Source organism: Solidesulfovibrio carbinolicus (genome assembly GCF_004135975.1).
Lineage (GTDB): Bacteria > Desulfobacterota > Desulfovibrionia > Desulfovibrionales > Desulfovibrionaceae > Solidesulfovibrio > Solidesulfovibrio carbinolicus.
In genome coordinates this window covers 1306345-1364015 of sequence record NZ_CP026538.1, presented here as the reverse complement: position 1 = coordinate 1364015, position 57671 = coordinate 1306345, and the positions used below count along the sequence as shown (strand labels likewise).

Sequence of the window (57671 nt, the reverse complement as noted above, 5' to 3'; positions counted from 1 at the left end):
ATCGCATGATCTTTTAAAAAAAGAGCTGGCCGACGAAGCTCCAGTTGTTGTGAAGAAAAATATGAAAGAACAGGATGACACGTCAAGTTTAGAAATGATTTTTGAAATCATGGAGAGAAGAGACAAAGATAATCAGGAAAAAATCAAAACTGTCGAAGTGCCTCAAGTTCCCGGAAGAATTTCTCACAGATACCGTTTTAATGAAGACGATTACGAAGAACACGAGGAAGAGCAAAAAAAGGTAATTCCTTTAAACATGAGGGACACCGTTGAAAAATTTCCTCATTTTTTCCAAACAGCAAGAAAAAATGGTCGAGTGTCAATCCAGGTGCCCAACGGTTGGATCGGAGCACTTGAAAATGCCTTGACCGCTTTTGAGCGAACCGGATTGGAAATTGACATTTGCAATCTTCATGTCGGGAATGAGGGCGGTCTGTGTCTTGGAATGAGCAATTCTGCAAGCGTGAGCATTTTAGATGTTTTTTTAGAGGTTACAGCGCATTTGTGCCCGATCTGTGGCAATGCGCTTCAAACCAAGGCAAAAGTATGTGGAAAATGCATGGAAGAATTCGAAATTTTTTCGCCTGGAAAATGAAAAAGGGGCCAGAGGCCCGGGGATTTGTCTAAAATTCATGAGGATAGGGCTTTTGAGAAGCCGAGGCCTTCGCCGAAGGGTTAGAATTTTGAACAAATTCATGGGGTCGTGTCGGGAAAAGGCGTGGCGAGTGTCAGACACCGGCAAACGTCAGGTAGCGTTCGACCGCGTGTCGAACGATCTCGGCTTCGGATTGATTTTCGCGTTCCGAGAGAATCGCAAGCCTTTTTGAAAGTTCGGTCGAAAACAGGAAGTGCTTTTGCACGTTGTCGCGGAAATGCTTGCGGGGGCGGCCTCTTCGGGGTTTTGGGATGTCGTCCATAAAAAAAGCTCCTTTTTGGGGCAACCCCCGGCCAATCCGGGGGGTTCCATGCTCAATTTAGAGAATATCCGGCATGACTATTGCTTTGCATAAATCTTCCTGAACACGATAATTGCGCAGGCCAATTTCACAAAGGCAATGAAGGTCGATAAATAGTGGCAATATCTCGTTCGAATACCGCGAAAGCCTTTCAGCCAAGCGAATGTGCGCTCTACGACCCAGCGGCGAGCGGGATGAAGACCTTCTTGCTTCTCAATTTTTTCCTCCCCTCGGGAACGGATATGCGATTCAAACCCATATGAATACACTTCTTCATGTACACGTGGATAATCATAGCCCTTGTCCAGACATAAGTGATAGCTATCGGTGCAAATATTAAACATGGAAAAAAGATCACTATTATTTTTAATCGTTAAGCCAACCAGTCGACTGTCGTGAACATTTGCTCCAACGACAATGACCCGAGGGGTGTCCCTTCTTGGTCGACATGCAAATGAATCTTTGTTCCAGAGCGTCCCCTGTCTGTTGGATTCGCTCCAAGGCCTTCAGCCGCTTCTTTTTTTTGTGCGAACAGGTGCCTGAATCAAAGAGCCGTCCATGGATTGCCAGGAAAAATGAAGACCTTGCTGAAGATGATAATTTTCCAGGCATATCTTTATCAATTGGTCAAATACTCCACGTCTCGCCCATCGGCGATAGTGCTCATGAATAGCGCTTTTTGATCCATAGCTCCTTGGGATCATACTCCACTGACATCCTGTTTTCAGACGGAAGATGATGCCGTTCATTATGTTCCGAGAGGAAATCGGAGCGCTTCCGCCAGAACGCTTTCGCTTAAACGGGTCAAGGAGCGGTTCTAATTGTGTCCATAACTCGTCCGGCAGTTCGGTAAAATCATACGGGGTACTCATGCCTAAGATTATTAAAGGAAATTAGATATTTAGCAATACCCGTGCCGGACATGCTCTTATCTAATCTGCCTTTTCGGCAGTAAAATGGCTGGGAATTTAGCTTTAGCTACATGGAAGGGGCGGATTGGGGCCGGACCGCATCGGCTTCGGATTCAGAAATCCATTCGTCTTCAACAAGTGCGTCAAGTTGAAGAGAAGATAACGACTCTTCATCATCAAAAGCAGTGTGGGCGGCAGCAAGAAGGTCAGATTTCATGATCTTGACGCCATTGCCCCAAAAACAGCCTTCAGAGTCATCGATTTTGGAAATTGCATATTTGGCGGCTTCGTCAAGAGTCATGTGATCGGGCCAAAGCTGGCGAAAATCATCATGAAATTCGGAAATGCTATCGAGAACGCCGGCCGTGGGACACTTAGACAAAAAGTCCTCAAATTTATCGCAAAGGTCTTTGTCCGTCTCGCCATTGTCGAGGTTTTCAAAAATGCGTTCCAAAAACGCGATAGCCTTGGGCGATTGAAGCATTTCACGGAGTTCATAGCCGATAGACTGGGGATTGACGTTGATGCGCACAGAAGAAGAGTCGATGCCGGATTGCGGGGCGATTTCGGTGAAAACGCTCTTATCGGAAGAATCAAGAACTACATAAGCGGAATCGGGATACGGCTCGGAGCCGGGCTTGTTGAAAAGCGGAAGCTTGCTGTTGTCGAGGTCGGCGAGCTTGAATTGAATGTTCATCCGAAATCTCCTGTAGTTACATGTTGAAGATGCCCTTAATAATGCAGTAGCCGTGCCATTTTGATGTACCATTTTAAAAATTTATTTCTCATAAATTCAGTATGTTGGCATCATTACCAAGGCCAAATTTTATTGATTAGTACAAATTACTGTACCAAAACATGCCATTTATTGAAGTCGGTACAAATTGTTTTACCGCCCAAATCTGGCTGTAAGCTGTTGTATAAATAGGTTTTATTTGGGATTTGGCTGAAAAATTGGAGTGGACTAGCTTGGTACATTCGGCAGTACAAAAAAATTTGACGGGGCGGGAGGAGGTGGGCCAGGGGGTCGGGGGGCTGTTGGCTGTCTGGCCCTTCCCCTTCCCGAGGGCGGCTGTTGGCTGTTTAGCGGTTGGGAGGATGAGCCGGATTTAAAAAAAAGGTTGGGGCATAGAGGTGGCAAACAAATAAGGGATTTTGCTGAAAAATTACGGGTTGAAAATTCGGAAATTTTGGGTCGGGCTGGCGGTCTAGGAGGGCTGTGGCGGGCAATTTGAAGGGGTGGGGGAAGGGGTTGGTGGGTGCTATCCCCCGGGCCTCGAAGACTCGGCCCGATCGCACGGGCAATTACGGGGGAGGGATCAGTCGGGAGGAGGTCCTGTGGGGGGGTGGGGCCTCCCCGATCGGCGTCCCGAGTCTCCGAGGGACGCCGAATAAAGCAACTACCTAAATTTTCGAAGTTTTTTTAAAGGGTGACACCGATGACAGCCGATGACACAGCCATTGTCACCAATAACCAATAGAAATTATTGAATTTAATCCCTGGTGACAACGATGACAGTGCTTCCTTAATAGGGGTTTTAAGACTTTTTCTATCCTCCTGATATTATGATAAATTCTTAAATTCCCCCCGCGCTTCTCCCCCTCTCCCTTAGGTACCGCTGTCATCTCCGTCATCAAAGGAAAAGGCCTCGGATTCCGGGGCCTTAGAGATGACAATGGCTGTGTCATCGGCTGTCATCGCTGTCACCTCTCGTCCACTTCCACTGCGTCAAAATCGTCTTCTTCGAACACGCCCTTGATTTGGGAACTCATTTTGGAGCAAATGTCCAAAACATCCGTTGTTATGAGCCGGTATCGACGACTTTTTTCGCGCCCGGCTTCGATATTTAGTGTGGTAAACGCCTCGCGTAATTGGTTTTGATTGATTTTAAGCCGCGCCTTTTTAAACCATCCTTGAAGCACCTTGTTTTCGATTTTCCCTTCAAGTTGTCCAATTTCATGAACGTGCTTCAGCAACAATTCGGCAATACGGGATGCATGAGTGTCGTTTGTTGCGGATCGCGAATTCCCCTTTTTGTCAGGAATATATGTATTCATTTTCTGCGCTTGGGCGAAAAAGTAGTCGGCCAGGGCCACGGCGTTGGTCATGTCGCCAAAAGTGATTTCCCCGTCTGTCACGTCTCCATCGTCAGCATGTCGCAAACAATGCAGCAACAACGCCAGCCGCAAGGTTATGCCACGCATTTTCATTGCAAAGCCATGAATAGTTAAACCATACGTTTTGTTTTTAATTGTGTTGCTAAACGCATTCCATTCCTTCCGAGCCGCGTCGTCGAGATCAATCGCTAAGCCGCGCAGACGTCCGTCCTGGTCCTCTTCCATGGCAAAACCCATCATAACGCGAGTGATCCGGGTCAAATATTTTTCGACCCATTCCGGAATTTCCGGCCTGGGGTCTGGTGCGGGCGGCTGCGGCTGACAATTGACGAACAAGAACCGTTCCGGCAAGCCCTGGTGCAAATCATCATATGTAAAAATTTCGGGCAGCAAATGTGGCTGGACACACCCGCAGATCGAAAACGTGGCGTTTTCGATATACAATTCATTTGAAACGCCATCCTTGGCCTTTCTGTTGACGCAAATCGTCGCTCCATCCCAGGTTGACAAAAGACGGCGCTTCCCTTCACTGGTGCCTTTTGCTGAATATCGATCTAAACCCGGAATGAAGTTGTGAAACTCGTCAATAAGCCAGCACAGCCCGCGAGGATTGTCAAAAAGAAGGTCCATGGCTGCTTCCATCGTTGTGTCGGTCAGAACATATTGGATGTTAGGCGGCCGTTTCGGCATCTCATCCTTTTTTCCTGTATTGGCCGAACAAGTCGGCGCATCGCTTTTTTTTCCTTTGCTTCCCTCTTTCCCCGAACTACGCTTGCGAAAAACGACCATATCCTCTTCGTACTTGCGCCGATCTTCGCGGTACTGCATTTTGACAATCGCTTCCATTCGAGCAAGTTCGCTAAAAATGAATTTCATCGTATGGCTTTTACCTGTGCCAGTTGCAGCCGCGACAAGAAAATACAGATTTCCAGGTTCTTGCCATGTTTTAGAATATCGGGCGGTTCTTGCTCGGCCGATACAAGCAGCGCACAAAGAAAGGAAAAATGCCCCGACCATGTCTTGTGGAACGTCTTTACTGGCAGCAATAGCGGCAATCGCTTCACGCGCCTTTTCCGGGAATACTTCGAGCGGCATCGGCGGCAATTTTCCGACAAAATCATCAATCGCCAGCGATTCATCTTCTTCGGAGTTCCCCGGGGCATCGATTTCGCACAAAAATTGCGGCAACGTCTCTTCGTTGCCCGGCGCGCCGGCCCCGGCTCCACCACGGAGGCCGGAACGGGCAGTTCTGGCCGCTTCTTGCTGATTAATACCGATTTCCACGCCCGCATCACACAGCGCCTTTTCGACATGATCTTGCAACGCTGCTTCGCCCAAAACGCGACCGATCCAGTAACACGTAACGTTTAAGGTCCGATTCTGGTCGCCTTTAGCTCCCTTTTTGACGTTTTCAACACCAGCCCGGACAATTCTTTCCAGGTTTTCAGGATTGTTGTTAACGTTCACGCTCTCGGGCGCTGGCGCGGGTGTGTCATCAAAATTATCTTGGCGGGGCTTCATAGCCATCGTTTTACCCTCTTGACTTTCTGTCCGTTTTGGGCAACGAATGGCTCAACCACGAGGCATTCGTTCCCAGTTTTCCTAGCCCCGGCCGCAAACCGGGGCTTTCCTTTGCCACCTCTATATCTACTCGACCCCTTCCGGCTCCGGTTCCTCTACCGGGGCCTGGGCCGGCTTTGATGCTGGCCGCAGCTTCGCCCCAAACCCGCGCACTGATTTTGGCGGCGGATTCCGCCACGAAAGCGGAATCAGATACCGAACGCCTCCATGTGCCCAAGTCCAGATGCAAGGATTCGTCGAGTTGACATGCAAAATGGCCTTGTGTACGGGTTTGCCTTTTGTAGGACACGGATCAAATACAATTTGTCCATGACATTTTTGACGATTTAACATAATTCTCCCTAGCGTTTCTTCTCCTCCTTCTGCAAAATGGATCACTGTATCACGCGTCAACTTGCTTTCTTCGATTGTTAAAACCGCATTTTTTGCGTCACAATCGGTGTTTTCTTCTTTCTTGACTTCTGCTTTAGCGCCCTTTGTCGCTTTGGAAGCCTTTTCAACCACCTTCCTTTCATATTTCCATGCGCGTGATTCAAATGGCGGATTATCGCCATTGACCACAATTGGATCAGGTCGCCGTTGATAAACCCCGTTTGTGCAATATGCGCCGCCCACAAAATCAGGCTGGTGCGATGACCGCATTGCACGATCATAATAAGTTTTCGCTAATTTTGAACCTGTTGTGGAAAATTCAAACCAACCCCAACCTTTATCCCAAAAAGCGTTAAAAATATCAGTTCCAAATCGTTTAATATCGGACATGTCAGCAAGTCCGACATAAATTCTTTTTCCTTTGTCACCTCTATAACACTGCTCAACGCCATTATCGTCGAGATAGTAGATATAAGACGACGTAGAGTGAGCAAACGCCATCGGTGCATTTTTGATCTCTGGACATACAATAATAAGCCTTTCGCGTAATTCGTCATGACAAAGCGGGGTAACGCCGTCCTGCGGGTCATAATCGAAACAGAGCCAGCCCGGCGTGTTTTTGATAAAGGGAAAATCTTTTTGTGTGCGGGCGGCGTATTCATCTCTGTGCGCCGGGGAAATGCGTTTTAACGCGTCTTTTGTAACAACTGTCACCAAAGACTGTTCTGAAACGCCATACCAAAAAACATGAAATGGATTGCAACGGGTTAAAATTTCCGCAAATGCAAACGCATTTGGGGTTTCAACGCGTTTTGCGCGGGCGTGAGTAATAGTACGGGCAGGAATAGAGACGATTTCGCCGTTTTCATTTCGGGAAATCTGTTTTGTAAGCGGGTAGGTGGACCACGCGCCGGTATGTTGGTAGGGCTGGCGCATGTTACGCCCCCTCACCCGAGGCCTGGGCTTTGGTCTTTTTGTTTTGCGAGCCGACGCGCCGCCCAGGCCCCTTGCGCGGGGCTGGCGGCGTAGCAGTGGTGGGCGTGGTGGGGGCTAGAGTCGTGTCGTTGAGTAGATATACGAGCAAGTCGGCGGTCCGAAATCGCCAGTTCCGGCCGTCAGTGATCGAAATACGTTCAAACGGCAACGTTCCGGCTTTGACATGCGATCTAACAGTTTGTGCATGGACGCCCAGCGACAACGCGATTTGATCGACGCCGAGCGTTAAAGGAAGAGTCCTGACTTTAAGAGTGCGTCGCAAGTCCTTAATAAGAGCAGCGGAAGCAGCGGTAGCGGCGGAAATAGCAGAAGTGGCGTCGTGCATAGCACCCTCGAATGGGTGCCTGTGCGGCGGGACAAATGCAAAAGTCCCGAAAAGCACAGGCAAGCGCGCTGTTCTCTAAAGAGAACAGGGCTTGACCATAGCTTTCCGGGACTTTTCGGCTTGCCGTTACATACGGCTTTGTATTCTTAACCTTTTTCCGAGCCGATAGTCGTCCGGGGGGCGGAGCAGCAGCTTGCAGTTTATTGAGTAGCCTATAGAGTATTTCTAATCCGCTGCACTCAGACCCTCACCCTAGGGGCGGTGAGCTAGCCAGCATGCCCCCCGGGTCGGCGGGGTCATGTCTCTACCCACCTCCCAATTACAACACTCACCTAGTCACATCAAGGGGAATTTATTCGCCCTCTTCTTTTCCTGTCAAGTCACTGAAATTCCAATACATTTTTTCGACACAGGCCTTGGTCAGGGTCGGGTCAAGGTCTGCGTAACGTTCCGTCATTGCTAGACTTTGATGACCCATAAGCTTCATGATTGTGTATAACGACACGCTTTGCATCGCCAGCCAAGACGCGAACGTGTGCCGCAAGGCGTGGAAGTCAATTTTTTGAGCCGGATTTTTATATCTACGCGGCACTTCGTTAAAACCCAACTTTTCAATAACCGTTTTATAAATTTGTGGAACTGAAACCCATTTTTCGCCACGGGCATTTTTAAAAACTAAATCGTCTGGCTTTGGCTCATCTGATAACCTTTTTCTTCTTTCTGCCAACATTTCACGGATGATTGCAACATTAAGATGGATTCCGTATGCTTTTCCCCCTTTTGGGTTTCTGGCATATGCCTGCTCTTTATTCGCAACTTCGCCCCAAGTTAATGAAGCGATGTCCCCAAAACGCAAACCGGAAAATAACGCTACAACGGCCATGCCGTAAGCGTCATCTCCGCTTTGGCCTTTGATTGCCATTTTGTGCTGTTTATAAAATTCACGCCAATTTTTGAGTGTATCAAGTAAAAGCTTGGCCTCGTCTGTGTCCAAAAAACAGTTCTTTTTGTTATTGATTTTAAGACGATCCTTTTTGATCCCTTTTCCTGGAAAAATGGGAAGTTCCATGTTTCGTTTTACGGAATGAAATTGCTTGGCATCGTTCCAAAGCGTTTGCAACGTGACATAAATATTTTTTTGAGTTTTTTGAGAAATGCCTACATCCCTCGCGATATTTAGCACTTTATTAACATCTAAATATGTCAATTCTTGAAGTGGAATTTTTCCAACGACTGGACAAATCCAATTTTCAAAAATGCCTAAAATCGATTTATTATTATGCGCCGATCCTTCTTTTTGCCTTGCCGGCCAGTAAACATTTTTCCAGTAATTTTCAATTGTGTTTGCCTTAGCAAATTCTTCTTCGGCTAAAATCCTCTTCCGCTCTTTTTCTTCTTTGATTTTTTCAACTTTGGCCTCTTCCTGGGCCGTTCCTTCCATCTCGGCCCAAGTTTGTGGCCCGACTTTCAATTTCCGGTTTTCGCGAAGAGTCGCGACGATAACAACGGCCCGCTCCTGGCTCATCGCTCCCAAATAGTCAGTTACGCGGGTTCCGTTGACCATCTGCCGAAACATCCACGTCTTGCCGTCCTGGCCGTAATCTCGATAAAAAAGAGCCGAAACCCCTGAAAACGGTTCCCATTTTTGCGCCATGTTGGTATTTCTCTCCTTGGTGGCAGTGGTGGCAAATTGGTGGCAATCTTTATATTAACCTTGACTAACCGTCACGCACTAAGACTAACCAAGATTAACCAAGACTAACGAAAGCCCTATGAAAGCAACCACTTGCCAAAACAGCTTCTAGGAATTACCTATATTTATGGGGGTTGGGTGTCAACTCATCGGGCTCATAACCCGAAGACCGTGGGTTCAAATCCCACCCCCGCAACCAGGAAGTCCAAGGGCTTACAGCAAAAACGCTGTAGGCCCTTTTTCTTTTTCCTACCCTATTCCTACCCAGCAGCGAAAAAGGAAGCCACCAGCGTGACGCGAATCCCTGGTTCCTGAAGGCCTTTTAAGCTTGAGAGACGACATCGCGACGCCAGCAAGAAGGAGGTCCGCAGTGAATGCCCCCGGGTAGGATTGCGTCCTACCCCACTGACTGGCTCTCCCCGACAGCTGCCCTGCCCCACCGTTTGCGCCCCGTTTTTTTAAGCGCGGAGCGTTTGGGGAAATGCCCGCCGAGGCCCACCACTTTTTAGCCCCTGCTCAACCGTGTTCGCCACGATCTGGCCCTGGCAGGCCATGACCTGGGTCGATGGGCCAGGTCAGCGTGAAAACCGTGCCGCCGCTGGCAGCCGTCCTGCAAGCAGCGCGTCCTCCATGGGCACGCGCGATGGCAGCCACCACGGCCAGTCCCAGGCCGCTGCCGCCCGAGCGCGCGCCTTGCGCACGTCGAAATGCCGTAAATACATACGGAATCAAGTCGTCCGGCAGGCCTGGCCCGTCATCTTCCACGCTGAGTTCGCACCAGCCATCCTTGAGACGGGACTGGATTCGCACCGGGCCTGCCACGGCATACCGGCAGACGTTATCCAGGAGCGCCAGGAGCGCCTGCCGGATACGCACCGGATCGCAGCATACCAACCGTGCGTCCAGGTCCAGGATCACACGCTGGCAGCCGACTGCAACGCGTCATCAACCATGTCCACCACGGCGTTGACTTCGGCGTCAAGCTGCGCCTCTTGCCACTGCAAATCCAGATGGCCGCTCTCCACCAGACTCACCACACGCAGATCCTCGATCAGCCGCGTCAAGCCCTCAACCTGTGTCAGCAAGCTCAGGAACTGGGATGAACTGGGCGTAAAAACGCCTTCGGCCAGGCCTTGCAGGCGGCCGCGCAGGATTGTCACGGGGGTGCGCAGTTCGTGAGCAATAGCGGCGTTCCAGAATGCTTGCTCCTCGGTCATGCGCTGCAACTGATTGGCCATGGCATTGAAGTCGTCCGCCAATTGGGCAGCTTCGCCCAAAGAGCGGTCGCCCGCCACGGCGCGCGCGTTGAGATCGCCCTGGGCCACGCGGCGGATGCTGTCCGCCACCGAGTTCAGCGGAACCAGGATGCGGCGCGACAGGTTGACCGCCACGAGGATGGACAGCGTCAGACCGCCAAGGGTGGAGCCGATTACCCATATCCACTCCGGCCCCGTAGGTATCCAGCTATAGTCCAAGGGATTATCGGGCCAGTAGAGGGACCACAGATAGTAGAACGCATATGACATCAGGATGACGAGCAACGTGACGCCAAGCGCAATCGCCATCATCGTCAGCATGATCTGGCGACTCAACCCGACCAGTTTCATTCGCCGCCCCGCAGCTTGTAGCCAACGCCGCGCACGCCAACCGGGATTCCCTGGACGCCGAGATCCTCCAGCTTCTTGCGAAGTTTGCTGATGTGGCTGTCCACCGTGCGCTCCAGGGCATCCCCTTCCGACAGACAGGCGGCCAGCAGTTCGGTGCGGCTGAACACCCGCCTGGGCGCACCCGCCAGCTGGGCCAACAGCTTAAACTCCGTCAACGTCAGCGCCAGGAGTTGGCGCTGTCCCGAAACGCGTACGCTAGCTTCGTGGTTTTCCAGGTCGATCAGGAAAGGCGCTACGCGCAGGACGTGCCGATTCTGGACATTGTCGCGGGCCAGACAGCGGCGCAGCACCGCCTGGGTCCTGGCCACGACTTCCGCCGGATTAAACGGTTTGACGATATAGTCGTCGGCACCGATGCGCAACCCCGTCAGCTTGTCGATGTCCTGGTCATAAGCCGTCAGCATGATGACGGGCGTGTCACCCCGATGGCGGATCTCCGAGAGCACCTGCCAGCCGTCCAGGCGCGGCATCTGCACGTCCAACAAGACGAGGTCGGGTTTGAGGGCCTGGTGCAGCTCGAGCGCCCGGAGGCCGTCCGCGGCATGCACGGTGCGCATGCCGCCGCGCGCCAGATAGGCGGCGAGGATTTCGGCGATCTCGGACTCGTCCTCGGCGATCAGCACCAGGGATTCGCGGCCATGTTGCCACTCGGAGCGCGATTTCCGTTCAAGCATGGCAGTTTTTTCTACTCCATCGAATTTACATTTCATATCCATTGAAAACCCATCGAGTCAAGGCAAGGAGACGCCTATCTTTGCGGGCACAGGGCTGCCCGTTCCTGAAGGACTCCACCATGACGATCAAACGACTGTGCCGCCAGAGCGGCTTGATTGCCCTAGCGGTTTTGCTACTGGCCGGCGGTGTTCAGGCTGAATCGGAGGAGGCGCTCCCGCCACCCCTGGTATCCGTGATGACCGTCACGCCGTCGCGGCAGGAACTGAGTGAAGTTCTGCCGGGGCGCGTCGCTGCGGTGCGCATTGCCGAAATCCGGCCGCAGGTCAGCGGCATCGTACAGCGCCGCCTGTTCGAACAGGGCGCCGAGGTCAAGGCCGGCCAGCCCCTGTTCCAGATCAACCCGGCGCCGTTCAAGGCCGAGGCTGACGCCACTGAAGCAGCCCTGAAACGGGCCGAGGTCGTGTTGGCACGAGCCCAACTGCAAACCAGCCGACTGCATTCTTTGGTTGAGGTCGGCGCGGTCAGCCGCCAGGTCTACGACGACGCGGTCTCCCTACGCGATCAGGCGTCCGCCGACGTCGCCCAGGCCCGCGCCACGCTCAAACGCCGCCAGCTTGATCTGAAGTTCGCCACCGTGGAAGCGCCTATTTCCGGGCGCATCGAGCAGGCGCTGGTGAGCGAGGGCGCGTTGGTCGGCAGCGGCGACAGCAGTCCCATGGCGCGTATCCATCAGATCGACCAGGTCTACGTCGATGTACGCCGCCCGGCGTCCTCGCTCGAATCGCTGCGCCAGGCCCTGGCGACGCAACAAGCCAGCGCCGACGAAGGCCTGCCCGTGGCCATCTTGCGAAGCGATGGCGAGGCGTATGCTGTCGCCGGGCGCATCCTGTTCTCAGGTATAAACGTCGATGCCGGCACCGGCGACGTACTGCTGCGCGTGCTGGTGGACAACCCGCAACGCCTGCTTTTGCCGGGCATGTTCGTGCGCGCACGCGTGCCGCGTACCAGCTATGCCGAGGCGCTGATGGTGCCGCAGCAGGCGGTGGTGCGAAACGACGGCGAGCCGCAGATATGGGTCCTTGACGCGCACAACCGGGCGCAACTCATCCCGGTCAAATTGGGCGAATTGCTCAACCGGCACTATCGCATCCAGTCCGGCCTCGCCGCCGGGCAAACAATCGTGGTCGAAGGGATGACGCGTCTGTCCAACGGCATCGAAGTGCAAGCCCACGAGTGGCAGGCGTCTGAACTGACAACCGCGGCATCTTCGCACTGAACGCCTGGGGGCACTTCGTCATGCCGCAATTCTTCATTTATCGCCCGGTTTTCGCCTGGGTCGTCGCCCTGTTTATCATCCTGCTGGGCGTGATCGCCATTCCCAATCTGCCCATCGCCCGGTTTCCTTCGGTGGCGCCGGCCACCGTCACCATTTCCGCGACCTATCCCGGTGCCACGCCGCAGACCATGAGCGACGGGGTGATCAGCCTCATTGAGCGCGAACTCTCCAGCGTCAAGAACCTGTTGTACTTCGAATCATCGTCCGATGCCTCGGGTGCGGCGTCCGTCAGCGCCACCTTCAAACCGGGCACAGACCCGGACATGGCGCAGATCGACGTGCAAAACAAGCTCAAGGCCATTGAGCCGCGCTTGCCGCAGACCGTGCGCCAAAACGGTCTGACCGTGGAGACCTCCTCGTCCGGCTTCCTGATGCTTGTCGGCCTCAAATCCGACGACGGGCGCTTCGATGAGACGGTGCTCAGCGACTACATGGCGCGCAACATCGTCGATGAACTGCGCCGCATCGAAGGCGTAGGCCGCGTGCAACTGTTCGGCGCGGAGCAGGCAATGCGGGTTTGGGTCGATCCGGCCAAGCTGATTGCCTTTGGCCTGTCGATGAACGATCTGTCCGCAGCCGTGAGCCAGCAAAATGTCCAGATCGCGCCCGGCGGCGTCGGAGCCATGCCGGCGCTGCCGGGGCAGCGCGTGACGGTATCGCTCACGGTGCAGGGCCAGCTGTCCACGCCCGAACAGTTCGCCGCCATCGTGCTGCGCGCCAACCCCGACGGCTCCAAGGTGGTGCTGGGCGACGTGGCGCGGGTCGAACTCGGCTCACAGTCCTACGGCTTTATGAACCGCGAAGACGGCAAAACCGCCACGGCCGCGGCCGTACAGCTCGCGCCTGGCGCCAATGCGGTCAGGACCGCCGAGGAAGTCGAGGCGCGGATGGCAGAGCTTGGCAGCACGATGCCGGCCGGCATGAGCTATTCGATCCCGTTTAATACCGCGCCGTTCGTCAAGATCTCCATCGAGAAGGTCATCCATACCCTGATCGAGGCGATGGTGCTGGTGTTTCTGGTCATGTTCCTCTTTCTGCAAAACATCCGCTACACCCTGATCCCGGCCATCGTTGCGCCAATCGCACTGCTGGGCACCTTCGCGGTGATGCTTGCTTCGGGCTTTTCCATCAATGTGCTGACCATGTTCGGCATGGTGCTGGCAATCGGAATCATCGTGGACGATGCCATCGTCGTCGTCGAGAATGTGGAACGCATCATGACCGAGAAGGGGCTGCCGCCACGTGAGGCGACGATCCAGGCGATGCAGGAGATCACCGGCGCGGTGATCGGCATCACCCTGGTCTTGACGGCCGTGTTCATCCCCATGGGGCTGGCCAGCGGCACGGTCGGCGCGATCTACAAACAGTTCACGCTGTCCATGGCGGTGTCGATCCTGTTTTCGGCCTTCCTCGCGTTGACCCTGACGCCCGCTCTGTGCGCGACGTTGCTTCGGCCCCACGCTGCGCAGCGCCACGAGAAGCGCGGGTTTCTCGGCTGGTTCAACCGCCGCTTCGAGCGCATGACCTCGCGCTATGAAACGCGCCTGGGCAAGCTGGTGACACGGACAGGACGGATGATGCTGGTGTTCGCTGCGCTCTGCGCCGTCCTCATGGTTGCTTTCCGCCATCTGCCGTCATCCTTCCTGCCGGAGGAAGACCAGGGCTATTTCCTGACGTCCATCCAGTTGCCCGCCGACGCCACCGTCGAGCGCACGCTGGAAGTGGTCAAGGCCTTCGAGCAGCACGCGGCCTCGCGCCCATCGATCCGATCCAACATGACCGTCGTCGGCTTTGGCTTCTCCGGCTCCGGCCCAAATGCGGCCATGGCCTTCACCATGCTCAAGGACTGGGGCGTGCGCAATGGCGCCACGGCCCAAGGCGAAGTGGCCCTGGCCCAGGAGGCCCTCTCCGGCGCCAGGGAAGGGACAGTGATTACCCTGCTGCCGCCGGCCATCGACGAGCTTGGCAACAGCTCCGGCTTCACCATGCGTCTGCAGGACCGGGCCAACCAGGGCCATGCCGCGCTCCAGGCGGCAGAGGCCAAGCTGCTTGAACTGGCGCAGAAGAGTCGGCTCGTCAGCGGCGTCTATGCCGACAGCCTTCCGGCCGGCTCCAGCATCCGCCTGGACATCGATCGGGACAAGGCCGAGGCGTTGGGCGTTTCGTTCGCCAGCATCAGCGACACGCTGTCCACCGCGATGGGATCTCACTACGTCAACGACTTCCCCAATGCCGGGCGCATGCAGCAGGTCATCATTCAAGCCGAAGCGTCGGCACGCATGCAGATAGACGACGTGCTCAAGCTCTATGTGCGCAACGCCAACGGCGGCATGATGCCGCTGTCCGAGGTGGTGATCCCGGCATGGAGCGAGACGCCGCTGCAACTGGTGCGCTATCAGGGCTTCCCGGCGGCGCGCATCTCGGGCAATGCGGCACTCGGCGTCTCCAGCGGCGAGGCGATGGCCGAGATGGAGCGGCTGGCGGCGCAGTTGCCGCCGGGCTTCGCGGTGGCCTGGACCGGACAATCCCTGCAGGAGCGCCAGTCCGCCACGCAAGCGCCGCTGCTGCTGGCGCTGTCGATCCTGGTGGTGTTTCTGGTGCTGGCCGCGCTGTACGAGAGCTGGTCGATCCCGCTCTCGGTCATGCTGGTGGTGCCGCTGGGCCTGCTGGGCGCCGTGGGGGCTGTGATGTTGCGCGGCATGCCCAACGACGTGTTCTTCAAGGTCGGCATGATCACCATTATCGGCCTGTCGGCCAAAAACGCCATTCTCATCGTCGAGCTCGCCAAACAGTTGCGTCAACAGGGCAAGGGGCTGGCTGAAGCGGCGGTCACTGCGGCCCGGCTGCGACTGCGCCCGATTCTCATGACGTCGCTGGCTTTTGGCCTGGGAGTGGCGCCGCTGATGCTCGCCAGCGGGGCCAGCGCCGAAACCCAGCACGCCATCGGCACCGGCGTTTTCGGCGGCATGGTCACCGCAACGGTGCTCGCCATTTTCTTCGTGCCGGTGTTCTTCGTCTTCGTGATGGGCTTGCAAGAGCGATTCGCCGCTTGGCGATTCATCCTAAGGCCGCATGTCAACAGATGACTTTATAAGCAAAGGACTTCTATGAAGCCAAGAAGACACTGGTCTCTAGTGGGATGTTTTATAATTTTCGGTTGTGTTTTTCTGGTGAAAGCACATGCTTTGGCTCAATGTCTGCCGGGAACCCATTGGTCCGATTACTATTGGCAATGTGTGCAGAACACGACGCCGCTTCCCCCGTCATGGGATTGGGATTGTCAATGGAATTATCCATACTCGCCACCACACGATATCGGTTGCAACAAAAGCTATGGTAACTGCATGCTTATTTGTTCTGGGGTTCCAGAATGTATCAGCAACTGCAATATTGGGTATAACGTCTGCCGGCAACAGCATAAATGGTAATTACGCATGGGTTTTCTCCCTGAACATCGTCACAAACAAAAACGGCGAAGCCTCGACATAGCCGCGCATCTCGGGATGCTCCCTGTAATAGTGCTCATTTGCTTCGTCCTTTGATTGCCCATGGTAGACTGCGACAATAATGCTGGTTTCCTCTTGGCACGCTGTCTCAAGCCGTTTTAACTCTGGTCGTGAGATTTCGCATAATGCCCTCTCCGTGGTTATAGCCCTGTGGCGTCTTCAATCCTTGCAATCCGCTCCGCAAGTTCCGATGTCTCAAGCGCCCGACGATGCGTCTCCACCAGACCATCAACAGCCTGGGCTTCGCTGGGCGTAAGGTCTCCTTGTGCTACGGCCGCCAAAAGGGCGCATGTCACTGCGGGAATGTCGACGGCGCTCCCAATAGCCGGGAGCGTCAGCTTGACAGGCGAATCCTTCCGGGGAGGAACAACTCGCTCCAGGCACAACCGTAGAGCCGTCATATCCCCGACCAGGGCCAGTCCCACGGCCTTTCGGGTCAAAGCCTCAGCCTCGCCGTCAAGAAGCGTCTGGGCGGTAAGGGTAGCATTGTGGCGGCTCCCTGTACGGCATCCTTTGGGATTCCCGCTCTGGCCCGGTTTCCAAGCGGTCGAAGGAAGCCGTTTCTGCTTCTGGTCTGCCTTGTCAGACATTTCTTTCACCTCTCACGCTGCCTCGCCCTTTGCCCTGACCTGATTTTTGCTCAGAGCCTTCATGCTTTTTAGTTCTCATAACCCGAAGACCGTGGGTTCAAATCCCACCCCGCAACCAGGAAGTTCAAGGGCTTACAGCAAAAACGCTATAGGCCCTTTTTCTTTTTCCTAACCTATTCCCAACCGACAATCGGTTTAGACCCAAAAGGGGCTGGCTATCCTCTTCTATCTATGCCCATTACCATCGCCCATCTTTACAACCACGTCCTGCTGTCGGACAATGCCCCCTAGCACCGTCCGACAGCGGGACGTCGTTTTCGCAAAAACAGTCAAACGGGGGCATCCATGGATAGATGGCTTAAGGTTACCTATTTGGAATCCCTGGGAATCTCTCTAACAGAACAAATAACACTCATCACTAATGGCCTTCCTGTCTACAACAACCTTGGACAAAGAATTGTAGAACGGAATTCCAGCGGGCGTCTACAACCAGGATATTACTATCTACAATATGAAGATCGCTCATTTGTAGGAGGCTCATCATATTACTGCAGCTGGACGGACGCTCACAAGCTGCTCAAAAATTTTCGTTACAAGACTTCAGAGTTTATTAATTTTCTTGAACAATTCAACAACGAATCATTCGTTTCAGAAATTGTAGAAGCGCTTCCAGATAATTTCTTCGAAGGAAAAATTGCAAACTATAAGTCAGAATATCTGTCAGCCCAGATGGAGATAGAAAAGTTAAATAGCGAGATACAACACTTAGAAAAGCAGCTACGTCTATCCAAAAGCACAACAAACTTACAAAAAACATCCCTGGCAATTGAGTCTAGACAACTTAAGGCAATCCATGAGTGGGTTGCCACCGTAGAAAAAGCTGTCGCCCTTGCTGTCGACTGTACTCGGCAGGGCAAGCCCCGATCCATCCATCAACATAGATCTCTTTGGCGTCAAATGTGGGGGGAAACCGGCACCAAACTACCCCGGAAAGAAGGATTTGCCGCATTTCGACGCGGGTTGCCCGACGACTTAAAACAAAGACAGACCAAGTCATGAGTTTAATTCTATTAAAAATTAATAAAAACAGATAAATACGAATAGTTGCGCTGTCTAGCTATCCAGCGACGTATGGTACCTCGTTCACGTCGCTGGACAACTTCTTCACGTCGCTGGATACCTTTACGTTGCTGGAGACCTTCCTTCTTTTCCCTCCCCCGGGCATCCCATGGGTAGTTTAACTGCCTTCAAGGAGATGCCATATGCCTCGAAGCCTTCGTACCCGTGAAGCCGCCGAATACCTGGGCGTCTCGCCTGGAACCCTCGAAGTCTGGCGCTGCAAGGGCCGTGGCCCGCGCTACTGCAAACTCGGCAAAGTGGTGGTCTACGATCCGACGGACCTCGACGCCTTCCGCGAGGCGCGCAAGGTCTTCACCGCAGACGCCATGCCTCCGTCATCCGTTCGTTGAGGTCCGTGAGCATGGCGACGGAGCTTTGGAGCGAATTCCGGGCTTTCCTCAAAAGCGCAGGCCTGCGCCCAGTCGATATCCTTGCTGACGGCACGATCCACCGATGCGGCACCGCCGGCAAAGAGCGAGGCGCTGACGGTTCCTACTTGCTCTATCCCGATTCTCCCGCCTACGGTCATTGCTGGAATTTCCGTACCGGCGAGGAAGGCGTCTGGAGAGACAAGTCCTCCACCCCCCTCTCAAGGGAAGCACAAGCCCGCATCGAGAAAACCCGAAGAGCTAGACAAAAAGCCGTGGACGCACGGCTCGCCGATGCCCGCAACCGCGCGCTTCGCATCCTGAACGCGACCCGGACCGCGCCGCACGATCACCCCTACCTTGTCGGGAAAGGCATAAAACCCCATGGAAACGTTCGCGTTGCCCAGGACGGGCGGCTGGTGGTGCCCGTGTACGACGCCAATGACGCCCTCACGTCTCTGCAGTTCATTACCGCGAAGGGGGAGAAACGGTTTCTTGCCGGCGGCAAAATCCGTGGCGGCTTCTTCCGGATCGACGGCGATGACGGCCCGCTTTACCTTGTCGAAGGGTATGCGACCGGCGCGACCATCCACGCAGCCACCAAGGGGACCGTGCTGGTCTGCTTCGCCTGCAACAACCTGATGCCCGTAGCCGAGGCGGCCCGCCAAGCCTTGCCCGGTCGCCCGATGGTTATCTGTGCCGACAACGACCACGAGACGGCCGCCAGACACGGGAAAAACCCCGGCATCGACCACGCCGTCGCAGCAGCTAGGGTCGTCCAGGCCCACGTGGCGGTCCCTGTCTTCAAGGACCCAACCGGAAAAACAGACTTCAATGATTTGGCCGCCGCCGAAGGGCTTGATGCCGTCAAGGCCAGCCTGGACAAAGCCGAGCCCCCCGCTTCGCCTCCAACGACAACCGGAGCCAAGGCCCCGATTGTCGTGCTCTCCGCGTCTGACTTTCTTGCTTACGGCTTTCCCAAGCGCGAACACATCCTGGACCCGATTCTGCCGAGCCAGGGCTTGGCCCTGCTCTACGCCCCCGGGGGCTGGGCAAAACCTTTCTGGCCCTGACCCTGGCCTATGGCGTGGCCGCCGGGCAGGACGTGTTGCGCTGGAAGACGCCGCGCCCTCGGAATGTGCTCTTCGTGGACGGCGAAATGCAAGGCTGGATGCTACAGGAACGACTGGCCGGCATCGTAAAGGGATACGGCGGCCCCGTCCCGGAGCTGCTGCGGATCATCACGCCGGACTGCCAGCCCGATTTTCTAGCAAACCTCGCCACGCCGGAAGGCCAAGCGGCCCTTGACCCTGCGCTTGCCGGGGTGGAGCTGCTCATTCTCGACAATCTGGCGACGCTTTGTCGGGTCGGCAAGGAAAACGAGGCCGAAAGCTGGCTGCCGGTCCAGGCCTGGCTTTTATCCTTAAGAAGACGCGGCATCGCTGTCGTCGTGGTGCATCATGCCAACAAAAACGGCGGCCAACGCGGCACCTCGTCCCGCGAAGACGTAATGGACACCGTGATCGCGCTGTTGCCCGTCAAAGACCACGCTCCAGCCGATGGCGCGCGATTCGAGGTGCACCTCCAAAAAGCCAGAGGCTTGGCCGGCAGCGGAGCCGATCCTTTCGTCGCCAGATTGGTCGCCAAGGACGACACGTTCCAATGGACCACGCACCCCCTTTCAGAAAATGTCGACAAGATCCTTAGTCTCGCCGACCAGGGTAAAAGCGTACGAGAGATAGCGAAGCTCACAGACATTCCCAAAAGCACGGTTCAGCGGGCACTCGAAAAGCATCTGCCCACAAAAAGCAGCGCCTCCCCTCGCCCCCCTGCCGGCCGGCGTGTCCCGGCGTCCCAATCCTAAGGATTTGGGACACCGGGACAGACCGACGGTCGGGACATGAGCCCACTGGGGTTGATATTCACTCTACCTATTTAATATTATAGTTTTATTTGGTAAATATTAACCCTCGCTTTACCAATTCTCCACGAAGATACAGCGCCTTGGCTCCCGGTCTCTCGACCGTGCTCCTCCTGTGACCTTCTTTCCTGCATTTCGTCCTGGGCCGTTAAACGCCCCTTTCTTGCCCGGGGCTTCCAGGTCAATCGGTCTTCTGATATACTGAAATGACAGGGTCCCAGAGGGAGCAAGGCCAATGTCCACGCTGCAGCAAGCCCAGGCGGGCGACAACGCCCGCATCATCCAGATCATCGGCGACAACAACTATGTCGGCGACAGTCCCCATCTGTTCATCACCCCGCTGCCGCCGGCACAGCCCGCGCCGACCGAACCGGCCAAGGACGAAGCGTCCCTGCTGCGTCCGGTGATCGAAGCCACGGCGTTTGTGGGACGTGAGCCGCTTCTGGCCGATTTCGGTGCCTGGGCCAATGCCCACGAGGCACAGCGGCCGGTCTCCGTGCGCGTCGTGCACGGCGGCGCGGGCGTCGGCAAAACCCGCTTCGCCCGGGAGCTATGCCGCGCCCTTGGTCCGGACTGGCAGGCAGGCTTCGTCACCAACGCGGAAGCGCGACGAACCCTTGGCCGTGGCAATCTCGGGGCCTGGCAGTGGCGCAAACCCACCCTGATCGTGTTCGATTACGCCCTTTCCCTGGTTGATGCGTTGCGGGTTTGGCTGGAAGAACTGTGCGCCGCGACGCCGCGCGCCCATCCGCTGCGTATCCTGCTGCTGGAGCGGCAGGCCGACGCCCAGAGCGGCTGGCTGGAGCGCCTGTTGCAAAGCGGCTTCGGCCTCAATGAAATGATGCCGCGCGACCTGCTCGACGGCGAGCCGTTGCGGCTGCCGGATCTTTCCTCGCCGGCCGTTCGCATCGGCATCATGCAGAACATGCTTGCCCGCCTGGGCAGCGCGGTGGTCCTGCCGGCCGAAGATACGGACTTCCAGACCCGGCTGGCCGCGACGGACTGGGCCGGCGCGCCGCTCTATCTGATGATGGCGGCCATGGTCATGCACCAACAAGGCGGGGTGGGCGAGGTGCTGCACCTGGGGCGCGTTGATCTGGCGCTGAAGGTGGCGGAGCATGAGCATAAGCGGTTGCTGCTGCCCTGCGGCGACAATGCGTCCATGCAAATCCTGATTGCCCACATGGCCGCTTTTGCGACCCTGCGCGGCGGCATCGGGGCGCGGGATCTTGGCTCGTGCTTGGCTCGTGAAAGAGAAGCACTTGGCTGCAGTGGCAGCGATGTTGCAACGACGAGGCGGCTGCTTTCGGAGCTGCTGCCGGACGGCGGCGAAGGCGTAGCCCCGATCCAGCCCGACATCGTGGGTGAAGCATTTTTGCTCAAGCATCTGGCCGACGGCCAGCAAATCGACGGTACGGACGCAGTGCTGCGGGCTTTTGACGACCGGCCGTCGGAAGTGGCAGCGGTGTTGGTGCGGTGCGTGCAAGATTTTGTGCCGCGCCAGGAAAAGGGCGCTATGGGGCACGCGGAGAAGGCACAGCAGCGGGCGATGAAGTGGCTGCGTGAGTTGGGCGAGATGCCGGAGTTGCCGTTAACCTTACTTTTCACCTTGATTGATGCTCTACCGGACAAGACAGGTATCTTGCTTACTTTAGCTCTAGATTGGCAATTATATGCCGTGACTCGTTTGCGAGTTGAGCCTGCAACGGCTGAAACATATTCAATATTAGCATCTAGCTTAAATAATCTAGCGATTAGATATAGATACGCTGGCCGGATAGATGAAGGGATAAATGCCGCACGCCAATCAGTTTCCATCCGTCGAGACAAAGTCTGCATTGACTCAGACACATTTCTTCCAGAATTGGCCCTAAGCTTAACGACCCTCGCCAACTGCTTAAGCCATGCAGGAAAACAGGAAGAAGCACTTATTTCTGCACTAGAAGCTGTTGATATTCGACGAAGATTATTCGATGCGAAACCAAAATTTTACGAAAAAGACTTAGCACATAGTTTACATGCGTTAGCAATCATTTTCGGTCTTCTCAAGCGTCCTAAAGAAGCACTCCCCATCGCATGGGAAGCGACGGATTTGTTCATTGAGTTGGCAACTATTGATCCAAAAAACTATCTCTCTAAACTAGCGGCCAGTTTTACATGTCTCAGCAATAGACTTAGCGGAGCTGGAAACATTGACGAAGCTATTTATATCAACTGTGAAGCAGTTGCCCAATATCGAGAACTTGTTGTCGAGCAACCCGATGCCAACAAACCAGGATTGGCCATGAGCCTCAACAACCTAGCCCATAAACTCCGTAAAAAAGAAAAGCCGGGAAAAGCCCTCCCATTTTCCCGCGAAGCGGTATCTCTTTTTCGCGGATTGGCCACTATTTACCCCAGCGCCTTCCAAGCAGATCTAGCCATGAGCCTCAGCACGTTATCACGTATATTGTCTGCCCTCGTCTCACATAAACAAGAAGCACTTGCCATCTCAAGGGAAACCGCTCACCTATATCGCGCTTTAACACAGGAACATTCCGACACCTTTCGGGATGATTTTCACGAAGCGATGACCACTTGGCTTGCGCTATCCAAGAACATCTCACGTCAAGAAGCCGATGCCCTACTCAAACAGGATTTATTGTCTCATAGCCTTTCGCTCTTCAAAGATATGGATGAAAGTCACGCCCCAACCACTTAAGGAGACCTCATGGATATCCAAACCCTGACCGACCTCGCCTTAAGCGCTCTGGTCGCCGCCCAGTCCGGAGCCGCCACGGCCATCACCGACGCCGCGACCAAACTCGGCAAAGCCTGCGTGGAGAAACTTGCCGCGCTGGTCAAAACCCGCTTCGCCAAGGACGGCGAAGGCGCGACCAACGCCCTCGCCGCTCTGGAGAACAATCCCGCCGATGCCGGAGCGCAGAAAACCGTGCGCCGACGCCTGGAAGGACTCCTCGACGAAGACCGGGACTTTGCCGCCGAGATCAAGGCCATCATCGGGACGGTCCCCATCGACAAATCCCAACACCAGACCGCAACAGCCGGCGACAACAGCACCGTCACCCAGATTCAGGGCAGCGGCAACACGGTCGGCTGAGAAACGCCGACCACGGGCCGCGCCGCCGACAACCGATACCCCGGGACACGCCATGTACCGCTATTGGGGCAAAGCCGCCAAAGACAGCGCGGCCCATCATCTGCTCGTCTGCCATTGCCTCGACGTCGCCGCGACGCTGCACGCCCTGCTCGACGCCGACACGCGCCTGCGCCAACGTCTCTACGCCCTGGCCCCGGCCGTGGCCCCGGCGGACCTCGACGCGCTGCTGGCGTACTTCGCCGTGCTCCACGATCTCGGCAAATTCGCTCCGGCCTTCCAGCAGTATCGACCGGATATCGTGGACGCTCTCGGTGGGCCGCCGGCAAAGCGCGTCAACAACGACCACCACAGCCACCTGGGCAAGGCCATCTTTCTGGACGATGACATCGCGGATGCCTGGCAGCCCTCCTTCCTGTGCCGCGACGGCTGGCTGCACATGGACACCCTCGGTCCCCTGGCCGACGCCGCTTTCGGGCATCACGGCAAGCCGCCGCAACCCCTTGCGGAAAGCAACCTGCGCCTTCCCGCCGCCACCACTGCGGCCATTCGGCAGTTCATTGGCGAGGTCGGGGCCATGTTCCTGCCCGCCCCCCTGGCCCTGCCCGGCGGCGACGAGGCCCTCCAGGCGTTTCGCCCCGTGTCCTGGCTCTTTGCCGGGTTGCTGGTCGTGGCCGACTGGCTTGCTTCGGGCCAGGGCTTTGCCTACTGCGACACGCCCATGCCCCTTGCCGCCTACTTGACCGAGCGCGCCCTGCCCCAGGCCCGGGCCGCCGTGGCCGCTTGCGGCATCCTTTCCCCGCCGCCGCGTCAGGGCAGCGGATTTCACGACCTGCTGCCGCATATCAGGAAGAAGTATGCGCCTACGCCGTTGCAGGCCCATGTTTTGGAAATCGCCGGGCTGGACAGAGGGCCGCGCCTGTTCATTTTCGAGGATGTGACCGGGGCCGGCAAGACCGAGGCGGCCGTGCTCGCCGCCCATGGCGTCATGGCGGGCGGCGAGGCCCAGGGGCTGTATGTCGGCCTGCCCACCATGGCCACGGCCAACGGCATGTACGCCCGGCTGGCCCCGTCCTACCGGGCGCTTTTCGAGGAAACCGAAGACGCCCAGCCGTCGCTCATGCTGGCCCACAGCGCGCGCCGCATCCATGACGATTTTTCGCGCAGCATCGGCCTTGAGCGCGGCCGTGCCGGCGACGGCGACCTGGAGGACGGCACGGCGGCGGACGGCGGCGCGTTTTGCGCCTCCTGGCTGGCGGACAACGCCAAGAAATCCCTGCTCGCCCCGTGCGGCGTGGGGACGCTGGATCAGGCGCTGCTGGCCGCGCTGCCGGCCAAGCACCAGTGTCTGCGCCTGCTCGGCCTTGGCCGCAACGTCCTTGTGGCCGACGAGGTGCATGCCTACGATCCCTACACCACCCGGCTGCTGGAAGCGCTCCTCACCTTTCAGGCCGGCCTTGGCGGCAGCGCCGTGCTGCTCTCGGCCACCCTGCCCCGACGCGTAAAGCAGGGTCTGGCCGCCGCCTTTTGCCGGGGAGCCGGCTATCCGACCCCAACGCTTTCGGCTGGCCCATTGCCCCTGGCCACCCGGCTGGCCGACGGCGTTTTTTCGGAAACGCCGCTGCCGCAAACCCGCACCCTGTCCGTAGCCGTGGCCCTGTGCCACGACGTTGCCGAAGCTTATGACCGGCTGGCTGCCGTCCATGCCGCCGGCGGCTGCGCCATCATGGTCTGCAACACCGTGGACCGAGCCATGGCGGCGCGAGACCTGCTGGCTCAACGCCTGCCGCCAGAGGACGTCCTGCTCTTTCACGCCCGCTTTGCCTTGTGCGACCGATTGGCCATGGAGGAGCGGGTGTTGACGATCTTCGGCAAGGACTCCACGCAAGAGACACGGCGCGGGAAAATTCTTGTATCCACTCAAATAGTTGAACAATCACTAGATGTTGACGCTGACTTTCTAGTGACGGAGCTGGCCCCCATGGAGCTTATCCTACAGCGGGCCGGCCGGTGCCAGCGTCATGACCGGGACTGGCGGCCGGCGGGGTTTGCCGGGCCGTCCGTGCTGGTTGTTTCGCCGCCTGCCGTGGACGAGCCGGGGCTGGGCTGGGGCGAAGCCGAGCTTGGGAAGGGCCTTTACGTCTATCCCGGCCATGACGTGCTTTGGCGCACGGCGCGGCTTTTGTCGATGTGCCAGCGCATTGAGCTGCCCCGGCAGGCGCGGGAGCTGGTCGAGGGCGCGTACGATGTCGACGCGTTGCCGACGCCGGGGGCGCTTGCCTCGGCCGAGGACAAGCAGGCCGGCAAGGCCAGTGCCGAGAAAAGCCTGGCTACGGCCAACTGTCTGGATTTTCATCAAGGGTATGGGGCCGACGCGGCTTCCGGTCTCTGGTACGACGACCGCGTGACGCCAACGCGCCTTGGGGATGAGCGGGTGACGCTGCGGCTTTTGCGGGTGGTAGCGGACGGTTTGGCCTTATGGGCCGAAGACGGGCTGGACGCGGCGACGTGCGCCCGCTCGGAAGTGTCTGTGCCGCTGCGCCGGGGCAGGGCGCTGACGGCTGTCGGCGAGTGGGAAAGCCGGCTGGCCGCCTTTGCCGCCACCCTGCCCGACCAGGGGCGTTGGGTAACGCTGGCGCCCTTTATCGAAACGGAAGCTCCCGGCGTCTGGCGCTGTGCCCTGCCGGGAACCGGGGCGGTTTATAGTCGGGGGGAAGGGTTAATCTATGAAAATAATAAATAACAACTTATTGTTGACAGACTCCCGATGGAATCCGTATGATTTTTGATGGCTCTTGCTCCATGCGTGTTCACTTTTGTGAGAACGAAAGAGTCTGTTCCCCTCCAGTGAGGGGATGATCCGTTTGTGGCCACAGCGCCGTGATTTAATTACGGAAGTTCCCCGCAAAAGTGGGGATTTTAAAAAAATTAAGTTTGTAGCTACAGCGCCTATTGCAAACAAACTCCAGTTATCCTATCTAGCAATTGCCGGTTGGGCGTAGCCACACGCCCAACCGACGCCTTCCACGGCTTGATGCTCGTGAACAGCTAGCAATCATTCACTAGCAATTCGTCCGTGCCGAGGCAAACCCTTAATCCCTTACCTGCGCACACGCGCAAAGGGGGATGCCCTTATGGCATGCCATCGTACCAAGCGGATCTTATTTCTCGCTCTCTCCACCTCCGGAGAGAGACTGATCGTGCTCCTCATCATCGTCATAATATCGCTCCTCTAACCCCCGCCAGCCCGGACGGGCTTTCTCGTTTTGCCGTTCGGGCTGGCAACCGCCTTGATTATTATGTATTCATATAGAAAACACGAACTCGTGGAGCGAAAAACCAATGCCCGCTTTCAATCTTCTGACGCAAGACTGGATTCCGGTTCGCCGGGTCGACGGGACGCGCCTGCGTATCCCGCCCTGGCGCATCACCGATCCTGGCGACGGATCGCCAGAGCAAGCCATCGCCGACATCGATACGCCGCGCCCCGACTTCAAAGGCGCGCTGCTCGAACTGCTCGTCGGCCTCGTGCAAACCGCCCTGCCCCCGGCCGATATCCGAAAATGGCGGCTCGGATTCAGCGGTTCCCAACCCCACCTCGCCCCTGACGCCTATGCGCCCGAGGCCCTCAAGGCTGCCTTTGCACCGCTTGTCCCCTTCTTCAACCTTTTCGGCGACCGGCCGCGCTTTCTCCAGGATTTCACCCTCACTGAAGCCGAGGCCAAGGAACCGTCCCCGGTGGGCGCGCTGCTCATGGATTCGCCCGGCGAGAACGCCACAAAAAACAACAGCGACTTCTTCATCAAACGCGACCAGCCGCCCCAAAGCCTGTGCCCGGCCTGCGCCGCCGCCGCCCTAGCCGCCTTACAGACCTACGCCCCAGCGGGCGGGGCCGGGCACCGTGTCTCCCTGCGCGGCGGGGGGCCGCTGACAACCCTTGTCATGCTTGACGATTCGCTCTGGAAAACCGTCTGGGCCAACGTGCTGCCCCTGGATGCGGCCGGCGTCGAAGCCCTGCCGGCCGAGGCCGCCGCCCTGCCCGGCGCGGTCTTCCCCTGGCTGGCCGCCACCCGCGACAGCACGGCCAAGGGCAGTGAAGTCCACCGCGACGGCATGCACTTCCTGCACCACTACTGGGCCATGCCCCGGCGCATCGTGCTTGCCACCCAAACCGACGACGCGCCTTCGGCCTGCCCGGTGTGCGGCCAGACAGGCAACGTCTTCGTGCGCCAATACTGGACCAAAAACTACGGCAACAACTACGGCGACGGCTGGCGGCATCCGCTGACTCCCTACCGCGACCAGGGGCCGGGCAAGGAGCCCCTGACCATCAAGGGCGAAAGCGAAGGCCGCGCCTACAACCAGTGGCTGGGCTTCGTTTATGGAGCCATGGACGACAAGAAATCTGTCCTGCCGGCCCAGGTCGTCAGCCACTACCGGGACGCTTCGCCGCCCGAGCAGCAAACGCCCGCCCGGCTGCGCACCTTCGGCTGGGACATGGACAACATGAAGGCGCGCAACTGGTGCGAGGGCGAATATCCCATCTACGACCTCAAGGGACGCGAGGCCAAACGGTTCATTGGCGAGGTCGCGCCGCTGATCAAGGCGGCGGAAGAAGCCTGCGGCAATCTGCGCCGGGCCGTGCATGAAGCGCTCTTCTCGGAAAACGGCCAAAAGCCCAAACCCGATGCAACGTTGTTGACCGTGGTCGAGGCCCGGTTCTGGGCCGAGACGGAAACAGCGTTTTATGCGGCCGCCCGCGCGGTTCTGGATGCGCCGGACGACGAGGATGCCCTCGCCGCTATTGCTGTCGGCTGGCGCGACACGCTCCTGGCTGCCATCGGAGCCATCTTCGCCGCCGTCGCCGAAGACGGCGGCACAACGCCTCGCAAAGCCCGGCAGATCTACGCGGCGCTCAATCGGATGCGGGCCTACACCTTTGTCAGTTGCTCGAAAATCCTCGGCATCACGCCCAAAAAGGAGGCGAAACCGTGACCACGCTCCAATCCCTGCTCTACGGCGATGAGCCGCCAAGCGCCGCCTTTTGGGCCGAGCTGCGCAAATGGTGGGCGAGCCTTAACGACAACCGGGGGGCAAGGGCCAGATTGCGCCGGGCCAAGACCCCCGACGAGGTCTTCGTCTCGCCCGACTACCAGCGAGGCCTGTTGCCGCTGCTGAAAGCCGCCGGCGTCGAGATGGAGCCCAAGGACGCCGCCAGACTGGCCCGGGCCGTGGGCGTGCTGGCGCATGTGCGCACCCTGCTGGCTGAAGGCCATTTTGCCCGCCAGCTCGCCCCGATCGAATCGGGACAGGAATCCGTGCGCGACCCGCGCTTTAAAAAACTGCTGGCCACAACCGACCCGGACGACCTGTTTCTCATGCTGCGCCGGCTCGTCGCCTACCTCGGCGGCACGGCCGAGTTGCGCAGTCTCGTGACCGGAGCGTCCGATTGGACCGACAAAACCCGCCGCGCCTGGGCTATTCAATACTACGTCAACCGACCTGCCAAAAGATAAGGGAGAAATCGCCATGTCCCGATTCATCCAGCTCCATATCCTGACCAGCTACCCGGCCGCCAATCTCAACCGCGACGACCTGGGCGCGCCCAAGTCGATGCGCTTTGGCGAGGCCAACCGGCTGCGGGTCTCCTCCCAGAGCCTCAAGCGCGCCTGGCGCACCTCCGATACCTTCAAGGCGACCCTGGGTAAGGAACACCTGGGCGTGCGCACCAAGGAACTCGGCCGCAAAGTTTATTGCGCCCTGACCCAGGGGGCCGACCTCGACGCCGTGTGGGACGATCCCGACGCTACGGGCGGCCTGCCTACCCTTAAGGAAAAACCGGCCATGGAAATTGCCCGCACCATCGCCGGCGTCTTCGGCAAGGTCAAAAAGGAATACGACCCCAAGGGCGACAAGGAAACCGATCCGGTCAAAACACGCGAAGCCTTGCTCGAATCCCTGGAGATCGAACAGCTCGCCCATGTGAGCCAGGAAGAACGCCAAGCCGTGGCCGAACTGACTAAGGCCTGCCGCGCCTCGGGCAAAACCCCGGCCGGCGAGGCGCTTTCCCTCCTGCGCAGCGACGCCAAGGCCGCCGACATCGCCATGTTCGGCCGGATGCTCGCCGCCAGCGCCCGGTTCAACGTCGAAGCCGCCGTGCAGGTGGCCCACGCCGTCACCGTGCATCGGGCCGTGGCCGAGGACGACTTCTTCACCGCCGTCGACGACCTCAACCGCGACGACGCCGGAGCCGGCCACATGGGGGTCTCGGAATTCGGGGCCGGTCTGTACTACCTGTATATCTGCATCGACCGGGAACTGCTGGCCGAAAACCTCGGAGGCGATGCGGCGCTTGTCCAAAAAGCCCTGGCGGCGCTGACCGCCGCCGCCTGCACCGTGGCTCCGACAGGCAAGCAGGCCAGCTACGCTTCCCGCGCCTACGCCTGCTACGCCCTGGCCGAAAAAGGCGACGACACGCCGCGCAACCTCTCCCTGGCCTTCCTCAAGCCCGTGGGCGAAACAGAAGAGGAACACGACGGCAACATCGGCGAAACAGCCATTGGCCGGTTGGTCAAAACCAAAGCAAACATGGACAAGATCTACGGACAAACGCTCCCGCCGAAGTGCTTCAATGTCTTCACCGGGGAAGGCTCCCTGGCCGAGTTGGCCGCCTTTGTGGCGGAGTAGGCCATGGCCCGTTACCTCACCTTCCAACTCTACGGCATGTTGGCCGCTTACGGGCTTGTGGCCGTGGGCGAGGTGCGGCCAAGCGCCAGCCTGCCCACGCGCTCGGCCGTGTTCGGGCTGCTGGCCGCCTGCCTGGGCATCCGCCGCCATGAGGAAACGCGCCTGGCCGCCTTGTCCGACGGCTACGCCCTGGCCGTGCGGGTGGACGCGCCAGGGACGCAACTCCTGGATTACCACACCATCCAGACGCCGCCGGAAAAAAGCAAACGCGTCTACCGCACCCGCGCCGACGAACTCGGCGGTCTGCTCGGCATCGACGAGCCGCCTTATACCGTCCTGTCCAGACGGGGTTACCTGTGCGACGCGCATTTCACGGCCTGCCTGACTCCGGCCGCCAAGCCCTCGACCGGCCCGGCCGCGCCCCACAGCCTGGAGGAACTGGCCGAAGCCCTGCGGCGACCGGTCCTGCCCCCCTACCTTGGCCGCAAATGCTGCCCGCCGTCGCTGCCCTTCGCGCCGCGCGTCGGGGATTACGACAACCTGGAAGCGGCGCTGGCCGATTACCCGCTAAGCCGCCTGGCTTTCCCAACAGGGCGCAAACCTTCTACCCCTGCCGTGGTCTATGCCGACAACAACGACGCCCTCACTCTCGAAAAGGTGACCAACCGGCCGCTGGTGCGCGACCGCACGGTGCAGCATGGGCGGCGGCTTTTTGAGGAACGCCGGGCCGTGGCCGGGGTGACCGCGCCCGGCGTGGTCACCCCCCGGGACAAGGACAAGGAGGCCGGCCATGTTTCTTGCTAAGCTGCAACTGCGCACCAAGGAAGCCATTTTCAAAAACGTCTACGACGCGCATCAGGCCTTGTGGGAGCTTTTCGCCGACAGGCCGGACCGCAAGCGTGATTTCCTGTTCCGGGAGATCGACGCCGAGAACTATCTGGCCGTGTCGGCCCGCGAGCCTGTGGACCGCAAAGGCGTTTGGCGGCTGGCCGTCAAACCGTACGCACCGAAACTGGCCGAGGGCGACAGGCTTTATGTCTCGCTGCGGGCCAATGCCGTGGTCAAACGCCAGCGGGAAGACGGCGGCCAGGACCGTTTCGACGTGGTGCAGGACGCGCGCAAACGCTTTCAGGCCGCTGGCGTCGAACCGCCGCCGCGCGCGGTCCTGGCCCAGGAGTGCGGGGGCAAGTGGCTGCTGGCTCGACAAGCGGAACTCGGGCTTTGCTTCGAGGATTTGAGTCTTGTGGTCGAAAGCTACACCAAACGCCAGTATTGGCGCGACGGCCGCAAAGTGACCCTGGGAACGCTGGATTTTGCCGGATTTGCCCAGGTCTGCGACCCCGACAAGGCGCTTGGTGCGTTGTTCACAGGCGTTGGCCCGGCCAAGGGGCTGGGCTGCGGCTTGATGCTGGTCCGGCGGGCCTGACGCCATGTTGCCGCGCCTTGCCCAGTTGCCGCTCAAGGAACGGGCCTCCATGGTCTTTTTGGAGAAAGGCAACCTGGACGTGCTGGACGGCGCGTTCGTGGTCGTGGACGCCACCGGGACGCGCACGCACATCCCGGTTGGCGGCGTGGCCTGCATTCTGCTGGAACCGGGCATGCGCGTGAGCCATGCGGCCGTGGCCCTGGCCGCCCGTGCGGGCACGCTGCTCACCTGGGTCGGGGAGGCCGGAGTGCGTCTTTACGCCTCCGGCCAGCCCGGCGGGGCGCGTAGCGACAAGCTGCTGTATCAGGCGGCCTTGGCGCTTGATCCCGAGGCCAGGACGAAAGTGGTGCGCAGTATGTTCACATTGCGCTTTGGCGAGGAAGCGCCGTCACGGCGCAGCGTCGATCAGCTGCGCGGCATCGAGGGCACGCGCGTGCGCGAGATGTACAAGCTGCTCGCCAAGCAATACCGCGTGCCGTGGTCGGGCCGGAAGTACGATCCGCGCGAATGGGGCAGCGGCGATCTGCCCAACCGCTGCCTGAGCGCGGCCACGGCCTGCCTGCACGGGCTTTGCGAGGCGGCGATTCTGGCGGCGGGCTATGCGCCGGCCATCGGTTTTTTGCACACCGGCAAGCCGCGAAGTTTCGTTTACGACATCGCCGACATCTATAAGTTCGATACGGTGGTACCAGTGGCGTTTCGGGTGGCCGGTCAATCGCCGGCCGAGCCGGAACGCGTTGTGCGCTTGGCCTGTCGAGACCGGTTTCGAGAGTCGAAGTTGTTGTCGCGCATCATACCGGAGATCGAAGACGTGTTGTCGGCCGGGGGGCTTCCCGTGCCGCAAGCGCCGTCGGAGGCGGTTGGTCCGGCTTTCGCGGACGAGGAGGGGCTTGGGGATGATGGTCATCGTCCTTGAGAACGCCCCACCTCGTCTGCGCGGCCGCCTGGCAGTATGGCTGCTGGAGATCCGGGCCGGTGTGTATGTGGGCAATTACTCCGTGAAGGTCCGTGAGATGATCTGGCATACCGTCGAGGCCGGGATTGAGGACGGCAACGCGGTGATGGCCTGGAGCGCGCGGAGCGAATCGGGCTTCGAGTTTCGCACCCTGGGGCCGAATCGTCGTATCTCGTGTGATTTTGACGGGTTAAATCTTGTATCGTTCCTGCCCTTGGCATCGCCCGAGGGAGCCGAATAACCAATTGCGTTCATTGACAATTTATAAAGTGTATTCGGTAGCTTCCTAGATGTTGAAAAACATCTGTGGATTCAGGGTTCTGGCGTACCAGTGTTCCCCGCAGGCGCGGGGATGATCCGACAGGATAAACCACCTGGGCAACGCCGTCTACGTGTTCCCCGCAGGCGCGGGGATGATCCGGCCAACATGCCGCACACGCCAGCCATGGTCTTGTGTTCCCCGCAGGCGCGGGGATGATCCGTGCCGCTGCTGACTTACTCAAGGAGCCCACATGTGTTCCCCGCAGGCGCGGGGATGATCCGCAAGCGTGGTCGGTCCCTGCCCTGTGAAGAGAGTGTTCCCCGCAGGCGCGGGGATGATCCGCTGCTCGCCCAGGGCGGCGATCGTCGCCTTGAGTGTTCCCCGCAGGCGCGGGGATGATCCGCTCCTCACGGCGGCGGGTGAAAATGTCCTCAAGTGTTCCCCGCAGGCGCGGGGATGATCCGCAATCACAAACGAGGCACTGGACTTGGCCCGCGTGTTCCCCGCAGGCGCGGGGATGATCCGCGATCCTCCGCAAACACGGCGGCATGGCCGCAGTGTTCCCCGCAGGCGCGGGGATGATCCGTCCTCATCACGTTTGCGAGAAAGAAAAACGCCGTGTTCCCCGCAGGCGCGGGGATGATCCGACCTGTGCGCCGTCGTTGTGCGCCATTTCCAGGTGTTCCCCGCAGGCGCGGGGATGATCCGGTCGTGCTCGTTGGGTCAGGCTACACGTTTTCGTGTTCCCCGCAGGCGCGGGGATGATCCGGCAGAGACGCACCCAAAATTTAACGACTCTAAGTGTTCCCCGCAGGCGCGGGGATGATCCGCGTAACGCCGAGGCTATCCGCACCGGCAAGCTGTGTTCCCCGCAGGCGCGGGGATGATCCGCTGGACGCCCGGAGATCATGCCGACCACGAGAGTGTTCCCCGCAGGCGCGGGGATGATCCGTCCCCCACGACGATGACGCCCCCGGCCCTGGCGTGTTCCCCGCAGGCGCGGGGATGATCCGCCCGCTACGGGGACGCTGACCCCGGAAATCCAGTGTTCCCCGCAGGCGCGGGGATGATCCGGGACGGGGTAAGGTTATCTGTCTGGATTTTTAGTGTTCCCCGCAGGCGCGGGGATGATCCGCCCGTGCCGCCTTTGCCCGCGTGGCCGCCGAGGTGTTCCCCGCAGGCGCGGGGATGATCCGCCCGCGCCCTCTACCGAGACGGCCGAGTTCGCGTGTTCCCCGCAGGCGCGGGGATGATCCGTTGAAATACCCGATCCGGCCAGGGATATGGCGGTGTTCCCCGCAGGCGCGGGGATGATCCGTAATCCGCGCTGGTGCAGGGCCAGGGCTTCGGGTGTTCCCCGCAGGCGCGGGGATGATCCGGCCTTACGGTTGGTTATTTTACTGTGAATGTCGTGTTCCCCGCAGGCGCGGGGATGATCCGTGTTCGCGGAGGGTGGGCGCGACTTTTCGGCGGTGTTCCCCGCAGGCGCGGGGATGATCCGACGCCTTAGACGCCAACACGCGCCAAGACGCCGTGTTCCCCGCAGGCGCGGGGATGATCCGGGCGGATCGGCCCCGGCCGAGGTGAGCAACGAGTGTTCCCCGCAGGCGCGGGGATGATCCGCCGACGCGGGTGACGGGTTTGGTCTATCCGGTGTGTTCCCCGCAGGCGCGGGGATGATCCGGTCAACACGATGAACCCGGGCCGGCCGAACGCGTGTTCCCCGCAGGCGCGGGGATGATCCGGTCTTCCGGGATGCCGTCGCCGACGCCCATGGGTGTTCCCCGCAGGCGCGGGGATGATCCGGCCTGCACCTTGAGCTTTGCCAGGGCAACCGCGTGTTCCCCGCAGGCGCGGGGATGATCCGACGGGCCACGCCAAGCGTGTTTATCGCATCACGTGTTCCCCGCAGGCGCGGGGATGATCCGATCGCGGAGCAGACGCTGGACGAGGAACCCTTGTGTTCCCCGCAGGCGCGGGGATGATCCGGCAGGCGTCGTGCCGTTCGGGTTCCACGGCATGTGTTCCCCGCAGGCGCGGGGATGATCCGAACGCCAACGTCAAAATAGTGGGCGACTGCAAGTGTTCCCCGCAGGCGCGGGGATGATCCGGCCACGACGGCCACGGGGGCGGAAATCAACGAGTGTTCCCCGCAGGCGCGGGGATGATCCGCACGAAAACGCACAGCCGCCAGACGTTCGCCCGTGTTCCCCGCAGGCGCGGGGATGATCCGAATACCAGTAGTGGCCCGCTGGAACTCTTCTCGTGTTCCCCGCAGGCGCGGGGATGATCCGCGCATCACGCAGAACGTGGTCTACACCGGCTCGTGTTCCCCGCAGGCGCGGGGATGATCCGTCCTGGCCTGGGGCGTGGCGCAGGAGACGTGGGTGTTCCCCGCAGGCGCGGGGATGATCCGATCGATAGTCTTCTCGTCGGGTAGTTCTTTGTGTGTTCCCCGCAGGCGCGGGGATGATCCGGGCATAGCTGATTCCAGCAAGCTCGCCAGCGAGTGTTCCCCGCAGGCGCGGGGATGATCCGGTCTGCGGCAGATGATTGAGCAATAGCCGAAAGTGTTCCCCGCAGGCGCGGGGATGATCCGGCCGCAATATCCTTCGCTCCTGACAAACCGCAGTGTTCCCCGCAGGCGCGGGGATGATCCCCTCCAAGGTAGGATTCCCGGTCGAGAAACGCCGTGTTCCCCGCAGGCGCGGGGATGATCCGATGTAGGCCATCACGGGCGTGATCCGATCACCGTGTTCCCCGCAGGCGCGGGGATGATCCGCCGGTGGCGGTCAAGGCGGCAATGGCGGCGGAGTGTTCCCCGCAGGCGCGGGGATGATCCGGAGGCCTTTCGTGTCCATTGGCCGCCATTCCAGTGTTCCCCGCAGGCGCGGGGATGATCCGGGCGGATCGCATACGGCGATGGTGCTTCGCCTGTGTTCCCCGCAGGCGCGGGGATGATCCGCCCTGCTTAACGGCGACGGCCTCATAAAAATCGTGTTCCCCGCAGGCGCGGGGATGATCCGGCCCACGCCGCCGGCACGGTGACGATCAAGCTGTGTTCCCCGCAGGCGCGGGGATGATCCGAAAACGTCTCTGGCATCGTTTCCCAACTGTTTGTGTTCCCCGCAGGCGCGGGGATGATCCGGGAAGGTCTTTTGCCTTAATTGCATTTGCATCGTGTTCCCCGCAGGCGCGGGGATGATCCGGCCGGCGAAGTGTGTGAACTTTACTGGCAGACGTGTTCCCCGCAGGCGCGGGGATGATCCGTCCGTGATGCGCCCGGCCCGGTCCGTGTCTGAGTGTTCCCCGCAGGCGCGGGGATGATCCGGCGATTCTTTGAGCATGTCCCGGATGGACTTGGTGTTCCCCGCAGGCGCGGGGATGATCCGCCCTGACCGGGCAACGGGTCTCGCTCCAGCGCGTGTTCCCCGCAGGCGCGGGGATGATCCGACATTTTTGTCCCGCAGTCCATCACGTTTACCGTGTTCCCCGCAGGCGCGGGGATGATCCGGGCCGTCGCTCGGGCCTTTTCGCCCTGCATCAGTGTTCCCCGCAGGCGCGGGGATGATCCGGGTATCTACCGGGGGCGCATGGGGTTCTATCCGTGTTCCCCGCAGGCGCGGGGATGATCCGCCGCCCCCGGTCCTCTCGGTCAGCCCGGCGCGGTGTTCCCCGCAGGCGCGGGGATGATCCGCGCCGAGGCAGACCCCTCTATCTGGGTCATGCGTGTTCCCCGCAGGCGCGGGGATGATCCGGCCCCGGCGTCAACGGCTTTGGACAGGCCCTTGTGTTCCCCGCAGGCGCGGGGATGATCCGAGGCGTGGATAGCGGCGCAGGGGCCGGTGAGAGTGTTCCCCGCAGGCGCGGGGATGATCCGACCCTTAGCCTCAAGATCGATAGTCTTCTCGTATGTTCCCCGCAGGCGCGGGGATGATCCGGCTCTCCATCTTGGACGCCACGCCGGAAATGAGTGTTCCCCGCAGGCGCGGGGATGATCCGATTGGCATCGAGGGCCGCCTTTCTCGACTCCTGTGTTCCCCGCAGGCGCGGGGATGATCCGACGACATCCGCTACCTCCTCGACAGAAACGAGGTGTTCCCCGCAGGCGCGGGGATGATCCGTTCCACTTCTTTCCTTGGTGGATTGACGAAGAGTGTTCCCCGCAGGCGCGGGGATGATCCGGTGGCTGACGCTTATTCGGCCAGGATGCAAGAGTGTTCCCCGCAGGCGCGGGGATGATCCGTCAAACTTGCCCCTGGCTTATGCCAAGCGCATGTGTTCCCCGCAGGCGCGGGGATGATCCGCCTCATCGCCCGCCCCCGGCCAGGGTGGGTTTGTGTTCCCCGCAGGCGCGGGGATGATCCGGTGGAAGCCTGGGTCGAAGGCCTGCCGGAGCAGTGTTCCCCGCAGGCGCGGGGATGATCCGGACAGGGAGAGAGGCCGGACGAGGGAGCTTTAGTGTTCCCCGCAGGCGCGGGGATGATCCGGCCCTGCGCCAGGAGCGCGCCCACGCCCTGGGGTGTTCCCCGCAGGCGCGGGGATGATCCGCTGGTCGTCGCCATCCTGGGTCTGCTGGCCGTGTGTTCCCCGCAGGCGCGGGGATGATCCGGACGCCGAGGCCGAAATGGCGGGGCAGAAGAAGTGTTCCCCGCAGGCGCGGGGATGATCCGCCGTCTCCTGCGTAGCCCTGGCCATAATGCGCGTGTTCCCCGCAGGCGCGGGGATGATCCGCAAACCGGCCACTGCATCGGCTGCATTTACCGGTGTTCCCCGCAGGCGCGGGGATGATCCGGACAACCGCGACGGGTTGTCGGCCTCTCTTGGGTGTTCCCCGCAGGCGCGGGGATGATCCGTAGGTGGGCGCGGCCGACGTGGCCCGGGCCAGGTGTTCCCCGCAGGCGCGGGGATGATCCGGCCTGCGGACATTGCCTCAGGCACAAACTCAGGTGTTCCCCGCAGGCGCGGGGATGATCCGTTCGATATCTAACCTTAACCGTACAGGAGACTGTGTTCCCCGCAGGCGCGGGGATGATCCGAGTCCTGCTTTCAAACTTCTCTTCCAGCTCCTGTGTTCCCCGCAGGCGCGGGGATGATCCGCCGTCTCCTGCGTAGCCCTGGCCATAATGCGCGTGTTCCCCGCAGGCGCGGGGATGATCCGCAAACCGGCCACTGCATCGGCTGCATTTACCGGTGTTCCCCGCAGGCGCGGGGATGATCCGGACAACCGCGACGGGTTGTCGGCCTCTCTTGGGTGTTCCCCGCAGGCGCGGGGATGATCCGTTCGATATCTAACCTTAACCGTACAGGAGACTGTGTTCCCCGCAGGCGCGGGGATGATCCGAGTCCTGCTTTCAAACTTCTCTTCCAGCTCCTGTGTTCCCCGCAGGCGCGGGGATGATCCGACCGCCAAGAAGGACGCGGCCGGCAAGCCGGTGTGTTCCCCGCAGGCGCGGGGATGATCCGAGCACCCATGATTTTGGCGCGAGTGGTGGCAAGTGTTCCCCGCAGGCGCGGGGATGATCCGCCGGATATGTTGTGGCCGATCCAGTTGAGCGTGTGTTCCCCGCAGGCGCGGGGATGATCCGACGCTCGTCTCGACGCTCAACGCCTACGGCGAGTGTTCCCCGCAGGCGCGGGGATGATCCGAACTGACGTTCTCGCCGGTCTTCGGCATGATGTGTTCCCCGCAGGCGCGGGGATGATCCGACAGTCTTTTGAAAGAATCAGCTACCACCGGCATAGCCGGTGGTATGATGATGCCCCCTCGAAGGGGGCTAACGACTCAAGAATAAGAAACTTCCGGTATCATGCCATTATGAATCACTTGTCGGATTGATTACCGAAGGCCAGATTCCCGGAACGGTCGAACCGATTCGGGTCACACCGCCAGAGGCGGTGGTTTATCTGTTGGAATTAGCGAGGCACGTCGTGTTCCCCGCAGGCGCGGGGATGATCCGGCTGCGTCTATTGCGCCCAAGCCAACGTCAATGTGTTCCCCGCAGGCGCGGGGATGATCCGGTTCCGCCGTTGCGTCCGCGCTGGGAAACGATGTGTTCCCCGCAGGCGCGGGGATGATCCGCAGACCACCAGCGCGCCGAGCTTCACGCTGTGGTGTTCCCCGCAGGCGCGGGGATGATCCGGTCATGCCGTCTGCGTCCATCGTGCTGTCTGGGTGTTCCCCGCAGGCGCGGGGATGATCCGGTGACGCAGGGCCAGGGCCTGGAGCGAGTAGAGTGTTCCCCGCAGGCGCGGGGATGATCCGTGCGGAACCAAGAATACGAACCGAATCTTCCGGTGTTCCCCGCAGGCGCGGGGATGATCCGCCCCGGGGTTCTCCATCCACGCGTCGAGTTCGGTGTTCCCCGCAGGCGCGGGGATGATCCGCCCTCTCCGCTGTTCCTGGTTCTTCATCTTCAGTGTTCCCCGCAGGCGCGGGGATGATCCGATCAAGAAGTCCAAGCTTTACGCGGACAAGACGTGTTCCCCGCAGGCGCGGGGATGATCCGCCTCTACGACGGGTCAGGCGGCCCGTGTCATCGTGTTCCCCGCAGGCGCGGGGATGATCCGGCCTTGGCCGTGGCCCTGCGCCTGTGCGCCAAGTGTTCCCCGCAGGCGCGGGGATGATCCATAGTCTTGTGCGTTGACAACGACTTGCCAGGCGTGTTCCCCGCAGGCGCGGGGATGATCCGGCCCGGGTCTTGGGGCGTGGAGAGTGGCGCGCGTGTTCCCCGCAGGCGCGGGGATGATCCGAAAAAGGGGCAGGACGAAAAGCCGGGCTACGGGTGTTCCCCCCAGGCGCGGGGATGATCCGGCCAGCAGTTTGCCTATCCCATCGCCGCCATCGTGTTCCCCGCAAGCGCGGGGATGATCCGTCAACAAATCCCGGAGCCGAGATTCGGGTTGAGTGTTTCCCGCAGGCGGGGGATGATCCGCACATGGCGCGCAACCTTGCTCGGTGGTGGCGGTGTTCCCCGCAGGCGTGGGGATGATCCGGCATGGAACCGCCGGAACTCCTCGGTGTTGGTGTGTTCCCCGCAGGCGCGGGGATGATCCGCCGCTGCGGCCGACCATGGGCGAGAGCATCGCGTGTTCCCCGCAGGCGCGGGGATGCTCCGCGTCGCTTGAGCTTTCCGGCGTCGTAGACAAAGTGTTCCCCGCAGGCGCGGGGATGATCCGCTGGTCCTCGATCTCGGCGCTCATCCTTTCGCGTGTTCCCCGCAGGCGCGGGGATGATCCGCCTGTTCCATCTGCTTTTCGTAGACAACATGAGTGTTCCCCGCGGACGCGGGGATGATCCGTGGTCAATCATCTCGTAGTTGGTGATGTTGACGTGTTCCCCGCGGACGCGGGGATGATCCGCTATTGGCCCGATCACTGGCCCGGTTGACAGCGTGTTCCCCGCGGACGCGGGGATGATCCGAAGATTTGCAACGTGGCGCTCAAGCGGCCAGTGTGTTCCCCGCGGACGCGGGGATGATCCGGTTTACACAACCTACTGTTACCTCGGTTATGCGTGTTCCCCGCGGACGCGGGGATGATCCGCCACATCCGTGCAGGCCATAGCCAACACAACAGTGTTCCCCGCGGACGCGGGGATGATCCGTTGACCGCCGACGTCTCTCCTTGCGGACCCGTGTGTTCCCCGCGGACGCGGGGATAATCCGAACAACTCGCCCCCCAGGAACTCACCCTTTTGGGTGTTCCCCGCGGACGCGGGGATGATCCGCCGTCGACTGCATGACGGACGCTATATCAGGAGTGTTCCCCGCGGACGCGGGGATGATCCGCTCCGCGCTGCCGAAGGTGGCCACGGCCTTCTGTGTTCCCCGCGGACGCGGGGATGATCCGGCTCCCAGGTCGTTGGCCGTGCTTTTGCCGCTGTGTTCCCCGCGGACGCGGGGATGATGCACCGAGGCCCGATCCTGATCCAGGCAAGCCACTGTGTTCCCCGCGGACGCGGGGATGATCCGGGCTTGCGCTTGCTCGAGGAGGTCGCCTAGCCGTGTTCCCCGCGAACGCGGGGATGATCCGGCCATATCCTCATTTTGAACGGACCAGCTTCGGTGTTCCCCGCGGACGCGGGGATGATCCGTTCGACATGGGTGAGAACGGAGAAGACGAGGCGTGTTCCCCGCGGACGCGGGGATGAACTTGTTGCCGCCGACACCGGCTATCGCGGGCTGATGGTCAGACGAAGACCGGCAGTGCCAAGGTAGTCCTTGAGCCGACACCGTGTCTCTGCTTCCTCGCCCCGCGTAGGCAGCGCCAACGCCTCAATGATATTGCGCAAAGCATTGGTCACCACGGCGCAGTCGCCATCTTCCAAAGCGGCATTGAGATAGTCTGCCGCCTCTCACGGGTCGCGGAGGTCCTCAATCAAATCATGCTGGTAATCGCGATGCTTCGTCATGGCACCGCTTCTCTATGTAAGTGAAATATTGCGGGCGACCACAGTCACACGGCGGATGCACGTTGCCGTTTCACCTCTTCGTACATGGCGTCAGGGGCGACGTCCGCGCCGCTTGGCCAGCACACCGTCCCGGTTTCGGCGTCGACGCGCACTTGTTCGAAATAGCCGGGCTCATCCCACAAGGCGAACACCCCCTTGTGCGGCACGTCCGAGAGGTCTACGACGCCATGCACACCATCAGCAAACGTCACTTCCAGGCGGTAGCCAGGCAGAGGCTTGGCGGCCTTCACTTCCCAAGGGATCATATCTCACTCCAACGGGGCTATGGGTTTCGGACTCGCCCACTCCTGACACAGACGCCAGTTTTCCATGAGTTCCGCCCTGTGCTCGAAAGCCCATTCGAGAACCATGAGCCGCGCACGGCCGGGCAGTTCTCCCGTCAGTATCGCCAAGGTCTCGATATCGAACGTGGCTCCGTGCTCACCATATTTGGCGTGAAAATGTGGACGGCCATGCTCCCGCCAATACATCGTGATGACGATCCCAAAAAACACGCTCACGGTAGGCATCGGTTACTTCCCTCCCCCGATCCCGACCACCTTCTTGTCCTTGGCCGCCGGCTTGCCCAGCCCGGCGTGGTTGGTCAAAAGCTCGGCCGCCTTGTCGCTGGCCCGCTTCTTGGCGTCCGGGAGGAACTGGCCGTAGCGCCGAGTCATGGCCACGGACTTGTGGGTCAAAAGCTCGCCGATCATGTCCAAGGTAAATTCCCCGGAATTAGCCAGGGTCACGGCGAAGTGGTGGCGTAGGCCATGGAAGATGCGAAACCGAGCCGGGATGCCGGCGGCCTGTTTGATGCGGCTGGCTGCGCTGCACGCCACCCGCTGGCCACCATCCTTTCCCGGAAACACGTAGGAGCTGTCGGGGAAGGCTTCCTCCTTCCAGGCAAGCTGATCTTCCAGGGCGGCGCGGGTGATGGGGTTCATGGGGACGCTCACCGTCTTGCCGCCCTTGGGGTCTCTGATGCTGATAAGACCGGCCCGAAAATCCAGGTCGCGAATCCGCAGCTTGAACACCTCGCCGCGCCGCATGCCCGAAAACATGGCGACTTCGAGCATCCTGGCCGCATCCCGGGAAGGCCATTCGTCCAACACGGCCTTGAGGCGGGCGGCCTGCTCGGGCTCAAGGTACTCCACCACCTCATTGTCCTTCTTGGGCATCTCGATGGTGAACGTGAGCGCCGGGCACAGGCCGGCCTTGGTCCCGAAATTGACGATGCGCCGGACGAGTTCCAGGACGTTCCAGACGGTGGCCGCCGCCCGGCCTTCCATGGTTTTCCGCAGCCGGGCCATGTCCAAGGGCGAAAGCTTGCTGGCCCGAAATCCGCCCAGGAGCGGACGGACATGCTTCTCGTAGCGGTTGCGGTCCGTCACGACGCCTTTGAGGGCATCGCCCTTGGCTTCGAAATACGCGTCGGCCAGTTCGGCAATGGTGCGGTCGGTCATGGCCCGTTCGTGGGCAATCTCCTTGGCGGTCTTGACCTCTTCGCCGTGCCGGGCCTTCTTGACCCGATCCGCCCGGACCTCGGCCGCCACCTGGGGCGTGTACCCTTCGGAGCGCCAGCCCACCTTTTCCCAACGCTTCTTGGCCTCGACCTTGTAGGCGATCACGAAGCACACATCCGGCTTGTCCTCGAAGCGGCGATCCGTGCTTTCATAACAGTAGACGCCGGGCCACTTGGCCGGATGGGCTCGCGTGTACTTTGTGGCCATCTCTCCCCCTACTTTCCTACCCTATTCCTACCCCAACGCTCCGAAGCCCAGTTCTGGGGCGGCTTTCTTTCCTACCCTATTCCTACCCAGCGGGTTAAAAATGGTCAATTTCCGTTAAACGTCATTCGGGTATATGACCCGATGCCGACCACCCCGTCAAGCCTGATAATAAAGGGAAAAGAAGGTCTATTAAACATGGTTAGGCAGGGTAGGAAAGGGGGTAGGAAAGGCCGATGTCCGGGCTCATAACCCGAAGACCGTGGGTTCAAATCCCACCCCCGCAACCAGGAAGTCCAAGGGCTGACGCCAAAAGCGTCGGCCCTTTTTCTTTGCCCAGCCCCCCATTCCTTATTTGCCGCCCCCTGGCGCGGTGGCTGTGAGCGATCTCCCAAAATGAGAAATTCTTTCAGTCAAAGTGAGAAAGATTGGGGACAACATTGTCTGTTGCTAGAGTGTATACAAGAATCGGCAGAGAAGAGTTGTCAGACGTAGGAAGAGAATGATCAAGTATCTAAAATCAATCCGACGAAGATGACAATCGTTCTCCGTGTTTTTCATAGTGCTTTTTCATCTTACGGAAAAAATTAGCAGCTTCTTCAAAATTGCTATTTCCTTTGTATAGGAGGATTCCTGGCATATTATGACCCCAAATATTGACGTCGTCATGTGTGAATTTGGGGCTTAGCTTGTCTTTTTTCTTGAAAACATACCATCCGAGCGCAACGACTTTGTCGTCAAGCATTAGACCTCTTAATGATGCTTCCGTTCTGTAAGCTGTTACTTCAATCGGAGCGCCGTGAGTTCCGCCAACTTCTGTGGACATATTGTCTAAAACGCCTTCTATGCGTCTTGTTTGTTCAACGCCAACAGCTGTTTCTGGGTGTTTAACAAAAAGCCTGATCTTGGTTTCGTTTTTGTGCAATTGTGTAATTAACTCAACAGCCTTTCTTCCGCTGTATTGTATAAATGTTGCTTCCTTGTAGTGGTGTTTTTTGCAGAGGCTAATGAGGTCGTTGTACATGTCTTGTTGCTCTGCGTATAGTTTGCTTTTCTTTTCATTTGATGTGTTGTCAAGTATTTCGATAAGTGTTGCGGAAATTATAGAAGCGATAATGGCTAAAGACCATTCTTTGTCTATTGTTATTCCGAAATATTTAATGCCAATCATGAAAATGGGAAACGACATTAGAATGCATAACAGCCACTTTGAAGCAATCGTACGTTTTTCTCTGAATTTATCTCTAAAACCCATGGGATGCTCCTGAAGATTTTTTTGATGGATTGCCAAATCGTCGCTCAGAGAGAGATGGTGTTGTCGTTGCGGGGTGATGTATATAATAAACGCCGCATTGGTAACGGATTTGTCGAAGTTTATCAAGGGGTGCCAGGCCTGCTTTATTGGTTAAGATCTTTTTTCATGCCGCATTGTTGATTGACGTGGTTAAATCATATTTTAGTTGTTTCCGCTGGCGCTCAATTTTGTTGCGGTATAATTGGAATAGTTAAAATCATTGTCGTATATGTGTGTAAATAAGTGTGTTTGTCGACGTTAATGTGTATTTTTTTGATGGCTGTCGTTCGGCAGTTGGGGCGATTGGTGAGTCTCTTGATTCTTTTGTTTTGAAAACCAGTTTGACTCGGCTGTTAAACGGAGCCAAACTGGTTTGCTCGGTTCAATGTTTCATTGTTAGTCTGGCTTTCGGTTGAGGGTACTTCTCAAGGATCGGTTTTTTGAGGCGCTGAGAATTCTTTTGATAACCCACCGCAAGACAGCAGGCGTGATGCCGTTTCCGAGACACCTAAGTCGGTCCAGCCAATGGGTACCCCCATCATCCACTCGACAAACGACGGGGCCGCTATAAGCCGATACGGCGGCCTGGGATTGCGGTCCCGCAAGCCGTAGGCCATTCCAATCAACCGGGCCGTCAGGTTGCCCGTGGATTGCCAGGTCTCCTCCCGGCGCAAGTATTGGCGCACGGGCTGGCCTTCGATCGCCGCCGGGGTAGGCAACAAGGATAACCCGCTCACGCAGATGCGGGGCGCCAAAGGCTGCCGCCGGGAACACATCCCACTCCGCATCATACCCGACCTCGGCCAGGTCCCCAAGAACTCGGTCGAGGCCCCGGCCGAGCAGCGCCTTGACGTTTTCCACGACCGCGTACCGGGGTCGTAGCTCGCGAAGGATTCGGGCGTATTCGGACCACAGGCCCGAGCGTTCGCCCGTGATGCCCGCGCCTTTGCCGGCGCAGCTGATGTCCTGGCAGGGGAAGCCGCCGATGACGATGTCGACTGGTTTGACGTTTTGCCCATGGATGTCCCTCACATCGTGATAAACGGGGACACCGGGCCAGCGCCTTTCCAGGACGGCACGGGCGAATGGATCACACTCACAAAACCAGGCATGAGAAAGACCGATCGCTTCGGCGGCGATGTCGCCAAGGCCAGCCCCGCTAAACAGACTCCCGACATACAATGCGTTCTCCTGATGGGGCCTCTTGGGGCTCTTGTCCGGGGCTCGCGGCCCTCAGGAGATTCATGGTCCCGCAGCGGGGACACTTGATGGAGAGGGAAAGCGCCTCTCCCCTGGCCAACAATTTATTGCACTCGCCGCACCGTATGTCCTTCATTCCCTTCTCTTTACAGGTTACGCTTGCCCTGCTACGCCCGTCGCACCCCTGGTCGCCAGATCGAGGGCAGGGAGCAGCTGGCGCAAGCCGGTGGACCGGCGTTGCCTCGCCGGGCCAGTGAGACGGCTGCAATCCGTCTCGCCTGCTCCGCTTTTACGCCGCCTTGGGCAGCGTCATCTCGCAAATCTTATCAAACAGTGCGTCCTGGTCGGCAATCACGCCCCGGGCAATGGCGGACAGCGTTTGAAGGGCCTTGGGGCTGGCGTCGTCCATGGCCCGCTCACCCGGCAGCGCCGGCTGTATACGCACCATCCGGTCCCCCAGAAGCGCCTTGCACTGATGGGCGGCTGTGTCGGCTTGCCCGTCGAACATGCAGTCGAGGAGTGGCCGGACCCACGCAGCCAAACCCCAGCGGCGGGCTACGTCATATAGGTAGGGCCGCTCGATCTGGCCGGTCCCTAAGGACACCAGGATCACATCTTCGAGGCTGCCAGCCTTGGCCGCCCGGGCCAGAGCGCAGGCCGCCGGGTTGTTGGCGTACAGTCCGCCGTCTACGAAGGTGGCCGTGTCTCCGGCCAGGGACGTGATCCGCGCTGGCGGAAAATAGGTCGGGGCGGCGCTGGTCGCCCGGCAGACGTCGCGCAGGTAGTAGTCCCGCCACGCATAATCCTGCGCCTTGTGCGACTTAAACAGGTGCGGAGTCCTGGCCTCGATGTCGTAGGCCGGAATAAGCAGGCCCACCCCGCAACCCGACAGTCGGCGATCCCCGAAGACGGCGGCCAAGGCGGCCTCAACGCCGCCGGCCCCGTACTGCGGCCCCCACAGGCCAAACCCCGTGGCGAGGCGATGCCCGAGCGACCGGGAAAATATCTCGCTACCGCGCTCTCGGTAGAGGGCGACAACGTCCCGGGCCGGTATGCCGGCCGCCACGGCGCAGGCGATGATGCCGCCGGTGCTGGTCCCGGCAACCAGGTCGAACAGCTCGGCGGCCGGCCTTCCGGCCCGGGCTTCGATGTCGGCCAGGATCACGGCCGGGATCAGGCCGAGGATGCCGCCGCCGTCGATGGACAGGATACGGCGGGTCATGGGGTCACCCCCAGGATGGCGTCGGCTCGGGCCTGGTCGAACCCGGGGAGTTTGCCCACGAGATAGCGCACGCCGTCGATGACCGGCTGGTAGGTCAGGTCGATCACGTCGGCGGCGAGCAGTTGCATCCAAAAGAGGTCGACGACCACGTCGGTCTTGGCCAGCTCCCGGGCGGCGATCAGCTCGGCCGGGGTGAAGCGGGCCAGGAACCGGGTGCGGCTCATTTCGGCAATTGCAGTCGGTGTGGCATCTGCAGGCGGGTCGGCCGCCCAGGCGGCCACAGCGTCCCAGGAAGCCGGGAAGGCCAGTATTCGCTGGGCCTCGCTTTCTCCGATTAGGGCAACCGGGTAACCAGGAAATGCTGGACAGAGCGCCACGCAAGCGTCATGGCCGGAGACGATGCGTACCGTGTCAGTGCCGATAGTGACGGTGACGTCGTCGCCCTCGGGGATGGGCACGCCAAGGGCGGCCAGGAAATCCCGTGAAGCGGCGGATAAGGAGTTGTGCAGTAGGATGATGTTCATTGTTTAACTCCAACCCATTTGAGCGAATGGTTGAACCCGGGTTGATCCTGTGCCGCCTGCGCCACCCAGAACGGAGCCGGTTCCGGCTGGCCCTCCAGTCGCCAGAAGGTTGGGTGTCCCCGTCAGAGCACCACTATGGAAGAGATTGACGCTTCCGCCACCACTGGCACCTCCGCCGCAGGAGTTCGCGGCTACGCCATTGCCGCCTGCGGAACCAAGCGCAGAGAAGGCATGGCCTGCCGCGAGACTGATTGCGCCGCGTACAATGCCGATGAGGATGCCGCCGGTTCCATCAGCACCTTTCGCACCTGCTGCTGCTCCGGTCCCGCCAGGATTGCCAGCGCCGCCGCCAGCATCATAATTCCCTTGTGACGGGCCACCTGCTCGGCCCCACATATCCGGTTCGGCATTTACGAGGTTCGCCGATCCAACATAGATTCCGGCGCTTCCCGGCCCACCGCCCCATGCGGTTCCAGGCGCAGATCGCGCTACCGCAGCCGCTCCGGCTCCACCGGAGGCCATCCCTCCGCGACCTCCTCCCCCCGTTCCGCCATTTGTGCCGGCCCCGCCCGTGGACCCATTGAGGCTGGACGTGGCAGGATATGCTGCACCGGCGATACCTACACCACACCCGGCCGCCGAAATGATGGTGCTGCCATAGGGCGTCCACGTCGCCCAATCGCATTGCACGTCACCCATTCCAGGAGGCGGGCAGGCATACATGCTCGGGTCAAAGATGCAGTAGGCCGTGGTGCGAATCCATTTGAGAAAATCGGCGTAACTGGTGTTTTTACCGGTAAATGTGATGGCCTGCGGGACGAAGATGTCTCTGTCCACAGCCCAATTTTTGGAGCCGGCCGCGCCTCGGGCCGTCATGGAGATAGAGCCGGCCACACCCACTGACAACGAATCACACAGCGGCATCAACCCACGACAGCGTTGCGATGCCGTCAAGGCCGCATTGACGGTCAACGCCCCGTATCGGGCGACCTGGATAGGACCGTCCAACGTGGTCGGGATGGACGTGGCCACGCTGATCGTCACGTCCCCCTTGGAGTCGTAGAGGTTGTAGAAATTGGCCAGATTGACGCCAGGGGTCCAGACGGCAACCCAAGGGGAGCCTTTGGCCGCTTTGGCGCTGGCGATTCCATGGTCAAATCCGCTAGCCGGCATGGTCGCCTCCTTTAATAGTCGCCGCCAAAAAGCGTCACGGAAATGGTCTTGCCGCTGGTTACGGCCACCTTGGCGTTGACCTTGAGCACAGCGGCGCTTTCGAGAAACATGGATTCATCGTTATTGAGCATAGCCAGGGCATCGACCCATTGCGTGCTGCCGCCGGTGCCGGCCCCGGCCGGGATCAGCACTTCGCCGAGGGGATAGTCCGTGCCGGACAGGCCAAGCGAAAAGACCAGCAACACGGCGGCCGTGTCCGTGCTGCACACGCGGATTTGGTCTACGCGCAGGCCGACGGCAGCCGTATAGAGGATCTGCTTCGTGGTGCCGGAGGCGTTTGAAATGGACGCGCCGGCATTGGCGATCACGCCCGGGAATATGGGTTTTTCCGCCATGGGAGGTCTCCTAGAAAGCGTTGCAGGTTTGGGCGAGGTAGAGCGTCGAACCGGCGTCGTCCCGGGCCGCGAGGCGCACCCGCTCATTGCCGCCGACGTTGACGACGGACTTGTCCAGGCCGGCCACTTCGAGCTTGGCGGCCAGACTGCCGCCCTCGGTATCCGTGGGCGAGGCGATCACGAGTCCGCCGCCGGACAGCGTTGCCCCGCGCAAGGCGGCGGCGGATTCCTCTGCCTTGGCGGCGTTGACGGCGACTTCCAGGGCCACGGCGGCCATGTCGCGCAGGGCCGGGATGAAATTGTCCCGATGGCCGCCAGCGGCCATGCCGCCGGGGTTGGTCGCCGGGTCATGGTCGCCGGGGTTGTAGTAAACGGCCAAACGGTCTGCGGCCTGGCTCATGCCACCACCTCCTTGATCTCAAAGGCCATGCCGTTGATGTTGCAGGCCACATGCTCAAGCGCCGAGAGCTGGCGCAGGCGGCCAAGGAAAGAACGTTGCTGCATGAGCAGAAGATTGGCGGGATCAAACACGAAATACACCTCGCCCGAGACGTCCAGGGCGCGGGTCATGGCCAGGGCCTGGTTGGTGGCCTCGACGCGGTTCATGTAGTCCAGGCGGAACGAGACCACGCGCGACGGGGGCCGCTCCTCGAAATGCTCGGCCCCGGACAGGGAGGTTTCGGCCAGGGTGGCCGATTCCCAGCCAAGGCCCACGCCGTAGCTGAAATTGAATAGTGGTTCCCAGCCCGGAGCCACCACCAGCCGGGCCAGGTCGATATAACCGGCCGGATTGGCCTGGTCGTCGAGGTCGACGGACAGGTAGCGGCAAAAGGCTTGGCGCGGCAGCACGTACAGATACGACCGGGGCAACCGGGCCACGTCCTCGGCCAGCACGCGCCCGGACCACCAGTTGTCGGCCTCCCATTCAAGATCAGCAGTGGCGAAGATAGCCGGCCAGGCGTCCAGCCAACCGGAGTCGGCCCGGAGGATCGTCCTGGCGGCGTCGGCGAAGAGTCGGACGCGGATGCGGGCCGATGGCGACAGGTTGTGGCCGGGGATGGCCACCACCTTGATGGTGCGGTCCCGGGAAAGATCGACGTCAAAGCGCGTGGCTTCCAGGGATAGCCCGGCCGTCCTGGCCACCTTGGTCAGGAAGCGATCCCGCAGGTTGACCAGGGGCGTTTGCCAGACACCGCCGGAATAGCTGGCGGCGTCGGCGTAGTTGGGCCAGCACAGGAGACAGGCAGCCATCAGCCGACCACCTCCAGGGTGACCCGGCCGGTTTCGTACTCCTCGGTCATGCCGATGACCACGAACAGCCGGCCGCCGGACAGGCCGAAGCGCGCTATCCGCACCGCGATCACATTGCCCAGGTCCAGGCCCCGGGCGTACTCGCACTTGACCGGCAAGACCAACCGCAAGCGGGCCGCCCCATGCAGGGCCAGCAGCCTGTCGGCCTCGGCCCGGGCCGCCTCGGCGTCATCCAAAAGCGTCTCGACGGTCAGTTCCGGAGCCAGCAGATGGACGGCGCGGATGCTCGCGTCCGTGGCGGCCACGGTGCGTAAGTCCTCGGCCAGCCAGGCCCGGCGCTCGTCGGCCACGCCGCCGGCCAGATCGTTGTCGTCCTGGCGGCTCCAGTTGCGCTGATAGTCGAGGGAGACGCGGTAGACCGGCGTTCCGTCGGCCAGATCATGGGCCGGGAGGATTTCCAGGCCATCGCCCGAGTCGAGCAGTTCCACCGGGGTCAACGTGGCCAGGGGTTCCCCGGCCGGAGCCTCCAGGCGACCCACGGTGAGCCGCCCCAACCGGTCGAAGCACCACCACGCCCCGATGGACGCGCACAGGGCGTCAAAGACGTCGTTGATTTCGGCCTTGCTGCCGCCGTCCTGAAAGTAACCGACCAAGGCCGGATTGGCCGCCTCCAGGGCTTCGAAGGCGGCGCGGTCCATATCCGCCTCGGCCAGGCCCGCCCGGGTCAGGGCGATGCGGCGGATGACGGCCGCCACGGAACCGGCCAGGACGCCGCCGGTGGCGTCGCCGTCCACATCGGCCGTCACGGCCCCGTCCGGCCTGGACCACAGGCGGAAAAGGCCCATGGCCAGGCACGTGGCGTACTGCCCGGCGGCAAATGCGGCGGCGGTCAAGGCGGCCACGGTCGGGTAATCCGTGGTCGCGGCCATGGCCAGGCCCCGGTCATAGACCGCCGGAATGGCCGCCACCGGGCCGTCGTGGATCTGGAAGACCAGGGTCGAGCCGTTGACGCAGGTGGCAGGCACGTTGCGGCAGCGACCAAAGGTCAGCGGCTTGCCTTTGTCCTTGAGGTCGTCGGCCGTGCCCTCGACGCCGGCCGGTCCTTGGTTGCTGCCGGCGTAGACGTTTTGCTGGATGGCTTTGCGCAGCTCCTCGGCCCGGTCGCGCACGGGCAGGACCACCCTTCGCCAGGAGAATTCCGGCTGGGTCACGGTGCCGACGAACACTAGCTCAAAGTCGGCGAGCGGTCCGGCTTCGTCGCCGTGGAGCAGCCGGACCTGCCGACCATCCAGGCCGCACTCGGCCAGGAAATCCAGTTCTCCATCGGGGTTGACCAGTTCGATCTCGCCGTAACCGGTATCGGCCGCGCCGGCGCTGGTGCCATCGGTGAAAATGAGCCTCTCGAAGTTGAAGGGCACGCTGACGCGCGGTTCGTAGTAGGCGTTTGGCGGCCGGTCATCGGGCCGGGACATGAAGCCCAGGCCAGAGGAAAAGCGCAGGGTCTCCACCCGGGGCTCGGTGGCCAGGGCCGTGCCAGGATCGGCCAGCAGCCCGACGCCGTCAGCGCCGGTGATCCAGGCAGCCGGCACATAGGCGTCGATTTCCACAAGATAGGCCATGGCCATCAAAAGCCCCCGAACAGTTGGGCCATAACGAAGCGAAGGGCCGACGAACCGAGTTCGTCGGCGTGTCTGCCGTCCACGGTGTCGGCGTCCAGGCCGGAACCGGGGCCGTCATTGCCCGAATGCCAGGCCGTGCCGCCCATTATCGTCAGCGCGCCAGTCAGCGCGCCGCCAGTCAACGGCAGATAGGCATGGCCATGGTTTCCCGGCGCGGCCTGGTTGGCTCCTGTCCCGAGGGTATGGTGGATAGCGCTTGTCGCTGTGTCCGTGTCCACGCCGGTGAGCGCCGCGTGGCTCACGGTGCCGCCGTCGGCCGGGCCGGTATGGCCATGCGCCCCGGGAATGCCGCCGCCATTGTTCGTGATGGTGACGGTTCCGGTGGTCGGGTCGGTGGTTATGGCAATGCCCGAACCGGGCACCAAGGTCAGGGTGTCGGCCTCGACGTCGGCGGTGATGCTCGTTTGGCCGGCCACGGCAATGATGGCGAAAAAGGCCGGCCGATTGGTCAGGGAGGCGTAAGCCCGCTCGGACAGCCCGGCCAGAGCGTGATTGTGGTTGGTGGATGCCCTGGTGGACAGCCCGCCTATGACTTGGGCTGCGCTCCACAAGTCTGTCTCTGTCGTGCCGGCGTCGTTGATGACCCGGTGCCTGGTCGCGTCGTCCACGTGGGCATCCAGATCGGCATGCGATTTCGTGCCTGCGTCTTCCAGATTGCCATGGGGAATGGCGATGGCTTGCGAGCCATCGAAAACGACGCCGGCGATCTGGCTCGGGTTGAGCAAGCGCGAGGCCGTGGCGGCGTTGCCTTTGACGTCGATGTCGGCCGGATTGGGCAGGTGAAATTCCGTGAGCCGGCGGAACTCAAACGTCGCGGGGCCGGTGGCCACCAGCACATGGCCGTTGGTCAGGCCGGCGACAACATGGGCCAGCAAGCCATGGGAAGCCGCCGCCGCGCCGCTGTCGGCCGGGGTGGCCAGCCGCAGTAAGTCCTCAATCTTCAACTTGCAGGTGACGCCGGCGATGTTGACCGGAATTTCGGCCGTGCGGCTGGGAATGCCGGCCGCGAGTTCGGAAATGAGTTTGGTCAGCATCAGCGCGTCCTCTCCTTGCGGACCACGCGGGACAGCTTGCGCGAGACGGCCACCATCTCGCCGCGCAGGCCCTCGATGGCTTCCTGATTGGCCCGGGAGGCCAGGGCCGAGGTGGCGGCCACCCGGTCAAGCCGGCGCTCGATGCCGGAGGTGTCCACGTTCGTTTTGTTGCCGCCCTCGGACAGCCACTCCAGGATCTGCGTGTGCTTGGTGGCAAAGACCCGTTCGCCGTCCATGAGCTTGGCCGGGATGCTGTCCACACCGCGAATCCCGCCCCGGGCCAAGCCGCCCTCGGAAAAGCCGACGAAATGGATGGTCCCGTCTTCGTCTTCCTCGACCTGATTGCCGGAGAAAAGGCTGGTCCAATCGAAGCCCGAGGCGGTCGCGGCTTCGGCGCTCGATGACCCGCCGGAGAGCGTGGCCAGGAGCGAAGCGGCGGCGGCAGCCTGGGCCGCGTTGGCGGCGGCGATGGAGTCGGCATAGGCGCTGGAAAAGCTCGAATCGTTGATGGCCGAGACAATGGCCGACACGCCGTCGCCCCAGGCATTGGCCAGCGTCCCCAGGTTGGCGTTGACCAGGGTGAGCTGGTCCACCTGCAAGGTCAGGATGGCGATTTCATTGTTAATGGCGTCGAGCTGGGCCTGCGCCTGGTCGACCTGCACCTGGGCGTAATCCTCCAGGCTGGCCAGGGTGGCGTCGGCGTGCTCGAAATCGGCGAAGTAGTTTTCCGAGGAGGCGTAATAGTCCCGGGAAGCGTCCAGATAGGCCTGGGTCAGTTCCGGCAGTTGGGCCATGGCCTCGGCGTCGCCGGCCCGGGCCTTGGCGGCTGTCTCGTCAAAGGCGGCCTTTTTCTCCTGGTAAATCTCATAGGGCGACAGATCGGACAGGTTGTCGTCCAGCTTGATCGACCGGCGTAGGTCCTTGATGCTCGCCAGGAAGTCGGACCAGAGGTCGAGGGTCTCTTCGATGGCGTCGCGCTGCTGCTCCAGGGCCGCGATCTGCGCGTTGATGCCGTCGATCAAGGTCTGATTGGGTCGTCCCAGGTCTGCCCGGCGGATTGCAGGGAGGAACCCCAGGCCTCCACCCACTGCGCGGCGTCGTCCCAGGCCTTGAGCTCCCCGGCGCTCATGGGACCGGATTCCATGGCCGCGCGGTACGACGACCAGAAGTTTTCCAGGGTCACGCCCGACTGGTTGAGCGCTCCGATGGCCTCGCCCGCGCCCTCGGCGTAGTATTGCATGAGCCGGGTCGCCTGCTCGGTGGACGAATAAGCGTTGCTGAAAAACCGGTTGAAGGCGCTTTGGGCGGCGTCGGTGGAGCCGAAGGCGGCCACGATCTCGCTGGCGTATTGGGTCAGGGCGAGCTGGCGGAGCTGCTCGTTTGTGGCCTGAACTTCCTCGCCGGTGGCGGCGGCTTGCTCCTGCATGTCCTTGAGCGAAGCCAGGGTTTCGTCATCCAGCACGCCGGCCAGGGATTCGAAGTCCAGGCTGGCCGTCCCGGCCGAGTCTTCGGCCGCCGCCATCTTGTCGACCAGGGCGGCAATGTAGTCTTCGCCGGCCAGGGCTTCGAGGGACAGGCCCATCTGCTTGGTGGCCGTGCCCACCGTGGCCAGGGAGGAATAGAGGCGGTCAAGCTGCTCGATCCAGTATTCCCCCTCTTCCGCGATGGCCGACCAGGCCCCGGTCAGGCCCGAATCGGCCAATATCTTGCCCACTTTGGCGTTGGAGACGTTCTTGTAATAGTCCTCTTCCTGGCCCGGGGCGACGTCCCATTCCGGGAAATAGAAGTTCTTCAAACTGTCGGCGGTCTCGACGCCAAGCTCCTTGAAGCCGGCCTTGATGGCCGTGGTGTAGGTGCCAAGGGCGTCATTGACCGCGCTGGTCGTTTCGGAGTCCGCCGGCCCGGTGGAACGGATTTCGTGCGAGGTGGACGAACCGCCAAGCATCGAACTGGTCGTAACCTTGTAATAGTCCGTGCCGGTCACGTTGGTGGAATCGCCGATGATGGCCACGCGGATGCCGGAACCGGTCTTTTCCTCGGTCTTGGTCTGCGAAAATCCCATGGCCAGCAGGCCGCCAAGGGCCGCCACGCCGCCGACCACGCCAAGGGCGGTCCCCAGGCCGATGCCGGCCGAAGAAGCCCCGGCCAACGCCCCGCCCGAGGCCGCGCCCGAGGTGACGGCGGTATAGCCGCCCAGGCCGCCGGCCGTGGTGCCGGTCATGGCCGCCGTGGTGGCCGCGCCGGCCCCGGTCGAGGCCAGGGCTCCCATTTCCGTGGCCGAGGCGGCGGACAGCGAGGCCAGGGAGGTGCCGCCGCTGCTGAACAGGTCGCCGACGTAGCTCAAGCCCTTGGAAATGCCATAATCCGTGGCCTTGCTCGTGATCTTGGACAAAGCGGAGGATGACAGGGAATTGGTGCCCGAGCCGGAGGCGGAGCCGGTCAGCGAACCGGAGTCGGCGCCCACCACCGACTCGACAATGGGAATGATGACGTAGTTTTCCAGGGCATAGGCGATCATTTTCTGAATGATCGTCATGAGGTAGTCGAGCATGGAATCCATGGCCGACTTGAAGGCGTCGGCCATGCTCCCGCTGCCGGTGATCCAGGCCTTGAAGGCGTCGGTGGCCCCGCCGGCAATGGCGTCGGACAGGTCATGGACGCCGGTCGCGATCTCCTTGGACAGCGACACCCAGGCGTCGCGCCGACGCGTGCCGGCGTCCTTGTAAAGCCCGAATTCCAGAGACAGAGCGTCTTTTAACGTCGAAAGGAAATCCGTCTCGTACTCAAGCCGGTCCTCGATCTCCTGCTTGCGCAGTTCCGACCGTTTCTTGGCGGCGTAGGCCTCATAGGCCACTTCGCTGTCGCAGTTGTCCTTGACCCGCTTGAGGTGCTCATCAAGCAGCGCCCAGGCGGCCTTCCAATAGTTGTCGGACACCCCGGCCAGCTCGGCGAAGGCGCTTTTCTGGTTCTCCAGCTCCTTGAGGCGCACCTCTTCCTTGAGTTCGGCCAAGGCTCGAACGCGGTCGGCCTCGTTAGCGTAGGAGCTCTTGATAGTTTTTTCCTGGGCTTCCTCCCACTTTTGGAGTTCCGTTGTCGCGCCAGCGTAGAGCAAGTCCGGGTCGCCGGTCAGGCGACCAAGCTCCTTGAGGGTGGCAGCGGCCGTATCCATGGCCTTTTCCCAGGCTTTGACTTGGACGATCTGCTTTTCCAGCGCCCGGGCCTCATCGAGTTTGGCCAGGGCCGCCTGGTAGTCGGCCACGTCGCCCTTGGCCCCGATCATGGCGTTTTTGATAGTCGCTCGCAGCTGGTCGTAGCGCTTGTCGACCTTGGCCAGATCGGCGGCCAGGCTATCGCCGCCAAGCTGGGCCGAAAGCGCGTCCATCTGGTTTTCCATGGACTGGAGATAGGCCGCGCCCCGGGACTCAAAACGTTCCATGGCATTGGCGGCGGCGTTGCTCGACTTGGTCAGGTTCTTGACCGTGTTGTCCTCGGCCTCCTGGATGCGGCGCACCTTCTCGTAATACCCCGGCAGATTGGTCAATCCGGCCTGGAGTTCGGCATAGGCGTCCGTCTGGCGGGCGATGGACAGGGCATGGGCGTCGGACACCCGGGTGCCCTTGTCCAGTTCGGACTCATTGACGCCGCCCCGGCCGGCGTTGAAGCCGGCCACCGCGCCGTTGTCCTTGATCTGCTGTCTGGCCAGCTCCTCGCGCTGCTTGCCCAGCTCCTTGTACCCCAGGCTTGCGTCCGCGAGCTGGCCGTTGAGGTTTTGCAGTTCCCGGGACAAGGCATCGGCCTCGCGCAGGTCAAGATTCGGATTGGCCAGCTTGGTTTCAACCGTCGTCTTGTTGCTGGCGACGATGTTGACGGCGTTGTCCAGGGCGTATTGCTTCGCCTCAAGGCTCCGGGTCTTGTATTCGGTCGTGCCCTTGATGAGGTCCTGAATGTAGGCCTTGGCCTGGACGAGCTGGGAGTTGTCCACCTGGGCCACGACGTTGACCACCCAGGTCTGGCCGGTCAGGGCCGTGATCTGTTCCTGGAACCACTTGAGCTTGGCCCGCAGTTGGTCGACCGTCTCGCCGGACGGCCCGAAATCCACTTGATGGGTCTGGACTTTGACCAGGGCTTCGGCCAGGCCCTGGGCCTGGTCCTTGAGGTCCTTGACGTAGGTCGCCTTGCGCTGGTCCAGGGCGTCGAGCTGCTTCTTGAGGTCCTCCAGGGAGTTGCTCCAGGTGGCGAACGGCGAAAGCTCGCCCTTGGCCTCGGCCATGAGCGCCCGGTAGGTCACCGTGAACTGTTCGAGGTTGTGCGTCAGGTTCTTGTTGAAGGCCGTGCCGACCTTTTCGACGACGGTCACGAATCCGGTCAAAGCCGGGGAGTTGGACAGCTCCAGAAACGAGTTCTTGAGGCGCTCGGCATTGGCGGCGGCGGTGTCGGCCGTGGCCTGCCAGCCGTCGCCGAACTTCTCAAGCTGCGTCGTCAGCTTGGGGATGAAGTCATTGGAAATGACTTCGCCGTTCTCCATCATCTTTTGGAACGCCGCCGTGGTCACGCCCAGGGCGTCCGCGCCCATCTTGAGCGCGCCGGGAATGCGTTCGGCGAACTGCTGGCGGTATTCCTCGGCCTGGACGGTCCCCTTGGACAGCATTTGCTCCAGGGCCAGCAACGCGCCGGCCACATCGTGGGAGCTGCCGCCCACCTTGGTGATGGCCGCGGTGACCGCCTCGAAGGTGCGGCGCTGGTTGTCCGTGGACAGGCCGACCGCTTCGGAAGCGGCCGCGAACTTCTTGTACGCGCCGGCCACGTCCAACAGACTCTTGCCGAAGGCGTCGGCCATGCCGGCGGCATAGCGGAGCTGTTCGGCGGCGTTGTCCTTGAACACGGCCTTGTAGGTGGCGGCGAGCTGTTCCATGGCTATGGCCGCGCCCACCACCTGGCTGGCGAAGGCCATGACCTGGTCAACGCCAAAAGCCGCGACCAGGACCGGAGCCAGCTGGGCGGCCAGCGTCCGGATGTCGGAGAGGTTCGCGCCGAGCGCCTCGGCCTGGGCTTTGGCTTCGGCTGCGCCCGTGCCCAGGTTGCGCATGGCCGCGCGGCCGGTCTTGCCGCCGGCGTCGGCCTCGGCTCCGACCTTTTTCACCTCGGCCCCGACCGTGGCC

At 60.6% G+C, this 57671-nt stretch carries 46 protein-coding genes and 3 CRISPR repeat arrays (2 of these 49 only partly in view); of the genes, 19 read left to right on the top strand and 27 right to left on the bottom strand.

Annotated elements, in window-relative coordinates:
* Positions 1 to 595: the 3' portion of a type IV secretory system conjugative DNA transfer family protein gene (locus tag C3Y92_RS06010; RefSeq protein ID WP_129350626.1), read on the top strand. 1298 nt of this gene lie to the left of the window's left edge; 595 of the gene's 1893 nt are visible here — the last part of the coding sequence; the start codon falls outside the window, past its left edge; its stop codon occupies positions 593 to 595.
* 133 nt (positions 596 to 728) lie between these two features.
* On the opposite strand, the gene C3Y92_RS06005 is transcribed toward C3Y92_RS06010, so the two are convergent.
* The 11 genes from C3Y92_RS06005 to C3Y92_RS05955 all read right to left on the bottom strand — a co-directional run bounded on the left by C3Y92_RS06005 (position 729) and on the right by C3Y92_RS05955 (position 11293).
* A complete protein-coding gene (locus C3Y92_RS06005; RefSeq protein ID WP_129350623.1) occupies positions 729 to 917 on the bottom strand; it encodes a ribbon-helix-helix domain-containing protein in 189 nt (62 codons plus the stop codon).
* A 77-nt stretch (positions 918 to 994) separates the two neighbouring features.
* Positions 995 to 1375: a transposase gene (locus tag C3Y92_RS21800; RefSeq protein ID WP_129355802.1), complete on the bottom strand. Its 381-nt coding sequence runs from the start codon at positions 1373 to 1375 to the stop codon at positions 995 to 997.
* An 87-nt stretch (positions 1376 to 1462) separates the two neighbouring features.
* Complete coding sequence (locus tag C3Y92_RS05995) at positions 1463 to 1828, bottom strand: transposase (RefSeq protein ID WP_129350620.1); 366 nt, start codon at positions 1826 to 1828, stop codon at positions 1463 to 1465.
* Between the two features lie 106 nt (positions 1829 to 1934).
* Complete coding sequence (locus C3Y92_RS05990; protein WP_129350616.1) at positions 1935 to 2564, bottom strand: hypothetical protein; 630 nt, start codon at positions 2562 to 2564, stop codon at positions 1935 to 1937.
* A gap of 1007 nt (positions 2565 to 3571) precedes the next feature.
* Entirely contained in the window at positions 3572 to 5512 is a 1941-nt protein-coding gene (locus C3Y92_RS05985; RefSeq protein ID WP_129350613.1) for a DUF3987 domain-containing protein, read from the bottom strand.
* Between the two features lie 120 nt (positions 5513 to 5632).
* Positions 5633 to 6874: a hypothetical protein gene (locus tag C3Y92_RS05980; RefSeq protein ID WP_129350610.1), complete on the bottom strand. Its 1242-nt coding sequence runs from the start codon at positions 6872 to 6874 to the stop codon at positions 5633 to 5635.
* Position 6875: 1 nt separating this feature from the next.
* Positions 6876 to 7259: a helix-turn-helix domain-containing protein gene (locus C3Y92_RS21795; RefSeq protein ID WP_129350607.1), complete on the bottom strand. Its 384-nt coding sequence runs from the start codon at positions 7257 to 7259 to the stop codon at positions 6876 to 6878.
* A gap of 352 nt (positions 7260 to 7611) precedes the next feature.
* Complete coding sequence (locus C3Y92_RS05970) at positions 7612 to 8913, bottom strand: tyrosine-type recombinase/integrase (protein WP_129350604.1); 1302 nt, start codon at positions 8911 to 8913, stop codon at positions 7612 to 7614.
* A 555-nt stretch (positions 8914 to 9468) separates the two neighbouring features.
* Positions 9469 to 9870, bottom strand: a complete 402-nt coding sequence (locus C3Y92_RS21255) for a sensor histidine kinase (protein WP_207214028.1) — start codon at positions 9868 to 9870, stop codon at positions 9469 to 9471.
* On the bottom strand, positions 9867 to 10559 hold the full coding sequence (locus tag C3Y92_RS21250) for a HAMP domain-containing protein (RefSeq protein WP_207214027.1): 693 nt from the start codon (positions 10557 to 10559) through the stop codon (positions 9867 to 9869). Before C3Y92_RS21250 ends, C3Y92_RS21255 begins: the two co-directional genes overlap by 4 nt.
* Positions 10556 to 11293, bottom strand: a complete 738-nt coding sequence (locus C3Y92_RS05955; protein ID WP_129350601.1) for a response regulator transcription factor — start codon at positions 11291 to 11293, stop codon at positions 10556 to 10558. Before C3Y92_RS05955 ends, C3Y92_RS21250 begins: the two co-directional genes overlap by 4 nt.
* Positions 11294 to 11412: 119 nt before the next feature.
* On the opposite strand from C3Y92_RS05955, the gene C3Y92_RS05950 reads away from it, so the two are divergent.
* Positions 11413 to 12570, top strand: a complete 1158-nt coding sequence (locus C3Y92_RS05950; protein WP_129350598.1) for an efflux RND transporter periplasmic adaptor subunit — start codon at positions 11413 to 11415, stop codon at positions 12568 to 12570.
* Between the two features lie 20 nt (positions 12571 to 12590).
* A complete protein-coding gene (locus C3Y92_RS05945) occupies positions 12591 to 15716 on the top strand; it encodes an efflux RND transporter permease subunit (RefSeq protein ID WP_129350594.1) in 3126 nt (1041 codons plus the stop codon).
* 560 nt (positions 15717 to 16276) lie between these two features.
* Here C3Y92_RS05945 and C3Y92_RS21395 read toward each other — a convergent pair.
* Positions 16277 to 16726, bottom strand: coding sequence for a DUF5681 domain-containing protein (locus tag C3Y92_RS21395; protein WP_129350591.1), 450 nt, complete (start codon positions 16724 to 16726; stop codon positions 16277 to 16279).
* Between the two features lie 345 nt (positions 16727 to 17071).
* Here C3Y92_RS21395 and C3Y92_RS05935 point away from each other — a divergent pair, with 345 nt between their 5' ends.
* The 14 genes from C3Y92_RS05935 to cas2e all read left to right on the top strand — a co-directional run bounded on the left by C3Y92_RS05935 (position 17072) and on the right by cas2e (position 32540).
* Complete coding sequence (locus tag C3Y92_RS05935; RefSeq protein WP_129350588.1) at positions 17072 to 17785, top strand: hypothetical protein; 714 nt, start codon at positions 17072 to 17074, stop codon at positions 17783 to 17785.
* Positions 17786 to 17988: 203 nt separating this feature from the next.
* Positions 17989 to 18195 carry a helix-turn-helix domain-containing protein gene (locus tag C3Y92_RS05930; protein WP_129350585.1) on the top strand — a complete coding sequence of 69 codons (207 nt, stop codon included), beginning with the start codon at positions 17989 to 17991 and terminating at the stop codon, positions 18193 to 18195.
* 11 nt (positions 18196 to 18206) lie between these two features.
* Complete coding sequence (locus C3Y92_RS05925; RefSeq protein ID WP_129350582.1) at positions 18207 to 19286, top strand: toprim domain-containing protein; 1080 nt, start codon at positions 18207 to 18209, stop codon at positions 19284 to 19286.
* 14 nt (positions 19287 to 19300) lie between these two features.
* The gene (locus C3Y92_RS05920; RefSeq protein WP_129350579.1) at positions 19301 to 20077 is read left to right on the top strand and encodes an AAA family ATPase; all 777 of its coding nucleotides are present in this window, start codon (positions 19301 to 19303) and stop codon (positions 20075 to 20077) included.
* Positions 20078 to 20369: 292 nt separating this feature from the next.
* Complete coding sequence (locus C3Y92_RS05915; RefSeq protein WP_129350576.1) at positions 20370 to 22835, top strand: tetratricopeptide repeat protein; 2466 nt, start codon at positions 20370 to 20372, stop codon at positions 22833 to 22835.
* A 9-nt stretch (positions 22836 to 22844) separates the two neighbouring features.
* Positions 22845 to 23234, top strand: a complete 390-nt coding sequence (locus C3Y92_RS21100) for a hypothetical protein (RefSeq protein ID WP_165352073.1) — start codon at positions 22845 to 22847, stop codon at positions 23232 to 23234.
* 52 nt (positions 23235 to 23286) lie between these two features.
* The gene (gene cas3, locus C3Y92_RS05910; RefSeq protein ID WP_165352072.1) at positions 23287 to 25974 is read left to right on the top strand and encodes a CRISPR-associated helicase Cas3'; all 2688 of its coding nucleotides are present in this window, start codon (positions 23287 to 23289) and stop codon (positions 25972 to 25974) included.
* Positions 25975 to 26573: 599 nt separating this feature from the next.
* Positions 26574 to 28226: a type I-E CRISPR-associated protein Cse1/CasA gene (casA, locus tag C3Y92_RS05905; RefSeq protein WP_129350571.1), complete on the top strand. Its 1653-nt coding sequence runs from the start codon at positions 26574 to 26576 to the stop codon at positions 28224 to 28226.
* The gene (gene casB, locus C3Y92_RS05900; RefSeq protein WP_165352071.1) at positions 28223 to 28747 is read left to right on the top strand and encodes a type I-E CRISPR-associated protein Cse2/CasB; all 525 of its coding nucleotides are present in this window, start codon (positions 28223 to 28225) and stop codon (positions 28745 to 28747) included. The genes casA and casB overlap by 4 nt, the downstream gene beginning before the upstream one ends.
* A gap of 13 nt (positions 28748 to 28760) precedes the next feature.
* A complete protein-coding gene (gene cas7e / locus C3Y92_RS05895) occupies positions 28761 to 29918 on the top strand; it encodes a type I-E CRISPR-associated protein Cas7/Cse4/CasC (protein ID WP_129350564.1) in 1158 nt (385 codons plus the stop codon).
* Positions 29919 to 29921: 3 nt separating this feature from the next.
* Positions 29922 to 30722, top strand: a complete 801-nt coding sequence (gene cas5e / locus C3Y92_RS05890; protein WP_129350561.1) for a type I-E CRISPR-associated protein Cas5/CasD — start codon at positions 29922 to 29924, stop codon at positions 30720 to 30722.
* Positions 30709 to 31344, top strand: coding sequence for a type I-E CRISPR-associated protein Cas6/Cse3/CasE (cas6e, locus tag C3Y92_RS05885; RefSeq protein WP_129350558.1), 636 nt, complete (start codon positions 30709 to 30711; stop codon positions 31342 to 31344). Before cas5e ends, cas6e begins: the two co-directional genes overlap by 14 nt.
* 4 nt (positions 31345 to 31348) lie before the next feature.
* Positions 31349 to 32260 carry a type I-E CRISPR-associated endonuclease Cas1e gene (cas1e, locus tag C3Y92_RS05880; RefSeq protein WP_129350555.1) on the top strand — a complete coding sequence of 304 codons (912 nt, stop codon included), beginning with the start codon at positions 31349 to 31351 and terminating at the stop codon, positions 32258 to 32260.
* Positions 32241 to 32540, top strand: a complete 300-nt coding sequence (gene cas2e, locus C3Y92_RS05875) for a type I-E CRISPR-associated endoribonuclease Cas2e (protein ID WP_129350552.1) — start codon at positions 32241 to 32243, stop codon at positions 32538 to 32540. Before cas1e ends, cas2e begins: the two co-directional genes overlap by 20 nt.
* A gap of 90 nt (positions 32541 to 32630) precedes the next feature.
* Positions 32631 to 38270: direct repeats of the CRISPR family, unit length 29 nt; unit sequence GTGTTCCCCGCAGGCGCGGGGATGATCCG.
* A gap of 221 nt (positions 38271 to 38491) precedes the next feature.
* Positions 38492 to 39436: a CRISPR direct-repeat array (repeat unit 29 nt; unit sequence GTGTTCCCCGCAGGCGCGGGGATGATCCG).
* Between the two features lie 91 nt (positions 39437 to 39527).
* Positions 39528 to 40717: a CRISPR direct-repeat array (repeat unit 29 nt; unit sequence GTGTTCCCCGCAGGCGCGGGGATGATCCG).
* A 301-nt stretch (positions 40718 to 41018) separates the two neighbouring features.
* Here cas2e and C3Y92_RS05865 read toward each other — a convergent pair.
* The 8 genes from C3Y92_RS05865 to C3Y92_RS05825 all read right to left on the bottom strand — a co-directional run bounded on the left by C3Y92_RS05865 (position 41019) and on the right by C3Y92_RS05825 (position 46980).
* Positions 41019 to 41279: a DUF2442 domain-containing protein gene (locus C3Y92_RS05865; protein WP_015860135.1), complete on the bottom strand. Its 261-nt coding sequence runs from the start codon at positions 41277 to 41279 to the stop codon at positions 41019 to 41021.
* Positions 41280 to 41282: 3 nt separating this feature from the next.
* Complete coding sequence (locus tag C3Y92_RS05860) at positions 41283 to 41543, bottom strand: DUF4160 domain-containing protein (RefSeq protein WP_015860134.1); 261 nt, start codon at positions 41541 to 41543, stop codon at positions 41283 to 41285.
* 3 nt (positions 41544 to 41546) lie between these two features.
* The gene (locus C3Y92_RS05855; RefSeq protein ID WP_129350546.1) at positions 41547 to 42743 is read right to left on the bottom strand and encodes a tyrosine-type recombinase/integrase; all 1197 of its coding nucleotides are present in this window, start codon (positions 42741 to 42743) and stop codon (positions 41547 to 41549) included.
* Positions 42744 to 43260: 517 nt separating this feature from the next.
* Positions 43261 to 43995: a hypothetical protein gene (locus C3Y92_RS05845; RefSeq protein ID WP_129350543.1), complete on the bottom strand. Its 735-nt coding sequence runs from the start codon at positions 43993 to 43995 to the stop codon at positions 43261 to 43263.
* Positions 43996 to 44430: 435 nt separating this feature from the next.
* The gene (locus C3Y92_RS05840) at positions 44431 to 45216 is read right to left on the bottom strand and encodes a DNA cytosine methyltransferase (protein WP_129350540.1); all 786 of its coding nucleotides are present in this window, start codon (positions 45214 to 45216) and stop codon (positions 44431 to 44433) included.
* On the bottom strand, positions 45194 to 45370 hold the full coding sequence (locus C3Y92_RS05835; RefSeq protein WP_129350537.1) for a Com family DNA-binding transcriptional regulator: 177 nt from the start codon (positions 45368 to 45370) through the stop codon (positions 45194 to 45196). Before C3Y92_RS05835 ends, C3Y92_RS05840 begins: the two co-directional genes overlap by 23 nt.
* Positions 45371 to 45523: 153 nt before the next feature.
* Positions 45524 to 46456: a CBASS cGAMP-activated phospholipase gene (locus tag C3Y92_RS05830; RefSeq protein WP_129350534.1), complete on the bottom strand. Its 933-nt coding sequence runs from the start codon at positions 46454 to 46456 to the stop codon at positions 45524 to 45526.
* On the bottom strand, positions 46453 to 46980 hold the full coding sequence (locus C3Y92_RS05825; protein WP_129350531.1) for a hypothetical protein: 528 nt from the start codon (positions 46978 to 46980) through the stop codon (positions 46453 to 46455). The genes C3Y92_RS05830 and C3Y92_RS05825 overlap by 4 nt, the downstream gene beginning before the upstream one ends.
* Positions 46981 to 47115: 135 nt before the next feature.
* Here C3Y92_RS05825 and C3Y92_RS05820 point away from each other — a divergent pair, with 135 nt between their 5' ends.
* Both C3Y92_RS05820 and C3Y92_RS05815 read left to right on the top strand, forming a co-directional pair.
* Complete coding sequence (locus tag C3Y92_RS05820) at positions 47116 to 47352, top strand: hypothetical protein (protein WP_129350528.1); 237 nt, start codon at positions 47116 to 47118, stop codon at positions 47350 to 47352.
* Between the two features lie 451 nt (positions 47353 to 47803).
* Positions 47804 to 48043, top strand: coding sequence for a hypothetical protein (locus tag C3Y92_RS05815; RefSeq protein ID WP_129350526.1), 240 nt, complete (start codon positions 47804 to 47806; stop codon positions 48041 to 48043).
* Positions 48044 to 48164: 121 nt separating this feature from the next.
* Here C3Y92_RS05815 and C3Y92_RS05810 read toward each other — a convergent pair whose 3' ends face one another.
* The 7 genes in view from C3Y92_RS05810 to C3Y92_RS05780 are tightly spaced (at most 10 nt apart) and all read right to left on the bottom strand, a layout consistent with a single transcriptional unit that may run on beyond the window.
* Positions 48165 to 48548: a hypothetical protein gene (locus C3Y92_RS05810; RefSeq protein ID WP_129350523.1), complete on the bottom strand. Its 384-nt coding sequence runs from the start codon at positions 48546 to 48548 to the stop codon at positions 48165 to 48167.
* 10 nt (positions 48549 to 48558) lie between these two features.
* Entirely contained in the window at positions 48559 to 48948 is a 390-nt protein-coding gene (locus C3Y92_RS05805) for a hypothetical protein (RefSeq protein ID WP_129350520.1), read from the bottom strand.
* Positions 48945 to 49799 (bottom strand): hypothetical protein, encoded by an 855-nt coding sequence (locus C3Y92_RS05800; protein WP_129350516.1) that lies wholly within the window; start codon positions 49797 to 49799, stop codon positions 48945 to 48947. The genes C3Y92_RS05805 and C3Y92_RS05800 overlap by 4 nt, the downstream gene beginning before the upstream one ends.
* Positions 49799 to 51424: a hypothetical protein gene (locus tag C3Y92_RS05795; RefSeq protein WP_129350513.1), complete on the bottom strand. Its 1626-nt coding sequence runs from the start codon at positions 51422 to 51424 to the stop codon at positions 49799 to 49801. Before C3Y92_RS05795 ends, C3Y92_RS05800 begins: the two co-directional genes overlap by 1 nt.
* The gene (locus C3Y92_RS05790; protein ID WP_129350510.1) at positions 51424 to 52512 is read right to left on the bottom strand and encodes a hypothetical protein; all 1089 of its coding nucleotides are present in this window, start codon (positions 52510 to 52512) and stop codon (positions 51424 to 51426) included. The genes C3Y92_RS05795 and C3Y92_RS05790 overlap by 1 nt, the downstream gene beginning before the upstream one ends.
* Positions 52512 to 53534 (bottom strand): hypothetical protein, encoded by a 1023-nt coding sequence (locus tag C3Y92_RS05785; RefSeq protein WP_129350507.1) that lies wholly within the window; start codon positions 53532 to 53534, stop codon positions 52512 to 52514. Before C3Y92_RS05785 ends, C3Y92_RS05790 begins: the two co-directional genes overlap by 1 nt.
* Positions 53531 to 57671, bottom strand: partial view of a tape measure protein gene (locus C3Y92_RS05780; protein ID WP_129350504.1) — the 3' portion only. Its footprint extends 245 nt past the window's final position; only the last 4141 of its 4386 coding nucleotides appear in the window; the start codon falls outside the window, past its right edge; its stop codon occupies positions 53531 to 53533. Before C3Y92_RS05780 ends, C3Y92_RS05785 begins: the two co-directional genes overlap by 4 nt.

Excerpts from the sequence above, each read along its gene's own strand:
- C3Y92_RS05980 (WP_129350610.1), bottom strand. The coding sequence starts at position 6,874 with ATGCGCCAGCCCTACCAACATACCGGCGCGTGGTCCACCTACCCGCTT.
- C3Y92_RS05820 (WP_129350528.1), top strand. The coding sequence starts at position 47,116 with ATGGAAGAGATTGACGCTTCCGCCACCACTGGCACCTCCGCCGCAGGA.
- cas5e (WP_129350561.1), top strand. The coding sequence starts at position 29,922 with ATGGCCCGTTACCTCACCTTCCAACTCTACGGCATGTTGGCCGCTTAC.
- C3Y92_RS05860 (WP_015860134.1), bottom strand. The coding sequence starts at position 41,543 with ATGCCTACCGTGAGCGTGTTTTTTGGGATCGTCATCACGATGTATTGG.
- C3Y92_RS05855 (WP_129350546.1), bottom strand. The coding sequence starts at position 42,743 with ATGGCCACAAAGTACACGCGAGCCCATCCGGCCAAGTGGCCCGGCGTC.
- cas6e (WP_129350558.1), top strand. The coding sequence starts at position 30,709 with ATGTTTCTTGCTAAGCTGCAACTGCGCACCAAGGAAGCCATTTTCAAA.
- C3Y92_RS05935 (WP_129350588.1), top strand. The coding sequence starts at position 17,072 with ATGGATAGATGGCTTAAGGTTACCTATTTGGAATCCCTGGGAATCTCT.
- C3Y92_RS05915 (WP_129350576.1), top strand. The coding sequence starts at position 20,370 with ATGTCCACGCTGCAGCAAGCCCAGGCGGGCGACAACGCCCGCATCATC.
- C3Y92_RS05945 (WP_129350594.1), top strand. The coding sequence starts at position 12,591 with ATGCCGCAATTCTTCATTTATCGCCCGGTTTTCGCCTGGGTCGTCGCC.
- cas2e (WP_129350552.1), top strand. The coding sequence starts at position 32,241 with ATGATGGTCATCGTCCTTGAGAACGCCCCACCTCGTCTGCGCGGCCGC.
- C3Y92_RS05930 (WP_129350585.1), top strand. The coding sequence starts at position 17,989 with ATGCCTCGAAGCCTTCGTACCCGTGAAGCCGCCGAATACCTGGGCGTC.
- C3Y92_RS05845 (WP_129350543.1), bottom strand. The coding sequence starts at position 43,995 with ATGGGTTTTAGAGATAAATTCAGAGAAAAACGTACGATTGCTTCAAAG.
- C3Y92_RS05985 (WP_129350613.1), bottom strand. The coding sequence starts at position 5,512 with ATGGCTATGAAGCCCCGCCAAGATAATTTTGATGACACACCCGCGCCA.
- cas1e (WP_129350555.1), top strand. The coding sequence starts at position 31,349 with ATGTTGCCGCGCCTTGCCCAGTTGCCGCTCAAGGAACGGGCCTCCATG.
- C3Y92_RS05995 (WP_129350620.1), bottom strand. The coding sequence starts at position 1,828 with ATGAGTACCCCGTATGATTTTACCGAACTGCCGGACGAGTTATGGACA.
- C3Y92_RS05955 (WP_129350601.1), bottom strand. The coding sequence starts at position 11,293 with ATGCTTGAACGGAAATCGCGCTCCGAGTGGCAACATGGCCGCGAATCC.
- cas7e (WP_129350564.1), top strand. The coding sequence starts at position 28,761 with ATGTCCCGATTCATCCAGCTCCATATCCTGACCAGCTACCCGGCCGCC.
- cas3 (WP_165352072.1), top strand. The coding sequence starts at position 23,287 with ATGTACCGCTATTGGGGCAAAGCCGCCAAAGACAGCGCGGCCCATCAT.
- C3Y92_RS05800 (WP_129350516.1), bottom strand. The coding sequence starts at position 49,799 with ATGGCTGCCTGTCTCCTGTGCTGGCCCAACTACGCCGACGCCGCCAGC.
- C3Y92_RS06005 (WP_129350623.1), bottom strand. The coding sequence starts at position 917 with ATGGACGACATCCCAAAACCCCGAAGAGGCCGCCCCCGCAAGCATTTC.
- C3Y92_RS05950 (WP_129350598.1), top strand. The coding sequence starts at position 11,413 with ATGACGATCAAACGACTGTGCCGCCAGAGCGGCTTGATTGCCCTAGCG.
- C3Y92_RS05825 (WP_129350531.1), bottom strand. The coding sequence starts at position 46,980 with ATGAACATCATCCTACTGCACAACTCCTTATCCGCCGCTTCACGGGAT.
- C3Y92_RS05835 (WP_129350537.1), bottom strand. The coding sequence starts at position 45,370 with ATGAAGGACATACGGTGCGGCGAGTGCAATAAATTGTTGGCCAGGGGA.
- C3Y92_RS21250 (WP_207214027.1), bottom strand. The coding sequence starts at position 10,559 with ATGAAACTGGTCGGGTTGAGTCGCCAGATCATGCTGACGATGATGGCG.
- C3Y92_RS05865 (WP_015860135.1), bottom strand. The coding sequence starts at position 41,279 with ATGATCCCTTGGGAAGTGAAGGCCGCCAAGCCTCTGCCTGGCTACCGC.
- C3Y92_RS21100 (WP_165352073.1), top strand. The coding sequence starts at position 22,845 with ATGGATATCCAAACCCTGACCGACCTCGCCTTAAGCGCTCTGGTCGCC.
- C3Y92_RS05830 (WP_129350534.1), bottom strand. The coding sequence starts at position 46,456 with ATGACCCGCCGTATCCTGTCCATCGACGGCGGCGGCATCCTCGGCCTG.
- C3Y92_RS05795 (WP_129350513.1), bottom strand. The coding sequence starts at position 51,424 with ATGGCCATGGCCTATCTTGTGGAAATCGACGCCTATGTGCCGGCTGCC.
- C3Y92_RS05815 (WP_129350526.1), top strand. The coding sequence starts at position 47,804 with ATGTCTCTGTCCACAGCCCAATTTTTGGAGCCGGCCGCGCCTCGGGCC.
- C3Y92_RS05990 (WP_129350616.1), bottom strand. The coding sequence starts at position 2,564 with ATGAACATTCAATTCAAGCTCGCCGACCTCGACAACAGCAAGCTTCCG.
- C3Y92_RS21395 (WP_129350591.1), bottom strand. The coding sequence starts at position 16,726 with ATGTCTGACAAGGCAGACCAGAAGCAGAAACGGCTTCCTTCGACCGCT.
- C3Y92_RS05925 (WP_129350582.1), top strand. The coding sequence starts at position 18,207 with ATGGCGACGGAGCTTTGGAGCGAATTCCGGGCTTTCCTCAAAAGCGCA.
- casA (WP_129350571.1), top strand. The coding sequence starts at position 26,574 with ATGCCCGCTTTCAATCTTCTGACGCAAGACTGGATTCCGGTTCGCCGG.
- C3Y92_RS05970 (WP_129350604.1), bottom strand. The coding sequence starts at position 8,913 with ATGGCGCAAAAATGGGAACCGTTTTCAGGGGTTTCGGCTCTTTTTTAT.
- C3Y92_RS21795 (WP_129350607.1), bottom strand. The coding sequence starts at position 7,259 with ATGCACGACGCCACTTCTGCTATTTCCGCCGCTACCGCTGCTTCCGCT.
- C3Y92_RS05805 (WP_129350520.1), bottom strand. The coding sequence starts at position 48,948 with ATGAGCCAGGCCGCAGACCGTTTGGCCGTTTACTACAACCCCGGCGAC.
- C3Y92_RS05790 (WP_129350510.1), bottom strand. The coding sequence starts at position 52,512 with ATGCTGACCAAACTCATTTCCGAACTCGCGGCCGGCATTCCCAGCCGC.
- C3Y92_RS05810 (WP_129350523.1), bottom strand. The coding sequence starts at position 48,548 with ATGGCGGAAAAACCCATATTCCCGGGCGTGATCGCCAATGCCGGCGCG.